Below are 57,671 nucleotides of genomic sequence, written 5' to 3'. Positions count from 1 at the left end.
GTTTTGAAAAATATGTTGTAGCTCTCAAAAAAGAAGCGTTAACCAAGGGTTATAATACAGCGTTCATTAACCGTGCCTTTTCAAAAGTTAAATTTCATCAACGTGCGGTAAAGGCCGATCGCTCTCAACCTGAAAAAGTTGAAACCTTAGATACCTATTTACCAAAACGTGTACCCGATTGGAAAATAAAAAAAGCGCGTGTAATGTACAAAAAACATTTACCTTTGTTAACTGAAATAGCTAAGAAATATCGTGTTCAGCCCCGCTTTATTGTTGCTTTATGGGGACTAGAAACTAATTTTGGTAAAATCATGGGTAACTATAATGTTATTTCTGCGCTTACAACGTTAGCGTATGAAGGTCGTCGCGAAGTCTTTTTTAAAAAACAACTGTGGGCCGCGTTAACTATTGTTCAACAAGGACATGTTAGTGTTGAAAATATGAAAGGTTCTTGGGCGGGGGCCATGGGGCAAAATCAGTTTATGCCAACGTCGTTTTTAGCTTATGCTGTCGATGGAAACGGTGATGGTAAAAAAGATATTTGGAGAAATCCGGTGGATGTATTTTCATCAATGGCAAACTATCTTAAAAAAGAAGGTTGGAACGACGAATTAACCTGGGGTAGGCAGGTTAAATTACCACTAGATTTTGATACATCGTTGGCGATCCCTAAAAATACGGGCAGCCGAAAAAACTGGTTAAAAGCTTGGACAAGAACAGAAAAAACCTTAGCACAATGGCAAAGTCTCGGTATCAGGCGTGCAGACGGTACTCATTTGCCTAAAGTTGATGTGAAAGCAGCGCTGGTATTTCCTGATGATGAAAATGGCCGAGTTTATTTAGCTTATAATAATTACAAGAGTTTAATGCACTGGAATTTGTCATATTACTTTGTGAGTTCTGTGGGACATTTATCAGATCGAATAAAATTTCCACCTATTCAATAAGTAGAACGGGTCTATATTCAATATAATGCTATTTTGATCAATTAAGGTTACAGAGTGCAATGAGAAAAAATTTCAAGAATAAAGCGCTTGATTGATCCCGACACGGATGTTGGTAAATAGAGCAATGCAGGAGTAACTTGCCGAGCAATAGCTGGCTATTGGGATTGAAAGTAACGAAGTTCTTGGGTATTTAGACCCCTATGAAAATGTTAACTTAATTCGTACCATTGGTATAAGTAAAAGAGAAAATATTTATGAGCGAACAAGCTCCTTTTTGGCAAACCAAAAAATTAGAAGAAATGAGTCGACCTGAGTGGGAATCTCTTTGCGATGGTTGTGCTAAATGCTGTCTAAACAAATTTATTGACGACGATGAAACAACGCAGGATACAGAGTTATTACCTACAACTTATATCAACGAAGGTGAGCAGATTCATTACACGAATATTGCTTGCCATTTATTGAATGAGAAAAGTTGTCAATGTTCAAAGTATGAACAACGCACGACATTAGTACCCGATTGTGTGCGTTTAACACAAGAAAACTTAGACGGTGTTTTTTTTATGCCGCCCAGTTGTACTTACCGTCGTTTAAAAGAAGGTCGAGGAATGCCTTCTTGGCATCCATTACTTAATAACGGTAAAAAGTCCGCAATGCATAAAGCGGGTATGTCGGTGCGAGGAAAAATCGTTAAAGATGATGATGTAGCAATAGAATATTTTGAAGATTATATTGTCTCATGGCCCCTAAATGATATTGATTAAGTTAATTCTTTTTCCTCTTATTTAAAGACGCCAAGTAATTTTGGCGCTCTTGTTACTTCTCTTTACCTGAAATCTAGTCTCTTTGTAATGCAAAAAAAGATGTGCTAACACCGGGCTTTTTATGGAATAAATATTCTGATGTACGGGTAAAAAACTGTAAATGTCAGTTAGACAAAGCGGATCATTTAAGTCAATACTTTGATCGTGAAACAGATGAAGTGATGGCTAGATTTGCCAAGCAGGCTTATGCTGATTTTATTGATCATGGCGATATAAAACGTTTAATCACACAATTAGAGCAACAACGAGAAAAAGTATTTAATGGCGCTGAAATCAATACAGTCTTTTAATTTTATTTAAAATAGATAATCAATTAAAATCTTTTGCTTAATTTAAAAAAATTCAATAGCATACCTTCAATAAATATTCACACCTTGTAAAAATACGAAAGTAGTGAATAGCCAATAATTCTTCTCATTCTCAGTAAAGTGAAATATACATGATCATTGACGGTAAGCAGGCAGCGGCTGATTTACGAAAAATATTAGCTATTGAAGTTGCAGAACTAAAAAAAGATAAGGGTATTGTACCTGGCTTAACGGTTGTGCTTGTTGGAGAGGATCCGGCAAGCGAAGTTTATGTCCGTAATAAAGTAAAGCAAACACGTGAAGTAGGTATGATTTCGAATGAAATTAAGTTACCTAGCGAGACAACACAATCACAATTATTAGAGCAACTGCAAGTGTTAAATAATGATGATGCGGTGCACGGAATATTAGTACAATTACCTTTACCTAAACATATTGACGAGAGTGTCATCATTGCCGCTATTACGCCTCATAAGGATGTTGATGGTTTTCATGCGATGAACGGTGGTCGTTTGTTAAATGGCGAGCAAGGTGGATTAGTTCCTTGCACACCGCAAGGCTGTATCATGCTAGCTAAAAAGCATTTAGGCGCAGATTTATCAGGGTTACATGCGGTGGTTATTGGCCGCTCGAATATTGTTGGTAAACCCGTCGCTTTATTACTCCTTCAAGAAAATTGTACTGTGACCATCGCCCATTCTCGAACTCAAAATTTAGCTGGTATTTGTCAGCAAGCTGATATTTTAATTGCTGCGGTAGGCCGCCCTAACTTTGTTCAAGCGAACTGGATAAAGCCAGGTGCAACAGTTATTGATGTGGGTATTAACCCTATCGAAGACGAAAAGGGGAAAAGTAAGCTTGTTGGTGATGTTGACTTTACGAGTGTTGAGCCTGTATGTGGTGCAATTACGCCTGTTCCAGGTGGCGTTGGACCGATGACAATTGCTTGTTTATTGAAAAACACCGTTGAAGCGGCAAGACTTAACGGTTAACTTAACTTCATATCATTGCTCGTTTTTGTGGGGTAGCAGCTTACGTTGAAAAACCAATAATGTGCTGTTGGTTTTTTTTATCCCTAAATATCGTTTTAATAATCGCTGCTCTAACTGACTCGGCGCTATTTGGTCAAAGCCATTTAGATGATAAAAGTAGCAAAGGGCTTCATCAGCAAAACAAAAAATATTCTGGCAATAATGTTGCAGTAGGACATGTTGGATAAGTTGTGTGGCTAATTTTTTCTGTCGGTGTGCTTGTTTTATTACTAAGGCATGTAAAAATAATTGTGGGTTATTTTTAACTATAGCCGAAACGATAACCGCACCAATAATTTCTGATGAAGACTTTATCAAATAAGTGTGATCAAAGCCGAGTAACCCTGCGCTATAGTGTTGTTGTTTATAAAAGCGCATCAATGATTTTTTATCACTTTTAGTGGCCGTAATAATAGTTATGTGCATAAGTGCTACTTATAACTCTTTTTATTATTATAAAATGAAAAACCAAGCATTTGCTTGGTTTTTTCTTTAATTTTTTATAGTCTAAGGGCTTTTTCACCACGTGCAATCCCGACACACCCTGAACGGACTGATTCAATGATTTCAGTTTCATTGGCGAGCGTATTGACAAAGGCATTAAGTTTTTCAGCATCACCCGTTAACTCTATGGTATAAACTTGCTTGCCAATATCAACAATAGAGCCCCTGAAAATGTCGGTTATACGCTTAACTTCAGTGCGCGACTTATCATTCATTGCCAAAACCTTGATCAGCAGCAGTTCACGTTCAACATGGCTACGTTCAGTTAAGTCGGTAATTTTAATAACGTCAATAAGCTTATTCACTTGTTTGACGATTTGTTCGAGTACTTTATCATCACCTCTTGTTGCTATAGTGATACGCGATAAACTTTGATCCTCAGTAGGGGCAACCGTTAAACTTTCAATATTGAATGCTCGTTGTGAAAATAAGCCAACAATACGTGATAAAGAACCGGGTTCGTTTTCTAATAGAACAGCTAAAATTCTGCGCATTATGCTTTCACTCCTTTTTTTATCCACATATCATCAATAGCGCCCAATCGTATCTGCATTGGGTAAACGTGTTCTTTTTCGTCAACTAATACATCGACAAAAACTAAGCGGTTTTTAATCGTAAATGCCTCGTTAAGTTTGTCCTCTAATTCATCTAAATGGTTTATTTGCATGCCCACATGCCCATAAGATTCAGCAAGTTTTACAAAGTCAGGAAGAGATTCCATATACGACGAAGAATGGCGACCTCCATAAACCATATCTTGCCACTGGCGAACCATACCTAAAGAACGATTGTTTAATGAAATAATAACCACGGGTAAGTTGTACTGTAAACAAGTTGAAAGCTCTTGAATATTCATTTGAATGGAGCCATCACCTGTTATGCAAATAACATGACTTTCAGGAAAAGCTAATTTAACGCCCATAGCTGCCGGTAAACCAAAGCCCATAGTGCCTAAACCACCGGAGTTTATCCATTGGCGAGGTTTAGCAAATGGGTAATATTGGGCAGCAAACATCTGATGTTGACCAACATCAGAGCAAACATAGGCCTCGCCTTGGGTAATCTTATACATGGCTTCAATAACCCGCTGTGGTTTTATTTGATCGCCCTCTTGTACATAACTTACGCGGTTAATTTCACGCCACTGATTAACCTCCTGCCACCAGTTGGCTCTTTCTTCTTTGTTGGGCTTAAAGTCTGTTGCGGTTAACTCATCTAATAATTGTTGTAATACTACATCAAGCAGCCCAACAACTGGAATATGAGCGTTTATCGTTTTTGAAATAGAGGTTGGGTCAATGTCTACATGAATAATCTTTGCATCAGGGCAAAATTTCTTCACGTTATTTGTCACACGGTCATCAAATCGAGCGCCAAGGGCAAGGATGAGATCAGCATTTGCCATCGTTTTATTCGCTTCAACAGATCCGTGCATTCCTAACATGCCAATGTAGTTTTTATGCGTCCCTGAAATCCCACCTAAACCCATTAAGGTATTCGTGATAGGAGCATCTAACTTCTCAACAAGCTCTGTTAACAACTCTGATGCATTAGCGATAATAATACCACCGCCTGCATAGACAACTAACTTCTTAGCTTCATAGATAGCTTTTACCGCTTTTTTAATTTGTTTATGGTGACCTTTAATACTAGGATTGTACGATCGCATTTTCACATCAGTCTCAATATGAAATTCACCCATACTCGTAGGCATTAATAAGTCTTTAGGTAGCTCAATGACCACAGGTCCAGGTCTTCCTGTACTCGCAATATAAAAAGCTTTAGCAATAATATTAGGGATTTCTTCTACGACTCTGCAGTTGAAGCTATGTTTAACGATTGGGCGAGAACAGCCAACAATATCGGTTTCTTGAAAAGCATCATCACCAATAAGTGTTGAAGGAACTTGCCCTGAAAGTACGACCATTGGAATTGAATCCATGTAAGCGGTGGCAATTCCTGTTATACAGTTTGTAGCTCCCGGCCCCGATGTTGCTAACACTACACCCACTTCGCCAGTGGCTCGAGCGAAGCCATCAGCCATATGCGTTGCGGCTTGTTCATGACGTACAAGAATATGCTCAACTTCAGTTTGTTGAAATAATGCATCATAAATATCTAATACGGTACCTCCTGGGTAGCCAAAAATATACTTCACATCTAGTGCAGCTAATGCCTTTACCACCATCTGTGCTCCAGTGAATTGTTTCTTTGTCATGAGCTTGCCTTTTATAAAGTAGAATTAAAGTAAAGTTACAAGAATAAAAAAACCCCCGGTCTTATACAGAGCGAGGGTTTATTGTATTTGTTATTGACTAACTTTTCTTACACACAACACCAACGCCATAATGGCTTAATCACCAAGACGACAGAGAGGAGGACATTGAGTGCAATCATGAAATTCATTTGAATTAAATCCGAAAAGAAGTTTATTTATGCTTACATTAATAAAATATTTTGCTAGAGGTGTCAATAAAAAATCACAATAAAGTTTAATAATCTGATAATATTTTAATTTAATTTTGATTGTTTTAGTATAAGCAACGTTCGTTATCGCAATGTTATCGTTGGGTGCAGTAGTTAATAGGTTAATTAAAGGTTAATTTTTTGATGTTAAAATGTTTTTTTACATAAATAATGGTAGACACTGTTATTCAAGTCATTGTAAAGTTTATGTAATGAGAACCCATCACTTGGTTTTAGAATAAAACAATCCGTTTGAATTTATTATTTGTTTTTCAAAAACTTTAATTTTTACATTGATTAATTATATATATGAATAGTAAGAAGTTTTCTATATATCTATTAAATTTATGATTAATCATACACACTATATGAATTAAAAATGTCAAATTTTCTCTTTAAAGAAGAAGCCACAAACGACTCTTTAGCATCTAAACCTAAAAAAAATAAGGCCTGGCGAATACTGGTCATTGATGATGATGAGTCTGTACATCAAGTCACCCGGCTTGTCTTAGCGGAAGCTTATATAGAGCATCGAAATTTAGACATTGTTTCAGCTTATTCCTCTAAAGAAGCAAAAGAGATCTTAATCAAAGACGATACCTTTTGTATGGCTTTTGTTGATGTCGTTATGGAAACAGATCATGCGGGTTTGGAGCTTGTTGAATGGATCCGTAATACTTTAAAAAACCAAGCAATACGTCTTATCTTAAGAACAGGCCAGGCGGGCACCGCACCAGAAGCTAAAGTGATTAAAGAATTTGATATTAATGATTATAAAGAAAAGACTGATTTTACCGCAGGTAAAATGACAACTACGGTCTATGCAAGTATTCGGGCATACCGCGATATAATGACCATTCAGCGCAGTTTAGATGCATTTAAACAGTTGATAAAAGCAACCCACGACCTTTTGAAAATCAAACAATTTAAACCTTTTGGTTCTGCAGCATTAAAGCACTTACTGGCATTAATGGATGTTGATAGTTCGGCACTTTATATTGCGCGAAGCCAATTAGAGTTTGATGAAACTAGTTCAAATCTTATTATTGCTTGCACAGGAAAATATGTCAGTGAGTCAGACAGTCTTGAGGCTTCTGATATATCCAGTGACGTTAAAAACTTGATAAAAAAAGCGTTTGATAATAAAAGCCATTATTCAACAGACGAATTATTTGTCGGTTATTATGAAACAACAGGTAATTCAACATCAGTACTTTACATCGAATTTGAAGATGACTCTGAACACTTTAAAGCTAACCTAGCCGAACTTTTTGCGACAAATGTCGCGCTTATCCTTGATAGTTTATCTAAACAGCACGAAATAGAAAAGACACAAAAAGAACTATTGTATATTGTGGGTGAGGCGATTGAAGCGCGAAGTAAAGAAACAGGATCTCACGTGCATCGTGTTGCACTTATCTGTGAATTGTTAGCGGAAAAATTAGGATTAAGTGAAGCTTTTATAAATGCTATTCGCTTAGCTGCGCCATTACATGATATTGGAAAAGTGATTGTTCCCGTTAACTTACTTCACAAACCAGGAAAGCTTGATGATGACGAATGGGAAATAATGAAGACGCATGCTAAGGCAGGCTTTCAATTATTGTCAAAATCTCAAACCAGTGTTTCAAAGTTAGGAGCAAGGCTGGCGCATTACCACCATGAGAACTGGGATGGTAGCGGTTATCCTGATGGCTTAAGTGGTGAAGAAATACCACTTGAAGCACGAATTATGGCCATTGCAGACGTTTTTGATGTCCTAGGTTCTAATCGTTGTTATAAAGAAAAATGGTCTGATACCGAGATAAAAACGTTCTTAATTGAACAGCGCGGTAAAAAGTTTCAAGCGAAAATGATTGACACTTTCATCGAACATTATGATGAGTTTTGCCAAATCAGAGTGCTGAATCCCGATCATGGGGCACTTTAAGCCCTTATTATCATTGGAAGCTATTATTCTTTGGGAAAATAAGTAGAACATTTTAGTGATGTTCTACTTGATAATTAAACTTAGTTTTGACTTATTTTATCAACGGTTGCAGAACAAGCCTGTAAAAACATTTCCATGAAGTATTCAACTTCTGGCATTTCTTTTTTTAGTCCGTCTAATTTTATTTCTAATCGCTCTTTGACATGAGAAAACTCAGGGTTGTGGTGATTGAGCTCATCAAGGGCTTTAATATAAGCGACTAAAATGTCCGCCGCTTTTACTATTGCTTTATAATGTATTTCAACGTTATCTTGCACAATAATATCTGAAAAAAGCTCTTGGAATTCTTCTGGTAAAGACGCTAAACATTCTTTTTCTGCTAAATACTCTATCTTTTTGAATTCTCTTGCAATTTCCTTATTCGCATATTTAGTTGGGCTAACAATATCGCCATATCGAGTCTCACTTGCCTCATGATATAAAGCAATAGTTGCTACACGGTCTGCATTGATGTTTCCGCCAAATTTTTTATTTTTAATGACAGCTAACAAATGAGCGACAATAGCCACTTGATGTGAGTGTTCAGCAACGTTTTCAGGTTTTACACAAAACATTAATGCCCAACGCTTGATTAATGGCATTCTGAACATCCAAGCTAAGAAAGTACTTTGCATTGTTTTTCCCTAATATAAGTGTGGTTTACTGGCGGTATGTACTAAAAAAATGGCTAAGTTTAGCCATCGCAGGCACTAATTCATCAACATGGGGTAGGAAAACTAAACGGAAATAATTTTTTTCAGTAATATTAAACGCCCTGCCATGTACTAACAGAATCTTCTCCTGTCTGAGTAAATCTAAAATCATTCTTTCATCATCAACAATATTGAATTTTTCTTGATCAACTTTAACAAATAAATATAACGCACCCATTGCTGGGTTACAGGATAAACCATCAATTTCATTGATCATTTTATGTGCTAGGTTTCGTTGCTTTATTAAGCGGCCACCGTCTTTTATTAATTCATTAATACTTTGATAACCACCAAGCGCTGTTTGAATAGCATGTTGGCAAGGTACGTTGGCGCATAAACGCATTGAAGCAAGGATGTTCAAACCTTCTAGGTAATCTTGGGCATGATATTTAGGGCCACTAATGACCATCCACCCGGCGCGAAAACCAGCAATACGGTAATTCTTCGATAAGCCACCCATAGTGATAATTAAGACATCTTGCGCCAAACTCGCGGTAGGAATATGTGTTGCTTGATCATACAAAATTTTATCATAAATTTCGTCACTAAAAATAATCAAATCGTGCTTACGTGCTAGCTCAATAATGCCATTCAATAGTGCTTCACTGTATACAGCGCCGGTTGGGTTGTTTGGGTTGATCAGGACAATGGCTTTGGTTTTATCGGTAATTTTATTTGCTATGTCGACTAAATCAGGAAACCATTGGTTTTCTTCATCACAGCGATAATGGATAGCCTTACCACCTGAAAGTGCCACAGATGCTGTCCATAATGGGTAATCAGGTGCAGGTATTAAAACTTCATCGTCATTATTTAACAATGCTTGCATCGCCATAACAATTAATTCGCTCACGCCATTACCAATAAAAATATCTTCAACGTTAACATCTAGAATACCTTGCTGCTGAAAATACTGCATAACAGCCACACGTGCAGAATAGATACCTTTAGACTCACAATATCCTTGTGCAGTAGGGAGGTTGCGAATAACATCTTTTAAAATATCATCAGGTGCCGCAAAACCAAATGGGGCAGGGTTACCAATGTTGAGTTTTAATATTTTATGACCCTCGTCTTCTAATCGTCTGGCTTCTGCAGCGATTTGCCCTCTAATTTCATAACAAACATTATTCAACTTTGATGATTTTTTGATGTTTTTCATTACAGGCTTCTCATAGAATGTTTTCAAATAGTAGTCGACGGTGTACCCTCATTGTTACTAATAACTAGCGGTTTTGAAACAGTTACTTGCAAGTTTTTTATAGCATTAATGAAATAAAAGCGTCATCTTGTTATTAATCGAGTGAAATTTAAGCAAGAGGTGGTGTATGCCAATACCTTTATTACGGTTAGGCGCGGCAGCGGTATCTGCATTTGCGGTTAAAGAGTTAGCGCACGACCGTAAAAAGAAACAAATACAACGCTATTATTCTCAACATGCGCAAAGTCTGCAAATGCTTAAGCAGCATGAGTCACCTATTGTTTAGTATCCATCTGACTTTTTTAGTACAACAGAAAAAGTGAAGCCAGAAATCGGCGCAATTTTTTGTTGTGGCGTTGGCGGTATACTCGATCATACGCCTCTTTGGGTGGGCGATAATACGATTGTTGAACTTGATGGTAATGGTTTTATTAAAGCTTATTTCTGTGCAACGCTTTACTAAAGAGCGTTCAGGTAAATATATTTTTATTGCCTGTGACTCAAAAGCTAAACCTATTGCCAGTGAACTGGCCGCGCAACGAGCTCAGCAATAAATCTTTCAAAACCGAGATTATCATTTAATAGAAAATAACTGTCACCAATTTATTTGGCAATGTTTTAAACTCCATAATGATCCATTAACAACCTTTAAAGCGCTGAATGTTCGATTAGCAAAATTATTTAACCGAAAAGTGTATTGGGACCTTTGTGATGTTTCATCACCTAATCATCTAAATTAGTGTAATTTAACGCTATACTTTTATCGGTAAGGCAATCAGAATATGACCCAATAATATTGGGTTAATTAAGGTTTACTTTTGAAGGTTTGGTTAAAAAGAATTTTATGCTTGTTCGTCTTATTGTTTTGCGTCGTTATTATGGTTATTTTTATAGCATTGCAATCATCTCCAAACTTGCAACGTATACATCAAATTGATGCTAATTTTGCAGCTGAAAATCAACGTATAGCACAACGCTTAATAAAGTCATTAAAAAGTGATCAACAACCGATACGTTTGCAGGCCACTCAAGCTGAACTTCATGGACTGAGTGCTTTTGGCCATAGGGCAATTCCTCAACTAACTTCTGATGTTATTCTGTTTCAAGACAGCGCCCTGATTAGTTTTTCTTTGGCGTTACCGTTTCCTAAAATTATTAGGTACCTAAATGTTGAGCTGATGCTTGTTTCTTCAAAAGAGGGTATTGATTTAGGCACCGTTTATGTTGGAGGTCTCCCTCTACCAGGGAATGGGTTAGTTAAATTGGCTGAATGGCTAACTAATTCATATGTTAAAAAAGACTTTGGCACGGCCTTATTAAGCATGATTAAAAGTGTTGATATTACTTCAAATCGAATATCTATGGAGATTGTACTTTCTGAAAAATTGAAAGATAAACCATTAAGTCATAAAGATAGTCTCTTTGCGTTACGCGATAAACTTGCTTTATATGGTGATGTTGAAGTCATTCGCTTTTATCACCAAAGCCTCGTTGATACGATAGAGCAGTCAGGCACGATGAAACTTTCGTTGGCAGAATATATTGGTTTTACTTTTGGTTTAGTAAAACAACGTAATTTAGCGAGAATAACGAATTCGCCTGCCAAGGAAAACCGAGCGGCTTTAATGGCCTTAGTCGTTTATTTTGGCACAGATAAGTTTGAGTTACTTGTTGGCGATATCTCTAAATTGTCCACTAAGCAATTACAACAACGAACTAAACGTCGCTCGAGGGTGATGTTACGCGAACGAGTCGATATTCAAAAACACTTTATTTACTCTGTTGCTTTACAGTTATTTGGAACAAGTACCGCAAGTAATGCTATTGGTGAATTAAAAGAATTTTTAGATTCAAACAGTGGCGGAAGTGGTTTTAGTTTTGCCGACTTGATGGCTGACCGAGCAGGGACTCGTTTGGCAATGCTTGCGACAGACTCTGATGAAAGCGCATTAAAAGTGCAAGAGCACTTAGCTGATATCATTGAGGAAGATTTACTATTACCTGAATTGACCGGATTACCAGAAGGTATTTCTCAGCAAAAATTTGAACAGTATTATTACGACATCAATTCGTTAGTTTATCAAACTATGCTGAGCAATATCGATGAGCGTTTACGTAAAATAGCCGTTTATCGAGATTAACAGTACTTATTTCAGGCAATAAAAACGCGACGTAAGGTCGCGTTTTTATGTTCAAGATAGGCACTCTGTCTTTCAACACATGAATGCACTTTTGCACATTTATGAAAGGGGTTATGATTTTTAGCTAAATAAAGACATTACATCACTGATTGCCATTAACGACTTCTCACCGGTAATACGGTTTTTCACTTCAATGTTTTGTTCATCAAGATTACGTTCGCCGACAATTAATAATATTGGTGTACCAATTAATTCATGGTCGGCAAACATGACTCCAGGACGCTCTTTACGGTCGTCAAATATAACTTCAATGCCCGCTTGTTGTAACTGTTCGTATAAGGCTTCAGCCGTTTCTTTCACACGGGCAGACTTTGCCATGTTCATTGGCACAATTGCGACTTGGAATGGCGCAATAGCCGAAGGCCATTTAATCCCGTATTGATCATGGTTTTGTTCAATAGCTGCTGCAACAATACGTGATACACCAATGCCGTAACAACCCATAGTTAACGTTTGATTCTTACCATTCTCCGTTAAAACACCACAGTTCATGGCTTGGGCATATTTATCACCTAACTGGAAAATATGACCAACTTCAATACCGCGCTTAATAACGATATTTCCACTACCACATGGGCTAGGATCGCCTTCAACTACATTACGGATATCCTGAATATTGATTTCACCACAATCTCGTTGCCAGTTAACCCCAGTATAAGATTGACCATTTACGTTAGCGCCACAGACAAAGTTGCTTAGATGAGCGGCACTATGATCGACAATAACGTCAACAGTTAAGCCTTTAGGCCCTAGTGAGGTGATATGGCAATTAGCAACGGCAGACACTTGTTCATCAGTTGCAAATGTTAAAGGTGAGGCTACACCTGCTAAGTTTTCAACTTTAACTTCATTTAGCTGATGATCTCCACGCAGTACTAGTGCAATAATTTTTTCTGGCTCACCTTCAATAGTAGAACCCAGCACTAATAGCGTTTTAACGGTCGTTTTTAAATCTATGTCTGAGGTTTTTATTAAACGTTCAAGTTTTAATTCTACCGTTTTAATTTCTTGCGTTGGCTCTGCTCGTTCACCTTTGGGTGCTAAGGCTTCTGCTTTTTCAACGTTGGCAGCAAAATCGCTGTTGTCACTAAAAGCGATATCATCTTCGCCAGAGTCTGCTAGTACATGAAATTCATGTGACGCTTCGCCACCGATTGAGCCTGTGTCTGCAATAACGGGACGATAATCTAAGCCTAAGCGATCAAATATATGACAATAAGCGTCAAACATTTTTTGATAGGTTTTCTTTAAACATTCTTCACCTAAGTGAAATGAGTAAGCGTCTTTCATCAAAAATTCACGACCGCGCATCACACCGAAACGAGGGCGTATTTCGTCACGGAATTTATTTTGAATTTGAAAAACGTTAAGCGGTAATTGCTTATAGCTATTTATTTCATTAGCGATGAGTTTCGTGATAACTTCTTCGTGAGTTGGGCCTAAAACAAAAGCACGATTATGACGGTCATTTATACGGAGTAATTCAGGGCCATAATCGTTTAAACGACCAGATTCTTCCCATAAATCTGCAGGTTGAACCATCGGCATTAGCACTTCAATTGCACCCGCTCGTTCCATTTCTTCACGAACGATATTTTCAACTTTTCTTAATACTTTAAGTCCAGTGGGTAACCAAGTATATAAACCTGAAGCAACATTTCGAACAAGTCCAGCACGTAACATTAATTGATGGCTTATAACTTCGGCGCTCGCTGGCGTTTCTTTTAAGGTTGAAAGTAGGTATTGAGTAGTACGCATTGACTAAAGGTTCCGTAAAATATCGAGTAAATAATTGTCGGTTATTCTAGCAGGGCTAGGCGATAGGCAAAAGAAAAATATAGAGTGAGGTGAATAAAAATGAGCGTGATTTTATTCGCCATAATAGCTACGAAGAGGGCGAAATGAGTCTTTGAGTTTTATTTCGGCATTTCCTTATTACCTTTTTCAAAAAATAATGCTGAACATCGATTGATGGGGCACAATGAATAAATTCTGCTTTAGGAAGAGTATCGCGAGGGGATAATCATTCCCCACACCATAAAGGCGAACGTTAAGAAGAGGGTGTTAAACGTCGCTGATTTTTAAAATGAAATTGGTCTTCTTTTCGCTGGTAAAGGAGAGGGGTCAATAGATTGCTCTATTGAATTAACCGATGCTTTAGCTTTGCTCTTCTTAACGGCGTTGTTTTTAACACCAGCAACAGGTTTAGCAGGGCCAGAGGACTTTAGTTTTGGATTATAGGCGACTTCAAAAATTTCGCCATCAAATTCAACCGTATCACCATGGCGAATTTTTTTGCGTTTTTGAAATTCCACTTCATTATTAACGAGCACATAACCTTCACTGATCACAACTTTTGCTTCACCGCCACCGCCAACCATATTGGCAATTTTTAGTAATTTACAAAGCTCGATAGGTTCAATCGAGATATTAATAATAGGGTGTTCAGACATGAAAAGTTAGCCAAATAATAGTAAGTTTAGTAACAATAATTATAACATAAAGAATAGTTACATGGATAAGGCATATATTATTTAATGTCATTTTATTCATGGCGCTTTACATAAACAGTAAAGCGATTAGCACGTTAAATTATACCGACTCATATTGGTTTGTTGCATAAGCTTCACAACGATGGCGGTAATTTAGTCTGCTTAATTAGTCTCCTGTTATTTCTGCATAGCCAATTCCATTAAAGCCACCTGTAGCTTTTATTCGACCTTCCCAATAGGGGATCGTTAATTGATTACGCGAATCTTTGGTAATGCTTTCAATAATAATGGTGGGGCTATTGGTCAATTCAACCTGCCATTTGCTTGGATAATCGTGGTTATTTAATGTCACAGTTTCAATAACCGACAGTGAAATGTCTTTTTTTGAAAGTTGCGTTGCTTCACCATTAGGGGCTATCTGAGTACCGCTACAATAATCATAATTATTATCATTACCTCGAATGCAAAAAAGCATTAGCCCTTGTTTGTCTGATTGAGTACCTGATTGAGCGTCGATGAGACTGAACCAGTCCCAACCCAGTTGATTTTTGTCGAGTAAACTCGCCGACCATTCTCGGTCATACCATGCATTACCAGTAACATTATAGGTTTTTCCCGCAAAAGCTAGGCGGCCTTTAACCTTTAAAAAAGGATAACTAAAGTAATAAGAAGCATGGCCACTTTGTGTTTTTTGACTATAACCTTTGTTACCGTGCAATGTTATTGGGCTGTCGCTTAGAGTTAATCCAATGTCGTAATCTTGATGTGTTGCTACTAACTTGAGTGGCAAAAATTCAGTATTCGTACTGCTTAATTGCCAATCATCAATACGGGCAGAAAATGGCGAGCTAATAACCTTGGCTTGGCTCGCTCGTGAAAATCGTTCAAACGCAACATGATCTTGTTCGTGTTGCATTGCAAAATGGGCAAAATAAAGATTGTTATCCCACCACTTTGATTCAACATGACTTGGCATTAATGTGCGAAATAACGTCCATTGAACTCCAAAAGTTTCGCCCGTGTCACTTTTTAAATTAGCGGTTACATACCACCACTCAATGCCTTGTTCAGCATGAATGCCATGATCAGCGGGAAACTTTAGTGCCGTGCCCGGTATTACCGGTTTACCAATAGCCACTTGCAAGGTAGATGATGTGTTTTTTTGTTCGGTCGGCTGACACGCAGACAGCACAAAAATTAATAGCACAACAACAAAGGGTGTAAGTGATAACCCTTTCAAAATTCGTTTTTCTATCACGCGATCATCCCCCCTTGGCAGCTAAGTTGGTTAATTTTCGAATCGGTAAATACGCACATAAAACAGAGACACCCATTAGCGTTAAACAGGTTACTAATAAACTACTTAAATCTAAACTAAAGTGAATAGTCCAGCCAAAGGCAATTGGCATGACAAATTTCAATAACGCAAAGCCCAATGCAAAACCAAGCGGAATAGCAAATAATGCAGTAAACAACACCACGCCTATTGTTTGTAGTAGTTTCATGAATAATAATTGCTGCTGGGTTACGCCGAGATTACGTAATATGGTTAATTGTTTTAACTGATTAACACTTAAACTTAATAGGCTGGTACACAAACTTAACAATGCAATGGCGAGAATAAAACCATTCAGTGCTTTGGTGACTACAAAAGTATCTTCAAACAAAGCATTAGCTATTTCTTTAAACCTTTTATTAGGTAAAATTTTTGTACTGTCTTGTTGAAATTCGTTGATTAAGCGCTCACTAAAGATAGCAACGGAGGTACTGTTTTTTAGTCGAATTGAATAACCAAAAAAATCTCGATTTAGCCTTGACGTTTTTTGCCGCTCCTCTAATGTAAGTAGCAAAATTCTGGGGTTACCATAATCATAAAAAAATCCCGTTATACGACAAGTATATGTGTTTGAGTTTTGGTCAAACACCGTAATATCATTTAGCGAAAAACCAAATTTAATTTTGCTTTGCTCATTAGCCAAACAGCCTTTGTTTGTGAAATTATCCTCACTAATAGCTAAGCCAGAGGTTAGAGAAATATGTTGATAATGCGCGGATGTTTCACCAAAGCTTGCAAGGTTTGTAGGAATATTATTTACAGAACCATCGCTTTCTATATAAACACTTAACTTCTCAACTTCAGGCAAGTTACTGAGTGTTTGCCTTAAGCTGTTATCGAGTTTATCTGAGCGCAAATATATATCTGCACTCAATTGTTTTTCAAGATGGGCATTTAAGGTATGACTAAAACTTTTCACCATTATTTGCATTCCGATAGCACTACCAAGAGCGACTAAAATTGCAATAATAGCAATATGGAGGTCTTTTATATGATGACGTGTATCGGCATGAAGCCATTGCGTTAATGGATTCGAAATTACGAAAGGTAATGAAACCAAACCAGATAGCGCTTTGGGCACTATTAAAATAAATAACATTAACAGGGCAAAACATAACAGTAATGCTTGGTACTCGTTCGTCGCATAACAGAGTAACCCAGCGACGGCGACTAATGTACTGACCAACAAAGTGTAGAACATCAGTTGACTTTTTTGAGCAACTTGCTTGGCTTGTGCTAGCAATATTACCGCTAAAGCAGAAATATTAAGGGTAAAACCCAATAAAACATTAGACCATTGCCAGTTAATAACAAGGGCTTTATCGAGTTGATATAAGCCAACCAAGGTACTATTAACATCAAGCACTAATGCATTGGCAATTACGTAGCCACCTAATGTCCCTAATAACGCTGTACAAATACTGACAATAATAAGCTCAATAACAAGACTTAGTTGAATGCTTAGTTTAATACAGCCTAATAACTGCATTTGTTCGAGTAATTTTTGTCGTGCGGTCAGTGTCAGTTTTATCGCGTTAAAACTCAAAAATGCGGCAACAATATAACCAAGCATAGCAAGTGCAGTGAGATTAAAAAAAAAGGCTTTAGATAAAACATCAAACGATTGCTGCTCTGCCTCAATCAGTTGTGCTTGCCCCACAATTAGTTGTTCTATTTTTGTTAATTGCTGCTCGGTAACATGTGAGAGTTCAATAAAACTGAGCTGCCCTTTAGCCTCTAATAAATAGTCAGCATTGGCAATATCGGTAATCGCCCAAAGTCCAATATCATCAGCTAATACAATTTCAGGTTGCTGTTGGCCATTTTGCAGTGAAAAACTTACTGGGTTATCTGCTTTTGTCAACAGGCGCTTGGTAAATTGCGAGTCAACTAATAAAGTAGAAAGGGAAAAGCGCTGAGGTGTTTTATCTGCATTTGCATCGCTCTGTTGGTATTGTGTGCGGTTTAACCACAACAAAGTATCCACACCCTGAATGGCAAGTGTTTGCCCATTATTGGTTTTTAATCGACCACGTAAAACAGGTTGTGTATTGATAAAGCCATGTTGTCGTAGAGCAAGCCATAAGTTGCCATCAATATAGTACTTTCCTGTTAATGGTTTAATTAAGTGCGTAACGGGGTTATTGATTAACGCGGACGAATGTTGATAGCGGGTATTAGCCTCTTGATTAAGACCCGATATTGCAGTTAAGAGTGCACTACCTAGACTAAATCCTAAAAAGAATAACGCCATTAACCAAGGATGCCTTCGATAAAACGCTAAATGGGTGGCTAGGATCAGCTTGATTTCATTAATCAAAACGACCGTCTCTCAGCACTTTTACGTGATCAAAATAATCAGTTAATTGGTGGCTGTGCGTCACCATCACTAAATTGATTTTTCGCGCACTACACAATTGGGTAAGTAGCTTAACAACTTGGTGTGAGCGTTTTCTGTCTAAGTTACCGGTGGGTTCATCGGCAAAAATTATCTGAGGCTTATTAAGTAGGGCTCTTGCGATGCCAACTCTTTGTTGTTCGCCACCTGATAACTGGTGAGGTAATGCATTAAGCTTGTCTTGTAGACCTAATTCAGCGACAAGATGGTCAAACTCATTAGCATCTTGTTTTGGAAAGTTTAGTTTGTGTTGAAATAAAATATTTTGTTTGACGGTTAAGCAATCAAGTAATTGGTAATGTTGGAATATTAGTCCAATTTTACGACGATAAAGTGTGAGTTGTTTTTCATCAAGCGAAGATAGCTCTTGATCATTAACGCTAACCGAACCGCTATCAGCTTGCAGTAGTCCTGCTAAAACATGCAACAAAGTAGTTTTACCTGAGCCACTATCACCCAGTAAAGCTAGGTGTTGCCCTGCAGGTACCGATAAATTAAGCTGGTTTAAAATATTTTCTTTGTTTTCGCCATCACTGCGGCTAAAACACAAGTTTTTGACTTCAATCACATTAACTCCTTGTTAGTCTATGCACTCTAGCGTAACAAATCTTGCAAAACTAGAAAAATAGAGCACAAATTTAGTCTTAAAATACAGTTTTATCAGCCACCAGTTGACATCACACCATAACTATAAGCCACATGGCTCGAAAATGACTGTACTTCATAGCTAAAGTTTATATAAACATTTGAGCACTTTAACATTGAACAAGCGAATGGCTACTTACTGCTGCTTGTATAAAAGCTTTTACTGCTTAAAAGTTAGCTTTGCGCTAAAGCTATTACTTATATATAGTTTTATCTATCGTGTGCCACCTTTTGTATTTTATTGTTTGGAGTCTTGTTCATGGAAATTACTATGAGTTATCGGTATATTTTAGTCAGTCTACTGTTGAGTTTTTCTTGTAGCGTTCACGCCAAGCTCGATCTGCCGCAAGGAGAGGTTTACCCGAAGCACTCTGCTGAAATTACCGTGTTATCTCATGGTAAACGTTTACCCGCTATTTATTATGGTGCGCAGGGCAAAGGGCCTCACCCTACCATTATATTATTGCATGGATATCCCGGAAATGAGAAAAACTTGGATGTCGCACAAGGAATGCGTGACGCGGGTTGGAATGTGATATTTTTTCACTATAGAGGGGCTTGGGGAGCCGAGGGGAACTTTTCATTTACAGGTTCGGAGCAAGATGTAACAGCGGTAACCCAATTCTTTCAAATACCCATTAATGCTGAAAAATTCAAAATTAATACGAAGAAAATATCTTATGTTGGGCACAGCATGGGCGGACACATGGCTGTTTCAGGTTTGTTTGATAACCCTGAAGTGACCTGTGGTGTTGTTTACGACGGAGCCAATATTGGCGTGACATTCAAAAGCGATGATGTAAAAACTCAGAATTTCTGGACTTCGTATGCTGATTCCTTGTTTATGCTGCGTGGCTGGTCTGGTGAAGTATTCTCTAGAGAGTTAGCAGAGAAGGGAGAGCAATTAAACTTAATATCTAGAGCCGATGAAATTGGCGTTCGTCCCATCTTATTTATTCCCGCAGACAGTGACGTTATTCCTATTACCGAAATAAATACGCTGGCTAACGCAATGCGCAAAGTGAAAGATAATAATGTAAATTATACCTTAATCAAAGATGACCACAGTTTTAATAATAACCGTGTAAAGCTTCTTCAAGTAACAAAAGCGTTTTTAAATGCAAATTGTCGATAATAAAGAAAAATGAGTTATTTTATTGTTGGTGTGTGAAGTAAAGCCAGGGGATATTTGCAGTTGTTGCTTTAAAAACCTATATAACCAGTAATATTATAGGAAATGTTAAATTATATTTAGCGAAATAATTAATAAATCAAAAGTATGTGTTTTATTATTTGAATATAGAGTATGAATTAAATAAAGATGGTGGACGATACTGGGCTTGAACCAGTGACCCCCGCCTTGTAAGGGCGGTGCTCTCCCAACTGAGCTAATCGTCCATATAGATTTATGTCTATAGATAGTAATTATGGTGGGCGATACTGGGCTTGAACCAGTGACCCCCGCCTTGTAAGGGCGGTGCTCTCCCAACTGAGCTAATCGCCCATAATTACTTTTATATCTAAATTAAGATTGGTGGGCGATACTGGGCTTGAACCAGTGACCCCCGCCTTGTAAGGGCGGTGCTCTCCCAACTGAGCTAATCGCCCAATCTTAATTCTCTGAATCGATAACTGTCTAATTAATTAAAGACTGTCTGCGTTTCAGTGGGGCGTATTATAGGGAGATGAAAAAAGCTGTCAACCTAAAAGAAAGGTTTTTCTGCTTTTTTTTCAATTTTTTTCATATATTTAATTTACTTGCTGTAAAATACAACACCTTGATTGTTTTATCCTCTTTTCTTTATTTCTTTTCTTTGTTTCTTATTCCAAATGATGTTTTCCTTAGCTATGCCTGATAAAATATCAGCAGTTTTTATCGTACCAATTATAGACTTTAAAGAGTTTTCTTTTAAGTTTTAAAATTTATAGTGAGATTTTTATGAGCTTAACAACTCGATTTGCGCCAAGTCCTACCGGTTACTTACATGTTGGTGGGGCACGTACTGCCCTTTATAGTTGGTTATATGCCAAGAAAAATGGCGGTGACTTCGTCTTACGTATAGAAGACACTGATTTAGAACGTTCAAGCCAAGCATCTGTTGATGCAATTATGGACGGTATGAACTGGTTAAATCTTGAATGGACACACGGCCCATATTTTCAAACTCAACGCTTTGACCGCTATAAAGAAGTTATTAACCAATTACTCGAATCTGGCAATGCTTATCGTTGTTACAGTACCAGTGAAGAAGTTGAAGCAATGCGTGAACAAGCACGTGAAACAGGCGCAAAAGAAAAGTATAACGGCATGTGGCGTGACCGCACGGACTATCCTGCAGATAAGCCTTATGTTATTCGCTTTAAAAACCCACTTGATGGCGAAGTTGTAATCAAAGATATGGTTAAAGGCGATATTACTATTGCTAATGAAGAGCTCGATGATTTAATTCTTGCGCGCAGTGATGGTACACCGACTTATAACTTAACCGTTGTTGTTGATGACTGGGATATGAAGATAACGCATGTTGTTCGCGGCGATGACCATATTAGTAATACGCCAAAACAAATTAATATTTTACTCGCCTTAGGGGCAACACTCCCTGAGTATGCCCACATCCCGATGATCTTAGGTGATGACGGTAAGCGGTTATCAAAACGTCATGGTGCTGTTGGTGTTATGCAATATCGTGATGACGGTTATTTACCTGAAGCGTTACTGAACTATTTAGTACGTTTAGGTTGGTCTCATGGCGATAAAGAAATTTTTTCTCGTGAAGAAATGATCGAATTATTTGATTTAAAAGATTGTAACCGTGCAGCTTCTGGTTTTAATACCGATAAATTAATTTGGGTAAACCAGCATTACATGAAAACCATGGACCCAAGCGATGTTGCAAAACACTTAGCTTGGCATATGAATGATCAAGGTATTAATACTGAGAACGGCCCTACGCTTGAAGAAATTGTTAAAATTCAAGCTGACCGTGTTAAAACGCTTAAAGAAATGGCGCAAATATCTCGCTACTTTTATGAAGACTTTAGCGAACTAGACGCTTCTGCAGTTAAAAAGCATTTACGCCCTGTTGTTAAAGAGCCACTTATTCTCGTGAAAGCTAAACTTGCCGCTTTGAGCGTATGGTCACCTGAACTCATTCATGCCGCAATTAACGATACAGCCACAGAGCTTGAAGTCGGTATGGGTAAAGTGGGTATGCCATTGCGTGTTGCGGCGACTGGTGGTGGAAATTCACCGTCTTTAGATATTACTTTGGCTTTATTGGATAAAGATAAAGTACTTGCCCGTATTGACCACGCTATTGAAGTGGTTGAAGCAAGAATAGCAAACAGCTAATTAAATAAAGTTTTATGTTAACAAAATATAAGGTCGTTGGTGGTTAACTATCAACGGCCTTATTGTATTGAAAAGGACGAGATAAAATATGAACCAAAGTGAACTATTAAATAGATTAAAAGCTTTTGAACATAAAGAGGTTTTTTTTGGTCCACAAGGTTTTAGTGTTATCACTAAAACCGCCGTACTGAAAAAAGCACAAATTGGCTACACTATTGATAAAAAGGGAGCGATTTTAGTTAATAGTGATGTTGGTAATTGGCAAAGCTCATGGTTTGTTATCGCAACAGATACCGAATTAGGCGACCCGTATTTTATTGATTTTAATGATGCACACTTAGCCGTTTATACCGCAGTTGCCGAAGAAGAAAACCAGTGGCAAACCACACTCGTTAGTGCTTCCTTGGATGGCTTTGAAAAATGTTTAACGGCGATTTACCAGCAATGCGAACAAAAGTCAGCAATGTATCTTCCTGACGATAACTGTATTTTTGATCTCCAGGTATTAGAATCTTTTGGTAAACAACTGGTTGAATTTTCGCAAACCAACGACTTTTGGCAACACTTTTTTGTTGGTTATGTTGATTGGTTACGCGACGAACATGTTTAATATGGTGTTAAGTTGCACAGATTTTGGCTCTTTTTTAGATTTTTTATCTGACGGATAGAAATACTATACGCCATTCTTGTTGATAGCAGGGTATAATAGTGATGTTTTTATTGGTCTTTTTTTGGAGTGTAGTTTGCAGTTTTCAGATTTTGGTTTAGACAGTCGTTTAATGTCATCGGTTGAGCATTTAGGTTTTTTAGAGCCGACAGAAATTCAGCAGCAAGCTATTCCTGCTGCAATGGCTGGGCATGATTTAATTGCTTCGTCAAAAACAGGTTCAGGAAAAACCTTAGCGTTTATCATTCCTGCTATGCAACGTTTAATTCGAAATAGGGCATTATCTAAACGTGATCCTCGTGTGCTTATTCTCATGCCAACGCGCGAGTTAGCAAAGCAAGTTTTTACTCAGTTACGCTTATTTACCACCGGGTCGCAATTTAAAGCGGTGCTTATATTAGGGGGTGAAAACTTTAATGATCAAGTGAAAACGCTAGAGAAAGACCCTCATTTTATTGTCGCTACACCAGGCAGATTAGCGGATCACCTATCGCAAGGTCATTTTTATTTAAAGGGCTTAGAGCTTCTTATTCTCGATGAAGCTGATCGAATGTTAGATCTTGGCTTTTCAAAACAATTAAAACAAATTAATAGCGCAGCCGATCATCGAAAACGCCAAACATTGATGTTTTCAGCGACATTAGATCACGCACAAGTGAACGAATTCGCACTGGCATTATTAAAAAAACCGAAACGCATTGCCATAGGTTCCGCGCATACCGAGCATAAAGATATTACTAAGCGCTTTTATTTATGCGACAACTTAGACCATAAGCAAGACTTACTCGAACACTTTTTGAAAACGGAAACCTATCAACAAGTTATTATTTTTACTGCCACGCGCAGTGACACTGACCGATTATCAAAGTTGCTCACCGAGCAAGGGTTAAGTACGGTTGCCTTAAGTGGCGAGCTTAATCAAGGTCAGCGTAATCAAATAATGGACGGTTTTAGTAAGGGACAACAAAAAATATTGATCACCACCGATTTAGCTTCTCGCGGCTTAGACTTGGTGAATGTCTCACATGTATTCAATTTTGATATGCCAAAACACACCGAAGAATTTGTTCACCGCATTGGTCGTACAGGGCGAGCGGGTAGTACGGGTGATGCTATCTCATTTGTTGGCCCTAAAGACTGGATCAGTTTCAAAAATGTTGAAGGTTTTTTACAGCAAACCTTTAACTTTGATGTTATTGATGGTTTAAAAGCTAAGTTTAAAGGTATCAAACCTAAAAAAGCTAAAGTAGCGGTTAAAACAAAATCAGCAGTGAAACCGCGTGAGCAAAGTAAAAACACTCAAACTAAAAAAGTGATAAAGAGAGTTTTTGTTGCACAAGATGTTGGTGAGTTACCTGTACTCCGTAAGAAAGCTATTTTACCCGCCAGTGACATAGAGAGTAGTTCTGAAGAAAATTAATTGTATCGTATTGTAAGGTGTTGATAGTATGAGGTTTTTAAGTGTTATTTTAAAAATGTTGTCTCTTCATACTATGAATGTATTGATGAAAAATAAAGACGGTTACTGACTCGGTTTATCATGATCGTCTGAATATAAACATCGGTTGTTTAAAAATGAAAGTACAAACAGACGCTCAAAAAATTAGAAACATAGTGTCGAGTGTTAAAGCGGAAGAAGACCGTTTACGACAAAAATATTCCTTACTCAATAAACAAGACAGTATCGGATTAATCATACTTATTGTTTCATTTTGTGGAATGGCTTCAAGTGCAGCCCTCTATTATTGTGCCTTTATTCCTGCATGGCTTTGTATTATCTTGGCTGCCATTTTTGCCTCCATATCACATGAATTAGAGCATGACTTAATTCATAAACTGTATTTTCGCCATAACCCCTTTATGCATAATTTTATGATGACTGTCGTTTGGTTAATGCGTCCCAGTACGATTAACCCATGGTATCGTCGAAAAATTCATTTACAACATCATAAGACTTCTGGCACAGCGCAAGATTTAGAGGAGCGACTTGTTGGTAATGGTATTGCGAATCTATTGGTACGTTTTATCGTTATGTTTGATGGTTTACTCGGTTTGGTTTTGCAAAGAGATAAACTGAATAAAGAGGTGAAAGTTTTTAGCTTTTTAACGGTTTTTAATGCTGGCTTCCCACTGACAATTTTTTATTATATTTTCGGTTATAGTTTCCTTTTATTTCACAGTATCCATTTTTTCATGCCGAGTGCGTATGTCTATCCTCAATGGTTGCTGACATTTATTGAATTAAGTCACTTTATGATGGTCATTATTATCGCGCCTAATTTTTTACGGTCTGGCTGCTTAAACCTAGTGACGTCTTATTTGCATTACTACGGTGGCGTTAAGAGTGTATTACAGCAAACGCAAATATTTAAAGGGATCGTTATTTGGCCACTGAACCTTTTTACTTTTAATTTTGCTGGCACACATGCGATTCATCACTTTGTCGTGCAGCAACCTTTTTATTTGCGCCAAATGTTAGCGAGTACAGCGCATAAAGTGATGAGAGAAAATGGTGTGAGGTTTAACGACTTGAGCACGTTCAGTGGTGCCAATAGATATAGAGCTTTGTAAAACTTATTTACCGCCGGCAAGTTCGATAAAAGACCCTGTAATATAGGACGCTTGTTCAGACAACAAAAAAGCAATAGCACTAGCAACTTCTTCTGGTTTACCACCTCGTTGCAGAGGAATAAGGCCTTTAACGCGTTCTATTCTGTTTGGCTCTCCACCGTCAGCATGCATATCGGTATGAATAAACCCAGGGCGCACCCCGTTAACACGTATATTTAGACTTGCCACTTCCAACGATAATCCCGTTGTAAAGGTATCGATGGCACCTTTAGATGCAGCATAATCTACATATTCATTAGGGGCTCCTAGCCTTGCCGCGGCTGAAGATACATTGACAATAGCGCCACCGTCTTTCATACGTTTTATCGCTTCTTTTGCGCAGAGAAAGTAACTGGTCACATTGGTCGCGAGCATTTTATTAATACGCTGTGCCGACATCTCTGTTACTTTCATTTGCGGCAATAAAATACCCGCATTATTGACTAAATGCGTTAGTGCACCCACTTTTTCATCAATAATTTTGAAAAGCATTATCACAGCTTGTTCATCACTTACGTCGGCTTGTATTGCGATGGCTTCACCACCGTCTTTTTTTATATCAGCGACAAGCTTATTGGCAGCATCTTCATTTGAACGATAATTAATACAAACACGATATCCTTGCTGAGCAAGGTTTTTTGCTGTTGCAGCGCCAATGCCTCGACTACCCCCTGTTATTAAGACTATTGGCTTCATCATTTTCCTTAAGTGGGTGCTTTACAGTGCAAGGTATTGCGTTATATCGTTATATAAAGTGTAGTTCAGCAGTGTATTATTCAGCAATAAGCTGTTGTAAAGTAAAGCTTGTGCTAGCTTCACCTAGCTTTGCTTTCATAAAAGGAAGTATTTCTTCTAGTTGTTTTTTTAACTGCCAAGGAGGATTAACAATAAATAACCCCGTACCAGTCATCCCATATTTATCACTGTCGGCATGTAAACAAAACTCAACTTGCAGTAAATTTTTTACTTCGCTGCGTGAAAAATCTGTTTCCATGGCGTTAATTCGTTCACGGGTAACCACCGGATACCAGAGGATATAGGTACCAGAATTGAATTTTTTATACGCTTTTACGATAGTCTTAACCGCTTTAGCGTAATCTTCTTTTAATTCATAAGGTGGGTCGATAAGTACAACGCCTCGACGGCTTGGCGGTGGCACTAAGCCTAATATACCTTGATAACCATCAGACTGTTTTACATGTGACTTATTCCAACGCGTACAGAATTCAGTCAAATGTTGAATGTCGGTAGGATGTAACTCAAATAAGTGAGCACTGTCTTGGCGGCGCATCAGTTTTTTGGCAATACCTGGCGACCCTGGGTAAATTTCCAACTCGCTATTTTCAGCGTTTAATTGTTGCAATAATTCAACATAAGGCGTTAATGCCTCAGGGAAATTTTCATCACTTACCGCATTAAGAATTTTAGCAATGCCGTCTTTGTATTCACCTGTTTTTTGTGCATATTCATCGTTGAGCGAATACATACCTGCACCAGAATGGCTATCAATATAAGTAAAGCCTTTATCTTTTCGCACCATATATTCAAGTACGAGTGTTAACACTGAATGTTTTAAAACATCAGCGAAGTTTCCTGCGTGAAAAGCATGACGATAACTGAGCAAAGGAATTCCTTAATCTAAAATGGGGAGGGGAAGTTATAGATAAAACACTCTTTGATCAGTGTTTTATCTATTGGTATAGACGGTGTTATTTGCGTCTACGCTTGACTTGCTAAGTACTCATCATAAGTACCGGCAAAGTCTATATAACCGTCTTTGGTTAATTCGATAATACGTGTTGCTAAGCTTGAAACAAATTCACGGTCATGGCTAACAAATACCAAGGTGCCTTCGTAATTTTCCAAAGCCATATTAAGCGATTCAATAGACTCCATATCCATGTGGTTGGTTGGTTCGTCCATTACAAGGATATTAGGTAACTGCATCATCAGTTTGCCAAAAAGCATTCTACCTTTCTCACCACCGGATAATATTTTAACTGATTTTAGAATATCATCGGCAGAAAATAATAATCGTCCTAAATAACCACGTACAGCTTGTTCGTCGTCAGTAGGTTGGCGCCATTGGCTCATCCATTCGAATAATGTCATGTCATTTTCAAATTCAAACTCATGATCTTGTGCGTAATAACCAATATTAGCATTTTCAGACCAAGTAAATTCTCCCGACGTTGACTCGTAGCCGACTTCGCTTAATAACGTTCGTAAAAAGGTTGTTTTCCCTATGCCATTCTCACCAATTACGGCAATACGTTCACCGACCTCAGCCAGCATAGAAATATCTTTTAAAATATGCGCATCATCAAAGTGCTTGTTTAATTTCTCAATGACTAAAGCATTACGAAATAGCTTCTTTTCTTGCTCAAAACGAATAAATGGATTGGTACGGCTTGAAGGTTTTACGTCTTCAAGCTGAATTTTATCTATGCGTTTAGCGCGAGAAGTGGCTTGTTTCGCTTTTGAAGCATTCGCTGAAAAGCGTGCAACGAATGCTTGAAGCTCACCAATCTGTGCTTTTTTCTTAGCATTGTCAGCAAGTAAATTAGCGCGGGCTTGAGTGGCAGCAAGCATATATTCGTCGTAGTTACCTGGGAAAACTCTAAGTTCACCGTAATCTAAATCAGCCATATGCGTACAAACACTATTCAAGAAATGTCTATCATGCGAAATAATGATCATGGTTGAATCACGTGCATTCAATGTTTCTTCTAACCATTGAATAGTATGAATATCAAGGTTGTTGGTTGGTTCATCCAGTAATAATATATCTGGATCTGAGAATAACGCTTGTGCTAATAAAATACGTAGTTTGAAGCCAGGCGCTATTTCGCTCATTAAACCATAGTGTTGATCAATAGGAATGCCAACACCCATTAATAATTCGCCAGCGCGCGCTTCAGCACTGTAACCGTCCATCTCAGCATATTCAGATTCTAAATCGCCAACTTTCATGCCGTCTGCTTCGCTCATTTCAGGCAAAGCATAGATGCGGTCACGCTCTTCTTTTACCGCCCATAATTCGGTGTGACCCATGATAACCGTATCGATAACGCTGAAGTGTTCAAAAGCGAACTGGTCTTGGCTCAATTTACCTAAACGTTCGTTAGTGTCTAAACTAACATTTCCAGAGGTTTGCTCTAAATCACCACCTAATATTTTTATTAGTGTTGATTTACCACAACCATTTGCACCAATTAAACCGTAACGGTTACCGCCACCAAATTTTTGTGAAATATTTTCAAAAAGCGGTTTTGCGCCAAATTGTTGGGTGATATTATTTGCTGTAAGTATAGGATAATCCTTGGTCGTGCATTTAAGCTGGTGTGTCAATTGCGCGCGATTATACACAAAAAAGATGTCTTTCAATAGGGGTAAAATTTGGTTGTTAGGCTATGTCTGCCTATAGATTAACTGACAGGCTATTTACGACTTAAAAATAAAACTGACTTATTTTTTAATATACCAGCAGGCGGTTATAATAGTTTAACTTTGGAAAATATAGAGCCTTAATGAATGAATTAACATCTGTTGTTAATAAAAATATAACGGCTACTTTTCATCAATTATTATCATCTAAAGATCATTTTTTTATGGATGTTACCGAAGCAATTAAACCGTTTAAATTATATGGATGTAGGCAATGTTAAAAAATCAACCACCACCTAACGCTAATTACCAACGTATTTGGCAAACGGTACAAGCGATCCCGTATTCAAAGGTGGCTTGTTATGGTCAAATAGCTGATTTAGCCGGCTTACCTGGTAAAGCAAGGCTCGTTGGAAAAGCGTTAGGAAAAATACCTGATAATGGTTGGAAAGGGAAAAATGTCCCTTGGCATAGAGTGATTAATTCTCAGGGAAAAATTTCATTCCCCGTTGATAGTGAACTTTTTGCCAAACAAAGAAATCTACTTCAAGACGAACAAGTTGTGATTATTGGATGCAGAATTAAATTAAAAGATTTTCAGTGGCAACCCGACTTAGGAGAATTACTTTTTGAGCTTAGTTACTAATCTATTGAACTGGCGTAAAAGTGCCGGAGTAACCTTGGGATGGGCATTTAATTCACTGATTATTCGTTAAAAAATAAAGGCTGCATTATTGCAATACAGCCTTTATTTTTAATGAATTTTTATACAGTGATAATATGATTTAAAAGAATGATACTTTAAATTCTACACCAGTAAAACGTCCTTCGTTAATCATACCAGAGTTATTATTAAAATCGACACCACCAATAATTACTTGCTCATCAGTAATATTTCTCATGAACGCCGAAACTTGATATTCATTATCTCCGCTCGTCCAGTTATAACCTGTTCTTATGCCACCTTCTAATAAAGCATCACCTTTAAATTCTTTCGCTTCATATAAGAAAAAATGCACATCACTACGGTATGACCAATCATTAAATATAAAGAATTCACCATCACCCATTTCGCGAGAATAACTAAAGGTTACATTTGATATCCATTCTGGCGCGTTAGGTAATGAATTACCGTCGATAATAGCCATCTTTGTACCAGCTGAATCAAACGTTGGGTCGGTTACTGTACAAGTACCTGAACCACATGTAGCTACAGATAAATTATTTTGTGAAATTTCAGTATTGTTATAGCTAATATTAAAACTCATCAGTAAATTGTCAGTAACAACAAACTCAGAATCAACTTCAAAACCATAACCTGTCGTTTTATCAGCATTGAGTAGGAAGTTGGCATTATTTACACCACCAACAGCGGTTAGTTGCTGATCTTTCATTTCAAAATAATAAACAGATGCATTAATTCGTCCATTGCCATCTAAGATGTCAGATTTAATACCTGTTTCGATTGATGTAATTGTTTCTGAATCCCCAACACTTACGTTTTGATCATATAAAACACGACCCTGAATACTTGGTGCTCTAAAACTATTCGCAATACGTCCATATAAATTAACATCATCCGTTAATTTATATGTTGAACTTATATCCCAGCTTATGTGCTCATCACTTGGATTTGCGGATTCTAAATAGTTACCACCGTCAGCACCTGGAATAAAAGGATGATCAAGTAATTCCGCTGTGAATTCTTTTTCGTCATCTGAGTAGCGTGCACCAACAGTGACCTGCCATTTCTCATTAATATCATAATCTACAGAGCCGAATACAGCCCAAGCAGTTGTTTCTTGCTCTTGTGTAGCTAAGCCGTTTTGCGCTCCGTGGCGTGCGTCATCGGTTTCATTTGTTGGGTCTTGAGTATAAAAATCATAAGTATTAATGATTAATTCTTCACTAAAGTAAAAAACACCCACTTGATAATTGATTTCACCTGAAAAACTTGATGCTAAACGAAGTTCTTGACTGTATTGATCATGTTCTGGAATTTCATCGGCAGTCTGTGCTCCCCACCAAACAGCATTTGCATCACCAGCAGGAGGGAATCCAATATAGCCACCGTCAACATCTGCACGAGAATATATTTCAGCACTTTCCCAGCCCGTAATTGAGGTTAGTGTATAATCATCGTTAAGTTCCCAATCAACTTTTGCACTTGCACCTTGTGTGGTTACTTGCTGAGTTGCAAATTCACCAGCGTCTTGATAAACCGTTTCTCCATCAAACCCTTCTCTTATATTATTGGTGCCACTTATAGCGATATTGGGGTGAAAAGCTATTGGGGACCCATCTAAGTCACGATAATGGTAGTTGAATAAAGCAGAGTAGCTGTCGCCTTCATATAAGAATTGAGCACGAAATGCGTTTTCCTCATAGCCACCTAATTGGTCATCTTGCTCATAGCCAACAGCTTTATTGTCAATGTAATCATCTTTTTCTTGATGAAGTCCTGATAGTCTAAATGACCATTGGTCATTAATAGAACCGCCTACTGCACCTTCTGAATCAACAGTGCCGTAATCACCTAAAGCAACAGAAACATAAGCGTCGAATGTTTGCGAAGGTTTTGTAGAATCAAACTTAACAAGACCAGCGGGGGTATTTCGCCCAAACAACGTACCTTGTGGACCTCTTAGTACTTCAACACGACCAACATCAAATACTGGAAATCCTTTTAAAATTGGGTTTTCTTGAACAATATCATCAACGATGTAAGACACAGGTTGAGAAGCATTTAAATCAAAATCAGTATTACCTAAACCACGTACATAAAATCTTGGAAATGTGCGACCAAATGAAGACTCTACTGCTAAACTTGGGATACGTGCACTCATGAAACGAATGTCCATACCTGCAGAACTATACGCATCAAGGTTTTCCCCTTGCAATGCTGATACAGAAATAGGGACTTCTTGAACGTTTTCTACTCTTTTACGAGCCGTCACTTGAATGACTTCTAAGCCAACAACTTTTTCTTTTACTTCTTCAGCTAAAGTCGCTGCAGAATATCCAACTGATGATGTTAATACAGCAAGTTTAACGGCTGTAGCTAAAGCGGAATTTTTGAACAAATTCATTAATTTTCTCCAAGAGTGCGATGTTTTTTATGTAAACTGAGTTTTATTGTTATTTTGATACTTATTAGGTTAGCCGAAATTATACAAACTTCTAAATAGAAAGTATTTATTTTTATAAATTGTACCATAGTCTAATTTCAATAAATTCGATATTTTATTTTTATATGATTAATTTAATTTGTTGATTTTTATTGGTTTTATGTGGGTTGTTGTCGGTTTGCAACAAATAAGCAAATATGCTGATATTTTTATAGTGTCAGGATATTTTATCTTCTAAAACCAATGGTCTCTAATTCAATGGATTTCGTCTTATCCGTCTTTTTTATTCTATTTTTTTGTACTAAATTAACGATGACAAAAAATATAATAATTAGGGAACAATAATGAAAAAATTCGGGTTATCTTTATTATGTCTTTCTTTATCGACTGCTTACGCAAGTGATGATTTAGATATGGCCAATAAAATAAGAGCAGAAGGCTTTTATAATTCTGAAGTTATGCACACCTTAGAACAACTTACTGACCAAATAGGGCCACGTTTATCAGGCTCACCTCAAATGAAAAAAGCGAATGACTGGACCTTAGAAAAACTGAAAGGTTGGGGACTAAAAAATGCTTACTTAGACCCTTTTGAGTTTGGTAGAGGTTGGTCACATGACTCTGCTTCAATCGATGTTTTAAGTCCTCGTGAAGTTTCTTTACATGGTATCCCTGTTGCTTGGACACCGGGAACCAAAGGAGAAGTAAAAGGCGATGTTGTTATTTTTGATGCCAGTTCAGTTGCAGACTTAGCACAATATAAAGGTAAGCTTAAAGGTAAAATTATCATGATGGGCGCAGGAAAAAATATTGATGCGCCTGAAAATAGTGTCTTCAAACGTTATGACTCTGGAGAGCTTTCCAAACTAAAAGATTTTGATGTGATGAGCTCGCCAAGTCATTCTCCTTGGGTTTCGGCTGACCGACGAGATAGCGCGATGCAGCGTTATAATTTCCGTAAGTCATTAAATACATTTTTAAAAGATGAAAAAGTTGCGGGTGTTATATATCGTAGTTGGCGACAAGGTGGTTTAATTAACGTTTTTGGTAGTGACCATCGTGTAGGGAAAACATTTCCGGTACCTGCGATGATTATTGAAGCTGAGCATTACAACTCATTGTCTCGTATGATTGATAATGGCAAAACACCAAAATTGTCACTCAATATTGATGCACGTTTTTATGATGAAGACCGTAACGCTTATAATACCATTGCAGAGATCCCAGGCAGTGATGAAAATCCTGAAATTGTTATGGTCGGTGGCCACTTAGACTCTTGGCATGCCAGTGATGGTGCTGTAGATAATGGTGCTGGCGTTGCCGTGTCTATGGAAGCAGTTCGTATTCTTCAAGCACTAGATTTTAAACCTAAACGTACTATACGAATAGCGTTGTGGTCTGGTGAAGAGCAAGGTCTTTTTGGTTCATCAACTTATGTTGAGGAACACTTTGCGACTCGTCCTAAACCGAGTGATAAGAATGAACAAGCACTGCCAAGTTACCTATGGAAAGACCAAGGTTGGCCTATTGAAACTAAAGCCGATCATGAAAAATTCTCGGTGTATTTCAATATGGATAACGGCAGTGGCCGTTTCAGAGGTATCTATACTGAGGGTAATGTTGCGGCAAAATCAATATTTAGCAATTGGTTTAGTCCTTATAGTGATCTAAGCACAGGTACGGTTACGAATAAAAGTACCGGTGGTACCGACCATGAGTCTTTTGATGATGTTGGCTTACCCGGTTTCCAGTTTATTCAAGACAAGTTAGATTATGGCTCTCGTTTACATCATACCCACATTGACTCGATTGACCATGTCGTAGAAGCTGATTTAAAACAAGCCTCAGTTATCCTTGCGGGATTCTTATATAAAGCGGCAATGGCTGACGAGCGTATGCCTCGTAAACCTATACCACAAGATATTTCATCGTTGCAAAAACAACAGATGCAATTGAAGTCTGAGAAAGCCCGTAAAAAACGCGAAAAAGACGGTAATAAAAATTTAGAGATTAATGCTGTAAAAAATTAATCGTTAATTTTAGCCAATAAAAAATGCACTCAGTTGATGATTGCATTTTTATATCTGTTCCTAATTTGAAGCTAAGCCGCTCTATAAATGTGTTCGCACTTCAAATAACTCAGGAAAAAAGCTAACCTCTAACGCTTTTTTTAAAAAACCTACCCCAGAAGAACCTCCAGTTCCTGCTTTATAGCCAATAATGCGTTGTACGGTGTACATGTGTTTAAAACGCCATTGTTGAAAAGAATCTTCGATATCAACCAATTTCTCGGCCAGTTCGTATAATTCAAAATACTTCTCAGGTTGTTGATAGACCGCTAACCATGCTCTTACGACACTTTCATTACTTTGGTAAGCTTGAGTCACATCTCTATTGAGCACGCAATCGTCAATGTTAAAGCCTGCTTTCACCAATGTAACAATGACTTCGTCATATAGACTTGGACTATTGAGTAATAATTTTAGTTCTTGATAAGCTTCATTATTTTGTTTATGTACTTTGAGTATGTCACTGTTTTTATTACCAAGAAGGAATTCTAGCTTTCGATAACCGTGCGATTGAAAGCCTGATGAACGACCTAAATCATCACGAAACTTCAAATAATCAACGGGGGTAAGCGTTGACAGAATATTCCATGACTGGGTCAGCTGGATGAATATTTGTTTTACGCGGGCGATAACTTTAAATGCAGGACCAAAATCATTCGCGCGTAAACATTCCAGTGCTTTGGCTAATTCATGCCCAGCAAGTTTTAGCCATAGTTCGCTACTTTGGTGGATAACAATAAACAACATTTCATCATGCTCGTTCGATAACGGTTGCTGAGCTGATAATATCTGATCAAGCTGCAAGTAATCGCTATAAGACATATCATCCTTAAAATCGGTATGAATATCTTGCTCTAGTTCACGTTTATTTGCATCACCACTAAAAGGACAGCCTGAATTAGACATGGTGATTTCCCTTGTTTTTATCTTGTGCACAGACAAGTTGTCGAAGTTTTTGGTAAATAAAGTCGTCTTCCCAGCATGTATTTATGTTGGGAATTTGCATTATTTCAGCCATAATTAATTTTTGCTGATCACCGATTGCTAATGCTTGCGAATAAGGCAAGTGTGGGCAAAAGGTTACCATAGAATAAAGTGGCACCCAAAGTTCAGGATGAAGCTGATGAAATTTAGCTTCAATTTTTTTCTGCAATAGAAAATTACTGTCACCAGAGAGCTCACTCATTTCAACAAAATTACGCTGAGCTAATTCAGTAATAGCATCCGCATTTATTTTTCGCTGTTTTTGATAAGCAGGAAAAATATCGGACCATTGACCTTTATATTGATCAATAATTTCACCAAGCTCTCGGCAATCTTCAAAACCACAGTTCATGCCTTGACCGTAATAAGGCACCATTGCATGAGCAGCATCACCAATTAATGCGACTTTATTGTTGATCACCCAAGGGTCGACTTTAACTAAAAAGAGTGGGCTAGCTTTCTTGGACATAAAGTCGTCGATGGGGTCTGCTAATATCGGCATTGCATCAGCAAAATTTTCGTTGAAAAATTTAATGACATGACTTCTTTCTGTTAAGTTGCAAAATGAATGTTCCCCTTCATGTTTACTTTCATAATTCATAAACAATGTACAAGTGAACGAACCATCAGGATTGGGCAGAGCGATAAGCATAAAGTCTTTTCTTGGCCAAATATGCAGAGCTTCTTTTTCCATTTTAAAGCGCGCATCGCCTGTTTCGTTTTCGTTTGCTGGGATCGTTAATTCGATATAAGACTGAGGCATGAAAGATTGACTATAGCTAAAACGTGGCGTTTCTTGGGCAAGGCGGCGCACTTTTGAAAAAGCACCGTCGGCGCCAAAAATATAATCAGCGTCAATTTCAATATGACCTTTACTTTGTGCGACATCAAAGCTGAAAGATGAACACCCCGTAGTAAAGTCAACATGGGTAAGTCTTTTTTCAAAGTGCAACGCTACGTTTGCTTCTTTTTCTGCCAAATTAAGTAATTGTTCATTAATGCCCGCGCGCGATACCGACCAAATAGCTTGCTCGTCTTTTCCATAAGCTTGCTCTGTTATCGTGCCATCAACGCCATGCATAACACGTTTTTTCATAGGCAGCGCTTCTTTACGCACTTGTTCAGCAATGCCAACGGCTTCAAGTGCTAACCAACCACGGTCTGAGAGGGCAATGTTTATCGATTTTCCTTGGTATATGTCATGCTGGCGAGAATCTGGGCGCGATTCAAATAAATTAATATTATAGCCTTTTCGAGCGAGTATTATCGCCAGCAATGCACCAATAGGACCTGCTCCAGCTACTGTGATGTTAGTTTCATTGGCAGGTTTAGACATAACATTTATGCTCATTGTAAACACTCCTTTAAAAGTCGGACAAAGTGATAGATATCTTGAAATTGGTTGTAAAGTGGGACGGGAGCAACACGAATAACATTGGGTTCACGCCAATCGGTGGTTACACCATTTTCTTCTAATGCGTTAAACATAGCTTTGCCATCAAGGCCTTTAACATTAATCATTAACGATAACTGGCAACCGCGTTCAGCTTGATTACTGGGGGTGATAATACGAATTTTATCGCCAAGTTCACTGGCGATTAACTCGGTCATATATTGGGTAAGCTTGACTGATTTTTTGCGAAGCTCACTGATCCCGCCTGCCATTTTTATGGTATCAAGTGACCCGCGAATAGCCGCTAATGATAATACGGGAGGGTTCGATAATTGCCAGCCTTCAGCACTAGCAATAGGCTTAAAATTGTTTTCCATTTTAAATCGGGTTGACTTGTCGTGTCCCCACCAACCCGCAAAGCGGTTCACTTTTGTTTCACTGTTTGAATTAGTGCTATGGGTTTCATGAATAAAACAACCAGCAACAGAGCCGGCACCACTGTTCAAATATTTATAGCTACACCAACATGCAAAGTCGACTTGCCAATTATGCAATTCCATTTCGATATTACCCACGGCATGAGCAAGGTCAAAACCGACTATAATACCTTTAGCATGGGCTTTTTCTGTGATGGTTTTCATATCAAGCACTTGGCCCGTATAGTACTGAACGCCGGGTAATAATATCAGGGCAATTTCATCGCCTTGTTGTTCAATTATTTGATACAAATCATCATGATTTAAAAGCTCTTCGCCTGCTCTTGGTGTCCACAGCAGCATATTCTCATTAACATCTTGTTTATGATGTTTAAGTTGAGATTCTACGGCGTAATGATCAGAAGGGAATGCATGATCTTCAATCAGTATTTTAGTGCGTTTACCTTGGGGTTGATAAAAGCTCACCATCATGAAATGCAAATTAGCGGTTAACGAATTCATCATGATGACTTCGTTATTATTTCCACCCACTAATAATGCTGATTGTTCGGTTAAAAATTCATGATAAGGCATCCAAGGATAGTCACCTTCAAAATGACCTTTTACGCCTCGTTGTCCCCAAGAGTCAAGTAACTCAATAACATATTCTCGAGCAAGTTTGGGTTGTAAACCAAGGGAATTTCCGGTGAAATAGTATTCATCGTCACCATTGGCTTGTTTAGGAATGGCGAACTGGTCGCGTATTTTCGCTAACGGATCATTAAGGTCAAGTGCTTGGGCGTATGCTAATGTCTTTTTATTATTTTTTATTGTTTTATTGGTAATAGGCATAAGTTATTTACTCATTTCTTTAGCATTAAATTCTTTTGCTGAAAATAGGACAGGGCGACTTGGTGCTGCATCATTATGAAAAGCAGGTGTTTGAATATTGATAAAATAAAAGTCATCAGGGATCTCATTATCAATAAACGCCATTTCGGTAATTGTTTTATTCACTAAGCTATTTTCGTTTACTTGCTGACTACCTTCCTCAACGTGCCAAAATAGATGATGACAAGTCATTAATCCCTCATCATGTAAGCGGTCAATTGATGGCAGATCTACTATTAGGTGTTCAATACCTCGTTCATTTAAATATGAGATGGCTTCACGACTGAAAAATGCAGGTTGATTTTCACTGTTATAAGCTTGTTTTTTTTTGCTACTGTTATTTGGCAAACTTCGAATAACCAACGCTTGTAATTGCTCATTGTGATAATCAACAAGTGCTTTCTTAAGTGCAGATTTGCTGATGATGACATCATGCTTAGAAAAGTCAGGGCTGTAATTCTCCTTACTTTCTATCGCTAATTCAGGTGTTAATGATATTACAGCGCAGGGCATTAACGCGGGTAAGTTAAGTTCTGCTAATGTCTTTACCTGCGTTTCATTATTGATACGGTTACTGACAGCATGAGTGTTCATCGAAAAATCACAAATATGTGCGATAGATTCGGTATGAGTGCCATTACAATGCGGATTAATCGTTAATTCATTTACATTACAGCTGCCACCTTGTTTGGTATCACCAATAAAACCATCTACTTGCATTGGGGTGGCTAACGCTGCATTGGCATAAAAGTGATTGGGCTGTTGCGTTGGTTGATTAAAGTTAACAGGAATAGCCAATGCCCATGAGTTTGCTATATTGACTTGATAACTAGCACGTTGAAGCTCTATGGTTATTTTTATCGCGTTACTGCTAACGTTAGCTTTAGTGTTATTCAAGCTCATAAGAACTGCTCTTTGGATAACCCTAACCATTTAAGCGCTGAACCATGCAGTAACTTTTCTTTAATATCATCAGAAAACTGACTATTCTCGATAAGCTTTCCAGGTGCTAATTCACCCAATGGAAAGGGGTAATCAGTACCCAAGGCAATATTGTCTGGCCCCATCAAATCGACTAAATATTTCAGTGCTAATTCATCATGTACTAATGAATCTAGATAAATTTGCGGAAGAAAATCTCGTGGGTTAATAGAACAGTCAACCGCACATAAATCAGGACGAACATTAAAACCATGTTCTATACGACCAATAGTTGATGGAAATGAACCACCGCCATGCGCAAAGGCTATTTTTAGTTTAGGTAAACGTTGTAGTACGCCGCCAAAGATCATCGAGCATATCGCTAAGCTTGACTCTGCAGGCATACCAACGAGCCAGGGTAACCAATATTTAGGCATTTTTTCCTTCGCCATCATGTCCCATGGATGAACGAAAACAGCTGCACCTAAGTCTTGTGCGGCTTCAAAAATAGGGAATAACTCTTTTTGGTCTAAATTCCATTCATTAATATGAGAACCAATTTGAATGCCCGCTAAACCAATTTTCATGCAACGTTCCAGCTCTTTTATGGCAAGGTCTGGTGATTGCATGGGTAAAGTCCCTAAACCGATAAAACGCTTAGGGTGGTCGTTAACAATGCCGGCAATGTGATCATTCAAATACATCGATAAATCTAATGTATCTTTAGGCTTTGCCCAGTAGTTAAACATCACAGGAACCGTTGAAAGCACTTGTACGTCTACATGGTGCTTTTTACAGTCGTCAAGTCGAACTTTAGGGTCCCAACAATTATGGTCTATTTCACGAAAAAACTGTTCATCAACCATCATGCGAGCACAGCCACATTTATGATGATCTAAACTGACAAACCCCCCGTAACCGTATTTTTCACGTAAATTAGGCCAGGTCTTCGGTAATATATGCGTGTGAATATCTATCTTTAACATAACTTACCCCTTCGTCACTGTTGTGCCACATTGCTGACAAGTGCAATTGTCAGGTGTGTCATAAAAACGGGTGAATACTTTAGGTAAGTCTGTTTCTATATTGTCGAGACAAAAAGCTTCTGTGTAGAGTTGCTTTTTGCAGTCAGGACAAAACCAATAAAGTGCATCTTTTTGATTATTTGCTCGCTTTTGTTCAACCACCAAACCTACGCTGTTTTCAAAGCGTTGTGGGGAATGCAACATTTTTGGTGGCAGTAAGAATATCTCACCAGCGTTAATTTTTATATCCTGAAAATTTTTGGGATCATGATGATCATTGTTTTCAACCGAATCATTAATAACTGAAAGCACCATTTCGCCTTCGATTTGATAAAACAATTCAGGGGTTTCGTTATAGTGATAATCGTTACGATTATTAGGACCGCCGACGATCATGACAATAAAGTTGTCCTGTTCAAAAATTTGTTTATTACAAACAGGAGGTTTGAGTAAATGTCGATGCTCATCAATCCAAGCATGTAAATTAAAGGGCATGGCGATGCTATTTTTCAACGTTGACATGACTATTCCCCCGTCGTTTTAGTATGAGGCTTTTTATGTTGATTCAACGCAGCGATACATTTAAGTTCAATGGCTATGGGCGTCGGTAATTTGTTAATTTCAACCGTGGTGCGACAAGGTTGATTATCAGCAAAGTATTCTGCGTAAATACGATTATAGGTAGCGAAGTCGTCATCCATATTGGTTAAAAATACCGTGACATCAACCACATCCATCCAGCTTGCATTTGACGCTTCAAGAATTAGTCGAATGTTGGTGAAAACACTATGGCACTGCGCTTCAATATCGTAACTTTTAATTTTTCCTTGCTCGTCAAGTACAACCCCTGGGATATCTTTGCAACCCGCTTTTCTTGGGCCAACACCGGAAAGAAAGAGTAAGTCGCCGACTTGTCGTGCGTGAGGGTATAAGCCTACCGGTTTTGGCGCTTGTTCTGCGTTGATTATTTTTGGGTTAAAAGACGCTTTAATTTTAACATCGCTCATAAGGGATCCTGATGTAATTAATATATTTTTATGGTTATAAGTGTAGACAAAAATCAATCAAAGACCTTTGTTCTTCATTTATTTCAATTGCATGTAGACTTGAGTACGACTGAGTAGGGGATTTCGAAATTCTCGAAAAAAAACTAACGTACTCCATAAGAAAGCCGGTTAAATAAGCGTCCATTTGCAGCCTAATACGCTGGCAAATATTGCACCTGAAGATTTAAATTTATGACAAATTTGGTTCATTGTTTCGTTTGAGCCTATGAGTATTTTATACATACATTTTTGGGTTCAGTAAAATATCGCATGGCTTCTAAACCACCTTCTCGGCCAACACCTGAATGATTCATACCACCAAAAGGCGTTCGTAAATCACGCAGTAACCAACAATTGATCCACACAATACCGGTATTTATTTAATTTGAGCCTATGAGTATTTTATGCATACATTTTTGGGTTCAGTAAAAAATCGCATGGCTTCTAAACCACCTTCTCGGCCAACACCTGAATGATTCATACCACCAAAAGGTGTTCGTAAATCACGCAGTAACCAACAATTTATCCACACAATACCGGTATTTATTTGTTCAGCGAGTTGATGTGCTCTATTAATGTTTTGCGTCCAAATAGTCGCTGCTAAGCCATATTGGCTTTCGTTGGCAAGTGCCAGTGCTTGTTCGTCAGTATCAAACAGTTGTAAGGTAATAACAGGACCAAAAATTTCTTGCTGGTTGCACCTCGCATCATTACTTAAGCCTTCGATGATAGTCGGTTGTAAAAAATAACCTTGTTTACAGCGACCAGGTAATAGCACTTGCTTACCGCCCGCTAAAATAGTACCCCCTTCTTGTTTTGCTAAATCAATATAGCCGAGTACTTTTTCTAAATGGTCTTTGGAGACAATCGCGCCCATTTTTGTTTCATTAACCAAAGGGTCTTGTGGCACAAGCGTTTGTGCTTTTGCGACTAATGCCGCTTTGAATTTTTCATATATGCCGCGCTGAATATATAGGCGTGAAGCACATAAGCAAATTTGACCTTGGTTGGCAAAGCTGGCGCGGAAAACTTCTTCAATGGTATTTTCAAAATGACAGTCATCAAAAATTAATGCCGGATTTTTCCCACCGAGCTCTAAAGATAGCTTTTTAAATTTTGGTGCAAGCTGTGTCGCTATTGCCGCACCTGTTGCAGAGCCGCCCGTAAATGAAATAGCGTTCACTTTTGGATGGTTACATATTGCAGCGCCAACACTTGTACCTGTTCCATGTAATATATTTAAAACACCTTTAGGCAAACCAACTTTTTGACAAATAGCGCCGAGCATTGCTGCCGTTTTTGGGGTGATTTCAGAGGGTTTGGCAATGACACAATTACCTGCTGCAAGTGCGGGTGCTATTTTCCAAGTAAATAAATACAGCGGTAAATTCCAAGGAGAAATACAGCCGACAATACCCACCGGTTGGCGCAAGGTGTAATTAATTGCTGTGTTAGCAAGTGCATGAGATTCACTTGAAAATTGTGAGCAGGCATGAGCAAAGAATTTAAAATTACTTGCCGCACGTGGAATATCAACCATTCTCGCTAAAGCAACCGGTTTGCCATTGTCCGTCGCCTCAGCAAGCGCTAGTAGTTCAAGTTGATTTTCAATCTCTTGTGCAATAGCCATTAAGTAGTCGGCACGTTGTTCTAAATCTAACGCGCGCCAGGCAGGAAGTGCTCGTTCAGCTGCGGCAATGGCTTGTTCAACATCCTCACTATCACTGCTGGGAATTTTGCCATACACCAAGCCTGTTGCAGGTTCATAATTATCTAAATAATGATTATTGATGGGCGCTTGATATTCGCCATCAATGAAATTATCAATGATATTATTTGCAGCCGTCATTGTTTATTCCTCTAGACTGTTTATTTAAAGGACGTTTATAAACAAGCGGTTCTACCGCCATCAACGGGTAAATTAATACCGGTGATGTAACCTGCTGCAGGAGAGGCTAGAAAAGCAGCGGCCGCTGCAAACTCTTCTGGCTTAGCAAAACGGCGCATAGGAATTATTGCTTTCTCATTAAGTGTGGCTTGTTCGATAGAAATATTTTGCTTCTTCGCTTTACCCGAAATTATCGCGTCTAAACGTGCGGTTGCTGTTGCACCGGGTAATACGTTATTAACGGTAATACCAAACTCGCCTAATTCGTTCGCTAAGGTTTTTGCCCAACTTGCAACGGCGCCACGAATCGTATTAGAAACACCTAAGCCATTAAGGGGTTGTTTAACTGAGGTTGAAATAACATTGATGATACGGCCATATTGCTTTTCTTTCATGTGAGGGATAAGCGCTTGCACTAAATGATGGTTCGATACCAAGTGTAAATTAAAGGCGTTAATAAATTCATCAACACCGGCTACATTCGCGGGCCCAGGTGCAGGGCCTCCGGTATTATTGATTAATATTTCATAACCACCTAAAGAGTTTACATGATCATTAATCACTTCTTTGACTTGTTCTGTGTTCGAGAAGTCAGCCACTAACACTTGATGCTTTTGACCCTGTTCAGTATTGAGTTCAGCTTTTACGTGTTCAAGTGCTGTTTGATTACGTGAAAATAGCGTGACATTTGCGCCTAGATTAGCAAGCTCTATAGCACAAGCCTTGCCAATACCTTGACTTGAACCACAGACTAATGCGCTTTTACCTTGAAGATTTATATCCATGAAGACTCTTTTTATTTTAATTGTTTTATCACACTATTTTTTGAAAACTGAGTTTCATTAGTAACAGTGAAATTTTGAGTTGACCTTTTTTTATCACATTAAATAATTTAATGTCAGCAAAATTGTTAACATTTATTGATTTACTTTGTAAACATTTATAGCCGTGCATATTGAAGTCTTAGTGAGGAGGGCGAATCGTCACTTTATTTTGACATTTGTCAGATTAGGCTGATAATGCTTTATTATTCCAAAGAAAATAGCAGTAATGACGATAAATAACTTGCCGACAGGCGTCTATATTTCAGGGCAGGGAACACCTGTTGTACTTCTTCACAGTTCGCTAAGTTCAGCCAGACAATGGCAGCCTTTGGTTAAGCTACTTGATGTTAACTATTTAGTGATTAACATCGATATTCTCGGTTACGGGAAGGCAGATAAAGTTGCAGATGAACTACATTATAATTTTGATATTGAAATTGATCGTATTGAAAAAATTCTGGCGAGTGTCGCTCCAAATCAATCCTTTCATTTAGTTGGCCATTCTTGCGGAGGCGCTATTGCGTTAAAATTGGCTGTTGAAAATCCAGAAAAAATATTGAGCCTATCTTTATATGAGCCGGTCGCTTTTCATTTACTAGAACAAGGAAGTGAAGCTAGATTGTTAGCTGATAACTTTGCTCGTAAGGTTGCTATTGGCGACGCTTATCAAGCGGCAGAGATATTTACTAATTTTTGGAACAAAGCTGGATTTTTTAGGGCTTTACCACAAAAGATGCAAGATTTAATGGCAAGAGATATGCCTAAAGTAAGCTTAGACTTTAAAGGATTAACCTCAGAAAAATACTCATTAAAAGCCCTAAACCGTATTACATGCAAATCGCTAATGATGACAGGTGAAAAAAGCCCAGAATTAAGCTTATTATTGGCAAATAAAATTACGGCTAGTTTACCTAATGTGATGCATAAAAGCTTTCCAACAGGACACATGGGGCCGGTAAGTCACAGTGAGTTAATTCATCCTAGCATTGCTGATTTTATTAACAAAATCTGAAATAAAAATCATTTAAAAAAAGACGCCTAAGCGTCTTTTTTTATCGTTAAATTTTAACGCTATTGTAAAAGTTCTTTATCAGTGAATTCATCGCTAAAAAGTGCGCTTGACAGGTAACGCTCTGCAGAGCTTGCTAAAATAACAACAATATTTTTTCCTTCGTTTTCTGGTTTTTCAGCTAAACGTTTCGCAGCAACAACGCCAGCACCAGAAGAGATACCCGCAAGAATACCTTCTTCTTTCATCAGGCGGTGACACATTGCCATTGCTTCGTCATTCGTTACTTTTTCAACAGCATCAATCATGCTTAAGTCTAGGTTTCCTGGGATAAAACCTGCACCGATTCCTTGAATCTTGTGTGGTCCTGGCGTTAGTTCTTCACCGGCCATTTTTTGACTAATAACAGGAGAGTCAGTTGGCTCTACCGCAACAGACATGATGTTTTTTCCTGCGGTATTTTTAATGTAACGACTAACACCCGTAATTGTGCCACCGGTGCCAACACCAGCAACAAATATGTCGATGTTACCGTCTGTCGCTTCCCAGATTTCTGGACCCGTTGTTTTTTCGTGAATTTCTGGGTTAGCAGGGTTTTCGAATTGCCCCAATAAAACGTACTTCTCAGGATCTGAGTCTTTAATTGCTTGAGCTTTAGCAATAGCACCATTCATGCCTTTAGCACCATCAGTCAATTCAAGCTTTGCCCCTAAAGCGGCTAATAATTTTCTACGCTCTAAACTCATGGTATGTGGCATAGTTAATGTGATGGCGTAGCCACGAGCAGCGGCCACAAAAGCAAGTGCTATGCCAGTGTTACCACTGGTAGGCTCAACAATTTCTTTACCGGGGGTTAATAATCCTTTTTTCTCGGCATCCCAGATCATATTTGCGCCAATGCGACACTTAATACTCGCACTAGGATTTCTTGATTCTATTTTAGCAAAAACATTACCTTTAGTGACACGGTTTAGTCTTACGAGGGGCGTATTGCCAATAGAGGTTGAGTTATCTTCAAATATTGTGGTCATCTTATATCCTTGAGTAAGCTTTATTTACTTTAACAGGACAAGGTTAGCGCTTTATAGAAATAAAAGAAGTGATATTTTGTTAACTTATATACCAAAAAAGAATATATAAATGCTTATTTAGTTTAATTAGGTTTTATATTGATCTGATTATCATCTCATTAAAGACAAATTTGTTTATTTTCTTTATCTTATAAAAAGAAAAATGACTATTAAGATTGCTTTAACAGTATAAGTAATAAGATTATAGTTTTGATTTATTTTGATTATCACCATTATAAATAAAAGGTGATTGGATAATAAATAGTCACTCCTCTATTATATTTTTAACTGGTCGAACGTCCGATCAGTTAACGTTCAACTATAAAAATAAGACGTAACAAAATAATTATAAAAGATATTGGGGAAATAATGAATACAATCAAAAGTATAACAGCTGTTGCAGGTGTCTACTTAGCACTCAGCTCATCAGCATCATATAGTAAGGAATATAAAATAGTGCTTATCCATGGGTTTCAACCACAACAACTTATCGTTGATGGAGATGTTACCGAGAGTGGTCAACAATATTGGCAAGGTTATTGGGATAACCTCAGCGATGCTCGTATTGATTGGCCTTCTTACGAGCGAATAGAGGGGAAAATAGCAACGGACTATGTTTGGCCAAAGTTAAAGTCATTTTCTGAAAGTAACTTCTGCTCCCCAGGTTGTATCTTTGTGACTCACTCTACCGGCGATTTAGTTGCGCGGTATATTATAGATAACCAAGAAACTTGGTTGGAAAATGCGGGTTTAGCACCTCTAAATATCGTGGCAACATTCGATATTGCTGGCGCTGGTGGTGGCAGTGAGCTTGCGGATCTAGCGGTAAGTGTTGCACAAGCAACAGAAAGCTGGTCTTTTATAATCGAAGCGGCATTAGAAGCATGGCTTGGCGGAGATCTTGGCGATGAAATGGGTGTGCTCAATGATTTAAAAGTCAATAATGCGAGGCAACTTGCACCGTTACCGGATGCGAGGATCCCTCGTCTACGTTTTGTTGGCGATGCAAGTGAATATTTAGGCGTTACTAGCCCCTTTATTCAAGGTCATGATGATGGCGTTGTTGGTACGCATTCATCGTGCGGCGGTAATCGCCAAGGAAGATATGGCAGCTGTAGTGGCAGCGTCGCGTTTAACGGTAAAATTGAAAATCAAGGCAATGCTGTTTCAGGTTTTATGCCATACCATTATCCAATGCTTATGGGAGAAGCTTATAGCCATGGTTCATTACTTGAGCCAAGTCAGGAAGGGAAAGTGACGGCAGCAAGTAACCAGAATAATATGTTGTCAGGAGAAAGTATCCATTTTGATACTTACACGAAAACTAAGGGTTGGTGGCTTTGGAAAAGTAATTACCTTTACGTACAAAACTCAAATGATGACAGTATGTCAACGCTAATTTATGACGCGATTCCTAATTAAATAATAGAGAAAGGGCTGTTGATTTTTCTAAATTAACTGAGAAAAATCAATAGCACCTAAGCAGGAAAATAAACGAGTGATGAAAAAACATTCCTTTTTAAAGAAAATGGTGGCTATTAGCATTACTGCAATAGTTGTTTGGCTTTTTTGGCCATCAATCGCACCTAAACAATTATCGACAGCTAACGAAAGGTTAACAAAAAAAACCACCATAAAAACAATAAACCCACCACAAAAAAAAGTGGTTCAGCCTGTTTCAGTGACGGGTAAGCCCAAAAAAATTACTTCAAATGACTCTGCTCTTTTAGTTGCTAAAGCGTATGCTGGCGAATTAGTCTTTCCACCATACTCTCAACCGTTAACAGATAAAGATTTTGATCGTTTGAACCCTAACTTTTTTAACCCTCAATCGATGCTCGTTGACGACGATGGTACCAAGGTGTCTGCTGCACTATCAAAGTATCGTTACACTTATCCTGAAGCTGTTTTTGCGACGCTAACGGGAGAAAATATTACTTATGCGGAGCTTCAGCTTGTTGATATTGAAACCGGTGAATTATTATTGACCCGTAAATTTGAACAGAGTGAAGCAAACTGGCAGACCAAATTTAAAGGCCAAAGGAATCTTCCTAGCCAATTGCAAGCATCAATAAGAGCACACATTAACGGTAAGAACATCAATATTACGCTGGCGCTTAAATATGTTGACTCTGTTGCCACATTAGAAAGTTTTGATTCAGCCTTTCATGACGAGGCTGATATGGTGTTAAAAGCTCACCTAAAAACCAGAGAGCAGGGGCTTTATCGAATACGAGCAAATTTATTTGATGCTAATGACCAACCCATTGCACACATGGTGAGTAAAGAAAAACTCGATAAAGGCAATACGAGTCTTTATTTAAAAGCTCACCAATCAGTATTGCAAGGGCGGAAAGCGCCCTTTTACTTATCTACTTTTTCTATTGAGTTAATGTCGCCTGCGCCGGGTACACCAGCAAAATATGGAGATAGTTTACTTAAAGAGTATGTAATAAAAGATTTTGCAGTTGCTAGTTTAAGCCATAGACCTTATCAACCTTCTAAGCAGGAACAGCAACGCTTGTTATTATTGCAAAATATGGCTGACGGAAGATAAAGGGCTAAAAGCTTTTTGAGCAACTTTTCAACGTTATAGCGTTTTTAATGAAAGGTTAGCAAAAACATTTTTAGTTTTTACAAACTTATAGGAGGGCGTCGACAAACGTTCCTGGGTGAAACTCAGTTGGATAATCGAGTATCTAACTGAGTCTTATCCCATTATTAAAACGTCTAAGGCATCCAGGCGTAGCTAACTTTTGTAAACAAAGTACGTTCGCCACGTCCTAAGTCAGTTAAATCATCATCTTGATAACTGTTATCAGAGTACCCTAAGAAAAATACCGTTTGTGGATTGAGCTTATAGCTATAAATTAACTGTGTTGATAAGTCGCTATTGATTCTAGAATAAGCAGAAACATTATTAGCAAGGTTTTGATCAACATCTGAGTAGACAACATTTAATTTAAGGTAGCTGTTTACGTCAAATTGATACGAGACTCTTAGCTCAACTAAACTGGCATCATAGACTTTACCACCGTCAGCATCGAGGGTTTCATAGGTATATGAAAAGTCGACTTCCAAATGACTCGTCGGGTTAAGACGAGTATTGGCATAAAACTCTCTATAGTCGGCTAGACGGTTATTTTGGTAATCTATTCTTTCACCAAAAGAGAAACCGAGTTCACCATATAAGTATCGTGTTGGTTTTATATAACCAAACATAGTGACAAGCTTTTCGGTGAAACGGTCGGTATTACCATCAATAGCATTATCTAATTCATTTTTTCGTAACCCTATTTTATCAGCATAGGTAAACATAATATCGAATGCTGAAAGTTTAGGACCATAAATAGTAAAACTTGAGGCTAGGCTTTTTTCTAGCAATTCACCATTCTCATTGTGTTTAATTTGCCATTGTCCCGACAATTTTGCATCTTGCCAAAGGCTATCAGCATCACCATAAAAGTATCGGTCAACTAAGACTCTTTCATCTTGATAATCAGCTTTTGTCATAAAACCTAAATCGGCACGAAAATCTTTACCTATTTGTTGATGCTCAGCATTTACCGACCAATATTCAGAGTCATGTTCAAAACTTACTTTCATCGCTTGATCAGAGAGATCATCAGACTGTTTTATTGAATCATCACTGTTTGAATGAACAACTTGTGCAAGAACAGCGTTTGAATCATCCATCCTATATTTAGTATTGATACCCGCAACCGTATTTTGATAATTATCTGACTTTCGCAGTGTACTTATTGCACCTAAAGAGAAGTCTTCTGAAAAGTCGTAACGGTATTTAAAAGCACCCGAGTGACTTTCTTCATTTAACGATTTTAAACTTGAACCCGTATTACCTGGCACAATAAAATTAGTTTCAGTGTCATGACTGATAAATGCACCATAGGTGTGATTATCATTAGTGCCCGTTAGTTTTGCACCATAATCAGGGTCAGCAATATTACGGGTATAAACTAAATTGAAATTTGAAGAAAAATAATCTGAGTTTTCAACAAAGAAAGGGCGAGCTTCTTGATAAAATAAAGAATAGGTTTTATTGACGCTAAGTTGACCAACATCAGACTCAACGGTAGAAAAATCAGGGTTTACTGTTACGTTTAACAGAGTATTAGCATTAATACCCCAGCGTAAATCTACCCCAGCTTCGGTGTCGTTATCGCTATGCCATTCATCTTGTGCGTCGTAAATATCACGGGTATCATTTTTACTTGCTACGACAGCGGGTGTGATCATAACGTTATTACCGGTTTTTGCATCCTTGAAGCCTTTTGCCTCTGGAATTTGGCACAACCAACAATCGTTGTCTCGGTCAAGCGGAATATGAGATATACGCAGTCGAGAATCTCGAGGGTAGAGACGAATAAATTCAATGGCCCATGTTTTTTCTTCACCGGTGTCGGCAAAGTTTAGCGTGTGGTAGGGCACAGCCATCTCTACTTGATAGCCTGTAGGTGTTCGTTTGCCAAACGATTGCCACATGCCATCCCAGGCTGAATTTACATCTCCGGTTAGTTCATTCTTTATTCTGTCAATTTGTGCGCCGTAAGGGTTGACAAATAATTCATAACTTAAGCGTCTGTTATTATAGGTATCGAGTTTTATACCCACAACATCGTCTTCAAGTCGGGTATCTCGGTCACCTAAATAGGCAATAATTTCTTCTGGGTTGGGATCTTGGGCAACAAAAGAGATATAGATGGTGTCACCATCTTCAAAAATTTTTGCGGTTGTTTTTACTGGGCTGGGCTTGTTATTCCAAGGGTCGTTAACAATATTTAGCTCAATAGATAATGCTTGTGACCATTCTTCATCGCTGATTTCGCCATCAATAATGACTTCTTTTTTAGCATGAGGTATCGATAAATGAGCGATTTTATTGATTGTTTGTTCTTTTGTACTCTGTTCTTTGGTGTTTTGTTCAGCAAAACTATTTTGTGAAAACAGTAAGAATACACTAGCTACAACGGCTTTGTAGCTACTTCTTAACAACAACATTTTTTCTCCAGAAATATTTTTTATTATTTTTATATAGTCATTCTGGGCAAATTGTGTCAAAAAATCCCCATTAAAACAATCATTAGTTACTTTAGTTTAATGAACAGTTAACAAAAAAAGTCGCCAGAAGGCGACTTTACGTTAAATTAGATAATTTATTTTTGGTTTATATTACTTTATCCAAGCATAGCTAAATTTCATAAATAAATTACGTTTATTCTGATTTAAGTCGCCAAAACTTTCTTCTGTATAATGTCTATCAGCGTAGCCTAAATAAAATACTGTTTGTGGGTTCAGTTTGTATGCGTACAACAATTCAGTAGAGACGTTTTTTCGACTTTCCGTGATGTCTTCAGGGTCAGTGTAAGTATAATTATTAATATTTCTGTTGGTATTATTATAAATAAAACTGAAACGTATAAAACTTAAGACATCAAATTGATAAGTCGCTCTAAAGTCAGTTAATCGTGCATTAAAAACATTAGCACCTTCAGCATTTAGTTGGTTAAACGTATGTTTGATATTTAATTCTAAATGCTTATCAACGTTCCAACTTACTTTTGATCTCCACTGCTTGGTTCGGCCAAGACGATTGTTTCTATAATCAATTGCGTCGCCGTATTTAAAGTTACTGTTAACATACAAACCTAGCACTGGCTTAAATTCCCCAAAAAGCGAAAATTGATTTTCTGTAAATAGCGTGGTGTTGCCATCAATCGCTAAAATACTTTTATCTTCTCTTAAACCCACTAAGTCACGGTTTGAATAGGAAAATCGGAAGTATGAGTTCATCGTTGCATTGAGTTGAGCATTGATATCAAATTCTTTTTCTATTAACTCGTTGTTGTCATTGTGAATGATATCCCAATCAGAATATATTTTAAATTTTGTCCACCAATTCCCTGGTTTTGCGTACCATTTTCGGTCACCGCCAACAGAGAAGCGGTTGTAGTCAACATTAGGAATAAAACCTAAATCACCACGAAAACCTGCATTTTGTTTATCGTATTTCACTCGGTAATACCAATCTTGGTCATTGTGAGAATAACTGGTTTTAAAGGCATTACCGCTAAACTTATCTTTTTTTAAGGTTCGTAAAACTTGCTCATTGTAATCACAATGGCCATAGCCGCAGTCAATGTTTTCTGGTGGTGCATGGCAATTGTTTGACTCGCTTGAGTCATCTGAATCATCAGCATTACAAAACTGTTCAAATAAATCGTCCGGGTATTCAGTTGTTGAATAAAGTGTTTGAAACTCAAATACATCAGCCGTTGAAACTCTTATACGCGTCCCTACACTGTGAACAATATTCTGGTAATCTTCAGCGGTACGTATGGTGCTTACTGTTCCCATGGTAATATCTTCATTGAAGCTATAGCGATAGCGAAATGCACTGGCCTTTGATTCTCCGTCAATACTTGCAATAGAAGACCCTCGGTTACCTGGGATCAAAATGTTGGTACTGTCGTCATCGGTAATAAATAAACCAAAGGAATGATTGTTTTCTCGACCTGTTAATTTTGCACCATAGTTAGGTGCATTAATATTTCGTGTATAAATCAAATTATAATTAGAGTCAAAGTAATCAGCATTATCTAAAAAGAAGGGTCTTTTTTCTTGGGTGAAAAGTGCAAAATTGTTATTAATGTTTAACTGAGCATTGTCAGTTTCAACTGTTGAGAAATCTGGGTTGATGGTGGCATTTAACAACCAGTCAGGGGTTATGCCCCAACGAATATCTAAGCTCGCCTCAGTATTGTTTTCGCGCTGCCAATCGTCATTGTCATCTCTGTCTTCATTAATGCCGGTGACTAATGATGGTATGACCGTTAAATTATCCCCTTGTTTTGCGCCAGTAAAACCTTCAACGGTATGAAGCTGACATAATTCACAATCATTATCTCGCTCGAGTCTGATATTGGATAAACGAAAAAATTCGTTTCTGGGGTAAAAGCGCATTAATTCAATGCCCCAATCTTGAAGCGATGATTTCTCAGTAAAGTTGAGCATTCGAAGGGGCAAAGCCATCTCTACAATGTAGCCCTTGTCATTAATTTTTCCGGCACTGTCCCAAATGCCATCCCATGAGTCACTTTCATTTTTTGTTATTTCATTTTCAATACCGTCTATTTGCGAACCCAATGGGTTAACTAAAAAACGATAAGCTGAACGTTGGTCGTTATAAGTATCAATTTTTATACCGACAATATCATCACCCCATGATTTATCTCTATCACGGTAAAACGCTCTAATTTGGCTTGGGTCAGGGTCTTTAGCAATAAAGGCAATATAAAATGTACCACCATCTTCCATCAGTAGTGCTTCTGTATGTATATGACTGGGAATATTGTCGAAAGGACGCGTGATATTATTGATTAATATTTTTTTTGCATGACGCCATTGTTCTTCATCCAATTTAGCATCTATCGTTATTTTTCCTGAAATGCGTGGGATCTCACTTGGCTGTTGTGCATCAGCTTTAAAAGGAAAAGAGAATAGTAAAGCGGAAATAGTCAAAATATGGCTGAATTTGACAGTAAACATTGGTACTCCAAAGTGAAAGTGTTTGCCTTTAGCTTATTTCGCAATTTTGAACGTAAACTATAGACTATAGATTTATCGGCGATGGTGAAGAAAGTTACACTTTGTGTCAAAGGAATTACGATAACTGGGGTAATGAATAAGATTAATGGTTTTTGCTAACATCTTTTGTATAGTTAACTGCACGTAAATTTAGCTCGAATCTATAAAAATTCTGCTGCATAATAGCAATACCGTTATTTATATTCTAACTATTATGCCATTTACTCTACTCGATATTTTTGCTTTTCTATGCTTCGTAACCTGTTGGATTGGTTACACTTGGTTCGCTCGTATAAAAGCAAAAAAGACTAATTGCATCGCTCGATGTTTACATCAACATAGAATTCATTGGATGAATGAGTTAATGACTCGTGATATTCGTGTTGGGGACGCAGCACTGCTAGCGAACTTAGAGCGAAATATTGCTTTCTTTGCCTCAACGACCTTACTTGTTTTGGCGGGGGTGTTAACCTTATTTGCACAAGTTGAACGATTAGAAGCGGTTATAGGCTCAATTCCATTTGCTGACTTTCCAAACCATGCGGCGATTCAATTAAAATTAGGTGTTTTAGCTTTTATCTTTATTATGTCATTTTTCCAATTTACCTGGTCGATGCGTCAGTATGGCTTTTTAAATGTCATGATTGGCGCTGCGCCTTATGATACGTCGGGTATGGATGACAACCTACGTGCCTATGCCAAAGAAATGGCGATTGTTCAAGATCAAGCGGCACACTCCTATAATTATGGTTTGCGCTCTTATTATTTTTCTATTGCAGCGATGTGTTGGTTTTTTCATCCCATTTTATTTATTTTCGCCAGTTTATTTGTTGTCTTTACATTATATGACCGTGAATTTAGATCTAGAGCGGTCAAGGCTATCACCTCAGGTCAAGAATATTTAAGGATAGAGCAAACGAAAAAGTCTCGGTCAAAGTATTAATGAATAGACATAATTACTCTGCTTATTCGGTACAAGATTTTGACCATTTTGATTGTTTAAAAATATCGAAGTGGGTGTATCTCTCTTTGATTTTTATTCTACGCGGTTATGTCGTTTGGTTGATGTCGGTAACCAATATGAAAGACCGTGTGGGTATTATCCAATGGATATACCCCGAGACGTCATTATTTTACTTAAGTTTAGGCTCTGGTGCTTTAGGGATCTTTATTGTTATTGTATTGAGCTTACGTAGACCTAAAGCGAAAAACTGGGTTAAGTGTTCTTGGTTGCACGTTAAAGGTATTCTCACTCTAGCCTTACTGTTTGATTTGATTATCTGCTTAGTAGCTTTCTTTTATTGGCATTTATTGTCGCTAACCTGGTTAATTACTCAAGCTATTATTGTTGGAGGACTTATAATCATATTAAATAGTAGTAAAAAATTTATGATTAATGTCGCTGAATTTCCTGAGCCACTTCCCGAAAAGAAAAAAAAGGTTATTAAATTACCATGAGTATTGCACAAGACGTACAACCCGATGAACGATTAATCATTCTTGATACCGAAACCACTGGTATTAACCCTAGGGAAGGGCACCGAATTGTTGAGGTAGGCTGTGTTGAAATGATCAACCGTCAGTTAACTGGTCGCAGCTTTCATGTTTATATTAACCCCTTGTTTGAAATGGAACAGGAAGTTATTAATATTCACGGGCTAACCAATGATTTTCTTCGTGATAAACCTTTGTTTACGCAAGTTGCTGATGAGTTTATTGAATTTATTAAAGGTGCTCGTCTTGTTATTCATAATGCTAAATTCGATATTGGTTTTATGGATAATGAATTTTCTTTACTTAAGCGTAATATTCCTAATACACGCGACATGTGTACGGTCATAGATACTTTACATGTCTCTAAAGATGAATTTGGCTCACCGAAAACACTTGATTATTTAGCGCGTTTTTATCGTGTTGATAAATTAGTTGACCGCACCTATCACGGAGCATTAGTTGATGCTCAGCTTTTAGCTTTTGTTTATATAGAGATGACGCGTAAGCAGTCTGTCTTAAATTTATCAGCAGGGAGTGAATCGGGTGAGGATAGTAATGCTATTCGGCGTTTATCTTCACAGAGAACAAAATTAAAGGTTATTCAAGCTTCTGCCGATGAACTCATTAAGCATGATGAAAGATTAGCGGTAGTTGCTAATAAAGGGAGTGAGCCGATATGGCCCAAATAGGTCAAAATAAACTTTTCATATTCATATCCATCATTTGTATTTTCATGTCTGTAAAAAGTAACGGACAACAAACTAAGGTGGATTATTACAAATCAGATAACATTACTAATCAAATCCCTTATTTTGACAATCGTTTTAAAATAGATGCGTTGCTTGAGGAAGTAACACTTCTTTTTTATCGACGAAGTGGTTCGCCACCGATTATTCTTGTGCGACCTGACGGTACAAAAATTAAAATTAATAATTTACCTAAAGATAAGATCACTTGGTTTGACGATCGTACCTTTGATTTAATAACGATTAAAAATCCTATGCCGGGTCCTTGGCAAGCTATTGGCGATATTTTACCGGGTAGTCATATTATGGTCGTTACTGAGGTCACCATTAAAGTTGACCCTTTACCTGAAGTGATACTTTCAGGGGAAACGTTGAAAGTTGAAGGACATCTTTATAATGGCGAACTGGCTATTGATGACCCCTTATTTCGTGATGTACTTAATTTAAATGTCGATTTTTTTAGTACCAATAATTCGGCGTTTGATAATTTTGGCGCTGAGCCCATTAAAATAGCCCAATTTCGTGATGACGGTCGTGACTTAGATGAATATGCTAATGATGGTGTGTTTACTGGGGAATTTGAACTTGATTTTGCTCCCGGTGAATGGCTACCCATCTATTATGTTGAAATGCCGATGGCAACAAGAGAATTACGACAAAAACCGATTATATTACAAAAGATCCCCATTAAAATATCTGTCGACACCGCCGGTGAAGTAGGGAAGTCACATAACGTTACCTTTACGATTGACCCAACTTTTGTTGACCCTGACAGTGTGTTGTTTCAAGGGAAAGTTACTTTTCCTGACCGCCAAGTCGATCCGTTTTCTCTAACGGATGGTAAAGGCACCTCTCGTCTTTATCAAATTGCTTATACAGAATCGGGTGTTCACCGTATAGCGGTGAATGTTTTTGGTAAAACTATTAATGGACGTGAATTTCGTTTGGTGTTGCCTGAGTTTACGTTTAATGCAGAAAGTAAGAGTGGTTTGTTAATGCCAACGCTCGATATTAATGGTGAAGTTACCTCCGTTAGCTTAAAAAACGTTGACGGTGTTATCACCGACAACATTAAACAGGCAGAAGAGAATGCAAAAATATTAGCGATTGAATTAGCCGATGCAAAAAAAGCGCAAAAAATGGCAGCAAAAGAAAAAGAACAGCAAACTTATATAATAATTGGCGTTGCAAACGTAGGAATTGTCTTAATTGCGTTGTTATTTTATTTTGTATCTCGTCGTAAAAAGCAGAAATAACGGTGGATAGTTAAATAAATACAGTGGTTTTTGAATGTAATTCCCGCGTATTGTTCATCAAACGTGCATACGGTTAATTATATTAAAAAAGTGGTTGACTGCTCTCCATCTTAACCGTATTATCTCCGCCGCATTCAACGACTTGTTGACGAATGCAGTGATTATGCAGCGGAGTGGTAGTTCAGTTGGTTAGAATACCGGCCTGTCACGCCGGGGGTCGCGGGTTCGAGTCCCGTCCACTCCGCCAACTAATCAAGGTTAAGCACCTAGTTTTACTAAACGTTTAAAAACAATATAGCGGAGTGGTAGTTCAGTTGGTTAGAATACCGGCCTGTCACGCCGGGGGTCGCGGGTTCGAGTCCCGTCCACTCCGCCAACATTGTTTTAAGTTATATTTTGATTGTATTATTTTTAAAAGGCGTGACATCTTTTATTAATAAGTATCAAAAATAGTAAGGCGGTTTGAGTCCCGTATGCTTAGTCTTTATGGCACGGCAGTTAATCTCAAAGTAAGCAATATAGCGGAGTGGTAGTTCAGTTGGTTAGAATACCGGCCTGTCACGCCGGGGGTCGCGGGTTCGAGTCCCGTCCACTCCGCCAACATTGTTTAACGGTTAAAGTTCCGTATAAAAATTTAGGTGGCAATATAACCCAGTTGTGGTTCAGTTGTTATCGCGGGTTTTGAGTCCTGTCTACTTACAGTAGTAAACTTAAAGAAAACAATACAGCGGAGTGGTAGTTCAGTTGGTTAGAATACCGGCCTGTCACGCCGGGGGTCGCGGGTTCGAGTCCCGTCCACTCCGCCAACATTGTTTTTTACATTCTGTATATTTCTTATATGCAGAAAAAACTTCA

49 protein-coding genes and 7 tRNA genes (1 of these 56 running past the window's edge) are annotated in these 57,671 nt (G+C 38.0%); 26 read left to right on the top strand and 30 right to left on the bottom strand.

Annotation, left to right across the window (positions count from 1 at the left end; all coding sequences use genetic code 11):
• The 4 genes from H4J73_RS08410 to folD form a co-directional block, all read left to right on the top strand.
• On the top strand, positions 1–947 hold the 3' portion of the coding sequence (locus tag H4J73_RS08410; RefSeq protein WP_182223198.1) for a lytic transglycosylase domain-containing protein. Its footprint begins 109 nt before the window's first position; 947 of the gene's 1,056 nt are visible here — the last part of the coding sequence; the start codon falls outside the window, past its left edge; it ends in the stop codon at positions 945–947.
• 254 nt (positions 948–1,201) lie between these two features.
• Positions 1,202–1,711 (top strand): YcgN family cysteine cluster protein, encoded by a 510-nt coding sequence (locus H4J73_RS08405; protein ID WP_182181548.1) that lies wholly within the window; start codon positions 1,202–1,204, stop codon positions 1,709–1,711.
• Positions 1,712–1,812: 101 nt separating this feature from the next.
• Positions 1,813–2,061, top strand: a complete 249-nt coding sequence (locus H4J73_RS08400) for a hypothetical protein (protein ID WP_182181549.1) — start codon at positions 1,813–1,815, stop codon at positions 2,059–2,061.
• Positions 2,062–2,210: 149 nt separating this feature from the next.
• Positions 2,211–3,071, top strand: a complete 861-nt coding sequence (gene folD / locus H4J73_RS08395; RefSeq protein ID WP_182181550.1) for a bifunctional methylenetetrahydrofolate dehydrogenase/methenyltetrahydrofolate cyclohydrolase FolD — start codon at positions 2,211–2,213, stop codon at positions 3,069–3,071.
• Positions 3,072–3,083: 12 nt separating this feature from the next.
• Here the strand turns inward: folD and H4J73_RS08390 are convergent, their stop codons facing one another.
• The 3 genes from H4J73_RS08390 to H4J73_RS08380 form a co-directional block, all read right to left on the bottom strand.
• Complete coding sequence (locus tag H4J73_RS08390) at positions 3,084–3,536, bottom strand: GNAT family N-acetyltransferase (protein WP_182181551.1); 453 nt, start codon at positions 3,534–3,536, stop codon at positions 3,084–3,086.
• 74 nt (positions 3,537–3,610) lie between these two features.
• A complete protein-coding gene (gene ilvN / locus H4J73_RS08385; RefSeq protein ID WP_182181552.1) occupies positions 3,611–4,108 on the bottom strand; it encodes an acetolactate synthase small subunit in 498 nt (165 codons plus the stop codon).
• Positions 4,108–5,832, bottom strand: a complete 1,725-nt coding sequence (locus H4J73_RS08380; protein WP_182223199.1) for an acetolactate synthase 3 large subunit — start codon at positions 5,830–5,832, stop codon at positions 4,108–4,110. The genes ilvN and H4J73_RS08380 overlap by 1 nt, the downstream gene beginning before the upstream one ends.
• Positions 5,833–6,459: 627 nt before the next feature.
• On the opposite strand from H4J73_RS08380, the gene H4J73_RS08375 reads away from it, so the two are divergent.
• Positions 6,460–8,010, top strand: coding sequence for an HD domain-containing phosphohydrolase (locus tag H4J73_RS08375; RefSeq protein ID WP_182181554.1), 1,551 nt, complete (start codon positions 6,460–6,462; stop codon positions 8,008–8,010).
• A gap of 80 nt (positions 8,011–8,090) precedes the next feature.
• Here H4J73_RS08375 and yfbR read toward each other — a convergent pair whose 3' ends face one another.
• Both yfbR and H4J73_RS08365 read right to left on the bottom strand, forming a co-directional pair.
• Complete coding sequence (yfbR, locus tag H4J73_RS08370) at positions 8,091–8,684, bottom strand: 5'-deoxynucleotidase (protein WP_182181555.1); 594 nt, start codon at positions 8,682–8,684, stop codon at positions 8,091–8,093.
• 25 nt (positions 8,685–8,709) lie between these two features.
• A complete protein-coding gene (locus tag H4J73_RS08365; RefSeq protein WP_182223200.1) occupies positions 8,710–9,924 on the bottom strand; it encodes a pyridoxal phosphate-dependent aminotransferase in 1,215 nt (404 codons plus the stop codon).
• A 166-nt stretch (positions 9,925–10,090) separates the two neighbouring features.
• Here H4J73_RS08365 and H4J73_RS08360 point away from each other — a divergent pair, with 166 nt between their 5' ends.
• The 3 genes from H4J73_RS08360 to H4J73_RS08350 all read left to right on the top strand — a co-directional run bounded on the left by H4J73_RS08360 (position 10,091) and on the right by H4J73_RS08350 (position 12,104).
• Entirely contained in the window at positions 10,091–10,249 is a 159-nt protein-coding gene (locus tag H4J73_RS08360; RefSeq protein ID WP_182181557.1) for a hypothetical protein, read from the top strand.
• Positions 10,250–10,367: 118 nt separating this feature from the next.
• Positions 10,368–10,517 carry a hypothetical protein gene (locus H4J73_RS08355; RefSeq protein WP_182181558.1) on the top strand — a complete coding sequence of 50 codons (150 nt, stop codon included), beginning with the start codon at positions 10,368–10,370 and terminating at the stop codon, positions 10,515–10,517.
• A gap of 324 nt (positions 10,518–10,841) precedes the next feature.
• Entirely contained in the window at positions 10,842–12,104 is a 1,263-nt protein-coding gene (locus H4J73_RS08350) for a hypothetical protein (RefSeq protein WP_182181559.1), read from the top strand.
• Between the two features lie 120 nt (positions 12,105–12,224).
• Here the strand turns inward: H4J73_RS08350 and H4J73_RS08345 are convergent, their stop codons facing one another.
• The 5 genes from H4J73_RS08345 to H4J73_RS08325 all read right to left on the bottom strand — a co-directional run bounded on the left by H4J73_RS08345 (position 12,225) and on the right by H4J73_RS08325 (position 18,958).
• On the bottom strand, positions 12,225–13,922 hold the full coding sequence (locus tag H4J73_RS08345) for a proline--tRNA ligase (RefSeq protein ID WP_182181560.1): 1,698 nt from the start codon (positions 13,920–13,922) through the stop codon (positions 12,225–12,227).
• 323 nt (positions 13,923–14,245) lie between these two features.
• Positions 14,246–14,617, bottom strand: a complete 372-nt coding sequence (locus H4J73_RS08340) for an RNA-binding S4 domain-containing protein (RefSeq protein ID WP_182181561.1) — start codon at positions 14,615–14,617, stop codon at positions 14,246–14,248.
• A 205-nt stretch (positions 14,618–14,822) separates the two neighbouring features.
• A complete protein-coding gene (locus tag H4J73_RS08335) occupies positions 14,823–15,914 on the bottom strand; it encodes a lipocalin-like domain-containing protein (RefSeq protein ID WP_310649665.1) in 1,092 nt (363 codons plus the stop codon).
• Between the two features lie 4 nt (positions 15,915–15,918).
• The gene (locus H4J73_RS08330; protein WP_259367931.1) at positions 15,919–18,246 is read right to left on the bottom strand and encodes an ABC transporter permease; all 2,328 of its coding nucleotides are present in this window, start codon (positions 18,244–18,246) and stop codon (positions 15,919–15,921) included.
• A gap of 58 nt (positions 18,247–18,304) precedes the next feature.
• On the bottom strand, positions 18,305–18,958 hold the full coding sequence (locus H4J73_RS08325) for an ABC transporter ATP-binding protein (protein ID WP_182181562.1): 654 nt from the start codon (positions 18,956–18,958) through the stop codon (positions 18,305–18,307).
• Between the two features lie 348 nt (positions 18,959–19,306).
• Here H4J73_RS08325 and H4J73_RS08320 point away from each other — a divergent pair, with 348 nt between their 5' ends.
• Complete coding sequence (locus H4J73_RS08320; protein WP_182181563.1) at positions 19,307–20,170, top strand: S9 family peptidase; 864 nt, start codon at positions 19,307–19,309, stop codon at positions 20,168–20,170.
• 187 nt (positions 20,171–20,357) lie between these two features.
• Here H4J73_RS08320 and H4J73_RS08315 read toward each other — a convergent pair.
• From H4J73_RS08315 to H4J73_RS08305, 3 genes are all read right to left on the bottom strand, one after another.
• Positions 20,358–20,433 (bottom strand) — tRNA-Val (locus tag H4J73_RS08315).
• 30 nt (positions 20,434–20,463) lie between these two features.
• Positions 20,464–20,539: transfer RNA gene (locus H4J73_RS08310), tRNA-Val, on the bottom strand.
• A 28-nt stretch (positions 20,540–20,567) separates the two neighbouring features.
• A tRNA-Val gene (locus H4J73_RS08305) sits at positions 20,568–20,643 on the bottom strand.
• A gap of 331 nt (positions 20,644–20,974) precedes the next feature.
• Here H4J73_RS08305 and gltX point away from each other — a divergent pair.
• From gltX to H4J73_RS08285, 4 genes are all read left to right on the top strand, one after another.
• Positions 20,975–22,387, top strand: coding sequence for a glutamate--tRNA ligase (gene gltX / locus H4J73_RS08300; RefSeq protein ID WP_182181564.1), 1,413 nt, complete (start codon positions 20,975–20,977; stop codon positions 22,385–22,387).
• Positions 22,388–22,475: 88 nt separating this feature from the next.
• Positions 22,476–22,997, top strand: a complete 522-nt coding sequence (locus H4J73_RS08295; RefSeq protein ID WP_182181565.1) for a hypothetical protein — start codon at positions 22,476–22,478, stop codon at positions 22,995–22,997.
• A 133-nt stretch (positions 22,998–23,130) separates the two neighbouring features.
• On the top strand, positions 23,131–24,474 hold the full coding sequence (locus H4J73_RS08290; protein ID WP_182181566.1) for a DEAD/DEAH box helicase: 1,344 nt from the start codon (positions 23,131–23,133) through the stop codon (positions 24,472–24,474).
• Between the two features lie 155 nt (positions 24,475–24,629).
• Positions 24,630–25,625: a fatty acid desaturase gene (locus H4J73_RS08285; protein ID WP_182181567.1), complete on the top strand. Its 996-nt coding sequence runs from the start codon at positions 24,630–24,632 to the stop codon at positions 25,623–25,625.
• A gap of 3 nt (positions 25,626–25,628) precedes the next feature.
• Here the strand turns inward: H4J73_RS08285 and H4J73_RS08280 are convergent, their stop codons facing one another.
• From H4J73_RS08280 to H4J73_RS08270, 3 genes are all read right to left on the bottom strand, one after another.
• Positions 25,629–26,360: an SDR family oxidoreductase gene (locus H4J73_RS08280; protein WP_182223202.1), complete on the bottom strand. Its 732-nt coding sequence runs from the start codon at positions 26,358–26,360 to the stop codon at positions 25,629–25,631.
• A gap of 76 nt (positions 26,361–26,436) precedes the next feature.
• Entirely contained in the window at positions 26,437–27,288 is an 852-nt protein-coding gene (locus H4J73_RS08275; RefSeq protein ID WP_182223203.1) for a 23S rRNA (adenine(2030)-N(6))-methyltransferase RlmJ, read from the bottom strand.
• Positions 27,289–27,383: 95 nt separating this feature from the next.
• Entirely contained in the window at positions 27,384–28,976 is a 1,593-nt protein-coding gene (locus H4J73_RS08270) for an ABC-F family ATPase (RefSeq protein ID WP_182181596.1), read from the bottom strand.
• 349 nt (positions 28,977–29,325) lie between these two features.
• Between H4J73_RS08270 and H4J73_RS08265 the strand changes: the two genes are divergently transcribed.
• Complete coding sequence (locus tag H4J73_RS08265) at positions 29,326–29,697, top strand: MGMT family protein (RefSeq protein ID WP_182223204.1); 372 nt, start codon at positions 29,326–29,328, stop codon at positions 29,695–29,697.
• Positions 29,698–29,836: 139 nt separating this feature from the next.
• On the opposite strand, the gene H4J73_RS08260 is transcribed toward H4J73_RS08265, so the two are convergent.
• On the bottom strand, positions 29,837–32,140 hold the full coding sequence (locus tag H4J73_RS08260; protein ID WP_182181570.1) for a TonB-dependent receptor: 2,304 nt from the start codon (positions 32,138–32,140) through the stop codon (positions 29,837–29,839).
• Positions 32,141–32,523: 383 nt separating this feature from the next.
• On the opposite strand from H4J73_RS08260, the gene H4J73_RS08255 reads away from it, so the two are divergent.
• Positions 32,524–34,209 (top strand): M20/M25/M40 family metallo-hydrolase, encoded by a 1,686-nt coding sequence (locus tag H4J73_RS08255; RefSeq protein WP_182181571.1) that lies wholly within the window; start codon positions 32,524–32,526, stop codon positions 34,207–34,209.
• Between the two features lie 81 nt (positions 34,210–34,290).
• Here the strand turns inward: H4J73_RS08255 and kynA are convergent, their stop codons facing one another.
• The 10 genes from kynA to H4J73_RS08205 form a co-directional block, all read right to left on the bottom strand.
• Positions 34,291–35,154 carry a tryptophan 2,3-dioxygenase gene (gene kynA / locus H4J73_RS08250; RefSeq protein ID WP_182181572.1) on the bottom strand — a complete coding sequence of 288 codons (864 nt, stop codon included), beginning with the start codon at positions 35,152–35,154 and terminating at the stop codon, positions 34,291–34,293.
• Positions 35,147–36,583, bottom strand: a complete 1,437-nt coding sequence (locus tag H4J73_RS08245; RefSeq protein ID WP_259366719.1) for an NAD(P)/FAD-dependent oxidoreductase — start codon at positions 36,581–36,583, stop codon at positions 35,147–35,149. The genes kynA and H4J73_RS08245 overlap by 8 nt, the downstream gene beginning before the upstream one ends.
• A complete protein-coding gene (gene kynU / locus H4J73_RS08240) occupies positions 36,580–37,893 on the bottom strand; it encodes a kynureninase (RefSeq protein WP_182181573.1) in 1,314 nt (437 codons plus the stop codon). The genes H4J73_RS08245 and kynU overlap by 4 nt, the downstream gene beginning before the upstream one ends.
• A gap of 3 nt (positions 37,894–37,896) precedes the next feature.
• Positions 37,897–38,835 (bottom strand): cyclase family protein, encoded by a 939-nt coding sequence (locus tag H4J73_RS08235; RefSeq protein ID WP_182181574.1) that lies wholly within the window; start codon positions 38,833–38,835, stop codon positions 37,897–37,899.
• Positions 38,832–39,839, bottom strand: coding sequence for an amidohydrolase family protein (locus H4J73_RS08230; RefSeq protein ID WP_182181575.1), 1,008 nt, complete (start codon positions 39,837–39,839; stop codon positions 38,832–38,834). Before H4J73_RS08230 ends, H4J73_RS08235 begins: the two co-directional genes overlap by 4 nt.
• A 3-nt stretch (positions 39,840–39,842) precedes the next feature.
• Positions 39,843–40,400, bottom strand: coding sequence for a 3-hydroxyanthranilate 3,4-dioxygenase (locus H4J73_RS08225; RefSeq protein ID WP_220460108.1), 558 nt, complete (start codon positions 40,398–40,400; stop codon positions 39,843–39,845).
• A gap of 2 nt (positions 40,401–40,402) precedes the next feature.
• Positions 40,403–40,885: a RidA family protein gene (locus H4J73_RS08220; protein WP_182181576.1), complete on the bottom strand. Its 483-nt coding sequence runs from the start codon at positions 40,883–40,885 to the stop codon at positions 40,403–40,405.
• 263 nt (positions 40,886–41,148) lie between these two features.
• Positions 41,149–41,292 carry an aldehyde dehydrogenase family protein gene (locus tag H4J73_RS20975; RefSeq protein ID WP_404851958.1) on the bottom strand — a complete coding sequence of 48 codons (144 nt, stop codon included), beginning with the start codon at positions 41,290–41,292 and terminating at the stop codon, positions 41,149–41,151.
• 23 nt (positions 41,293–41,315) lie between these two features.
• Positions 41,316–42,773, bottom strand: coding sequence for an aldehyde dehydrogenase (locus tag H4J73_RS08210; protein WP_182181577.1), 1,458 nt, complete (start codon positions 42,771–42,773; stop codon positions 41,316–41,318).
• 35 nt (positions 42,774–42,808) lie between these two features.
• The gene (locus H4J73_RS08205; RefSeq protein WP_182181578.1) at positions 42,809–43,597 is read right to left on the bottom strand and encodes an SDR family oxidoreductase; all 789 of its coding nucleotides are present in this window, start codon (positions 43,595–43,597) and stop codon (positions 42,809–42,811) included.
• A 265-nt stretch (positions 43,598–43,862) separates the two neighbouring features.
• On the opposite strand from H4J73_RS08205, the gene H4J73_RS08200 reads away from it, so the two are divergent.
• Positions 43,863–44,648, top strand: a complete 786-nt coding sequence (locus H4J73_RS08200) for an alpha/beta fold hydrolase (protein WP_182181579.1) — start codon at positions 43,863–43,865, stop codon at positions 44,646–44,648.
• Between the two features lie 59 nt (positions 44,649–44,707).
• Here H4J73_RS08200 and cysK read toward each other — a convergent pair whose 3' ends face one another.
• Entirely contained in the window at positions 44,708–45,676 is a 969-nt protein-coding gene (gene cysK, locus H4J73_RS08195) for a cysteine synthase A (protein ID WP_182223205.1), read from the bottom strand.
• A 408-nt stretch (positions 45,677–46,084) separates the two neighbouring features.
• Between cysK and H4J73_RS08190 the strand changes: the two genes are divergently transcribed.
• Complete coding sequence (locus tag H4J73_RS08190; RefSeq protein ID WP_182181581.1) at positions 46,085–47,137, top strand: hypothetical protein; 1,053 nt, start codon at positions 46,085–46,087, stop codon at positions 47,135–47,137.
• 79 nt (positions 47,138–47,216) lie between these two features.
• A complete protein-coding gene (locus H4J73_RS08185; protein ID WP_182181582.1) occupies positions 47,217–48,272 on the top strand; it encodes a hypothetical protein in 1,056 nt (351 codons plus the stop codon).
• A 173-nt stretch (positions 48,273–48,445) separates the two neighbouring features.
• On the opposite strand, the gene H4J73_RS08180 is transcribed toward H4J73_RS08185, so the two are convergent.
• Positions 48,446–50,794 (bottom strand): carbohydrate binding family 9 domain-containing protein, encoded by a 2,349-nt coding sequence (locus tag H4J73_RS08180; protein WP_182181583.1) that lies wholly within the window; start codon positions 50,792–50,794, stop codon positions 48,446–48,448.
• Between the two features lie 111 nt (positions 50,795–50,905).
• Positions 50,906–53,281: a carbohydrate binding family 9 domain-containing protein gene (locus tag H4J73_RS08175; protein WP_182181584.1), complete on the bottom strand. Its 2,376-nt coding sequence runs from the start codon at positions 53,279–53,281 to the stop codon at positions 50,906–50,908.
• Positions 53,282–53,534: 253 nt separating this feature from the next.
• Here H4J73_RS08175 and H4J73_RS08170 point away from each other — a divergent pair, with 253 nt between their 5' ends.
• From H4J73_RS08170 to H4J73_RS08135, 8 genes are all read left to right on the top strand, one after another.
• Positions 53,535–54,263, top strand: coding sequence for a DUF599 domain-containing protein (locus H4J73_RS08170; protein WP_182181585.1), 729 nt, complete (start codon positions 53,535–53,537; stop codon positions 54,261–54,263).
• Positions 54,263–54,778 carry a DUF2919 family protein gene (locus tag H4J73_RS08165; RefSeq protein ID WP_182181586.1) on the top strand — a complete coding sequence of 172 codons (516 nt, stop codon included), beginning with the start codon at positions 54,263–54,265 and terminating at the stop codon, positions 54,776–54,778. Before H4J73_RS08170 ends, H4J73_RS08165 begins: the two co-directional genes overlap by 1 nt.
• Positions 54,775–55,503, top strand: coding sequence for a DNA polymerase III subunit epsilon (gene dnaQ / locus H4J73_RS08160; protein WP_182181587.1), 729 nt, complete (start codon positions 54,775–54,777; stop codon positions 55,501–55,503). Before H4J73_RS08165 ends, dnaQ begins: the two co-directional genes overlap by 4 nt.
• A gap of 44 nt (positions 55,504–55,547) precedes the next feature.
• Positions 55,548–56,816: a TIGR03503 family protein gene (locus H4J73_RS08155; protein WP_182181588.1), complete on the top strand. Its 1,269-nt coding sequence runs from the start codon at positions 55,548–55,550 to the stop codon at positions 56,814–56,816.
• 170 nt (positions 56,817–56,986) lie between these two features.
• Positions 56,987–57,063 (top strand) — tRNA-Asp (locus tag H4J73_RS08150).
• A 52-nt stretch (positions 57,064–57,115) separates the two neighbouring features.
• Positions 57,116–57,192 (top strand) — tRNA-Asp (locus H4J73_RS08145).
• 147 nt (positions 57,193–57,339) lie between these two features.
• Positions 57,340–57,416: transfer RNA gene (locus tag H4J73_RS08140), tRNA-Asp, on the top strand.
• A gap of 129 nt (positions 57,417–57,545) precedes the next feature.
• A tRNA-Asp gene (locus H4J73_RS08135) sits at positions 57,546–57,622 on the top strand.
• Positions 57,623–57,671 lie beyond the last annotated feature (49 nt).

This window comes from Colwellia sp. MB3u-41 (genome assembly GCF_014076845.1).
Classification (GTDB): domain Bacteria; phylum Pseudomonadota; class Gammaproteobacteria; order Enterobacterales; family Alteromonadaceae; genus Colwellia_A.
Note: the sequence above shows the minus strand (reverse complement) of the source record. Positions and strands in the feature narration are given on the sequence as shown.

Bases quoted from the DNA above. Each gene is read 5' to 3' on its own strand.
- H4J73_RS08380 (WP_182223199.1), bottom strand. From the start codon at position 5,832: ATGACAAAGAAACAATTCACTGGAGCACAGATGGTGGTAAAGGCATTA.
- dnaQ (WP_182181587.1), top strand. From the start codon at position 54,775: ATGAGTATTGCACAAGACGTACAACCCGATGAACGATTAATCATTCTT.
- H4J73_RS08245 (WP_259366719.1), bottom strand. From the start codon at position 36,583: ATGAGCATAAATGTTATGTCTAAACCTGCCAATGAAACTAACATCACA.
- H4J73_RS08235 (WP_182181574.1), bottom strand. From the start codon at position 38,835: ATGAGCTTGAATAACACTAAAGCTAACGTTAGCAGTAACGCGATAAAA.
- folD (WP_182181550.1), top strand. From the start codon at position 2,211: ATGATCATTGACGGTAAGCAGGCAGCGGCTGATTTACGAAAAATATTA.
- H4J73_RS08170 (WP_182181585.1), top strand. From the start codon at position 53,535: ATGCCATTTACTCTACTCGATATTTTTGCTTTTCTATGCTTCGTAACC.
- H4J73_RS08365 (WP_182223200.1), bottom strand. From the start codon at position 9,924: ATGAAAAACATCAAAAAATCATCAAAGTTGAATAATGTTTGTTATGAA.
- H4J73_RS08200 (WP_182181579.1), top strand. From the start codon at position 43,863: ATGACGATAAATAACTTGCCGACAGGCGTCTATATTTCAGGGCAGGGA.
- H4J73_RS08175 (WP_182181584.1), bottom strand. From the start codon at position 53,281: ATGTTTACTGTCAAATTCAGCCATATTTTGACTATTTCCGCTTTACTA.
- H4J73_RS08390 (WP_182181551.1), bottom strand. From the start codon at position 3,536: ATGCACATAACTATTATTACGGCCACTAAAAGTGATAAAAAATCATTG.
- H4J73_RS08280 (WP_182223202.1), bottom strand. From the start codon at position 26,360: ATGAAGCCAATAGTCTTAATAACAGGGGGTAGTCGAGGCATTGGCGCT.
- H4J73_RS08225 (WP_220460108.1), bottom strand. From the start codon at position 40,400: ATGTCAACGTTGAAAAATAGCATCGCCATGCCCTTTAATTTACATGCT.
- H4J73_RS08260 (WP_182181570.1), bottom strand. From the start codon at position 32,140: ATGAATTTGTTCAAAAATTCCGCTTTAGCTACAGCCGTTAAACTTGCT.
- H4J73_RS08320 (WP_182181563.1), top strand. From the start codon at position 19,307: ATGAGTTATCGGTATATTTTAGTCAGTCTACTGTTGAGTTTTTCTTGT.
- H4J73_RS08375 (WP_182181554.1), top strand. From the start codon at position 6,460: ATGTCAAATTTTCTCTTTAAAGAAGAAGCCACAAACGACTCTTTAGCA.
- H4J73_RS08285 (WP_182181567.1), top strand. From the start codon at position 24,630: ATGAAAGTACAAACAGACGCTCAAAAAATTAGAAACATAGTGTCGAGT.
- H4J73_RS08265 (WP_182223204.1), top strand. From the start codon at position 29,326: ATGTTAAAAAATCAACCACCACCTAACGCTAATTACCAACGTATTTGG.
- H4J73_RS08340 (WP_182181561.1), bottom strand. From the start codon at position 14,617: ATGTCTGAACACCCTATTATTAATATCTCGATTGAACCTATCGAGCTT.
- kynU (WP_182181573.1), bottom strand. From the start codon at position 37,893: ATGCCTATTACCAATAAAACAATAAAAAATAATAAAAAGACATTAGCA.
- H4J73_RS08190 (WP_182181581.1), top strand. From the start codon at position 46,085: ATGAATACAATCAAAAGTATAACAGCTGTTGCAGGTGTCTACTTAGCA.
- kynA (WP_182181572.1), bottom strand. From the start codon at position 35,154: ATGTCTAATTCAGGCTGTCCTTTTAGTGGTGATGCAAATAAACGTGAA.
- H4J73_RS08185 (WP_182181582.1), top strand. From the start codon at position 47,217: ATGAAAAAACATTCCTTTTTAAAGAAAATGGTGGCTATTAGCATTACT.
- H4J73_RS08295 (WP_182181565.1), top strand. From the start codon at position 22,476: ATGAACCAAAGTGAACTATTAAATAGATTAAAAGCTTTTGAACATAAA.
- H4J73_RS08230 (WP_182181575.1), bottom strand. From the start codon at position 39,839: ATGTTAAAGATAGATATTCACACGCATATATTACCGAAGACCTGGCCT.
- ilvN (WP_182181552.1), bottom strand. From the start codon at position 4,108: ATGCGCAGAATTTTAGCTGTTCTATTAGAAAACGAACCCGGTTCTTTA.
- H4J73_RS08210 (WP_182181577.1), bottom strand. From the start codon at position 42,773: ATGACGGCTGCAAATAATATCATTGATAATTTCATTGATGGCGAATAT.
- H4J73_RS08155 (WP_182181588.1), top strand. From the start codon at position 55,548: ATGTCTGTAAAAAGTAACGGACAACAAACTAAGGTGGATTATTACAAA.
- H4J73_RS08360 (WP_182181557.1), top strand. From the start codon at position 10,091: ATGCCAATACCTTTATTACGGTTAGGCGCGGCAGCGGTATCTGCATTT.
- H4J73_RS08165 (WP_182181586.1), top strand. From the start codon at position 54,263: ATGAATAGACATAATTACTCTGCTTATTCGGTACAAGATTTTGACCAT.
- yfbR (WP_182181555.1), bottom strand. From the start codon at position 8,684: ATGCAAAGTACTTTCTTAGCTTGGATGTTCAGAATGCCATTAATCAAG.
- H4J73_RS08345 (WP_182181560.1), bottom strand. From the start codon at position 13,922: ATGCGTACTACTCAATACCTACTTTCAACCTTAAAAGAAACGCCAGCG.
- cysK (WP_182223205.1), bottom strand. From the start codon at position 45,676: ATGACCACAATATTTGAAGATAACTCAACCTCTATTGGCAATACGCCC.
- H4J73_RS08220 (WP_182181576.1), bottom strand. From the start codon at position 40,885: ATGAGCGATGTTAAAATTAAAGCGTCTTTTAACCCAAAAATAATCAAC.
- H4J73_RS08205 (WP_182181578.1), bottom strand. From the start codon at position 43,597: ATGGATATAAATCTTCAAGGTAAAAGCGCATTAGTCTGTGGTTCAAGT.
- H4J73_RS08255 (WP_182181571.1), top strand. From the start codon at position 32,524: ATGAAAAAATTCGGGTTATCTTTATTATGTCTTTCTTTATCGACTGCT.
- H4J73_RS08405 (WP_182181548.1), top strand. From the start codon at position 1,202: ATGAGCGAACAAGCTCCTTTTTGGCAAACCAAAAAATTAGAAGAAATG.
- gltX (WP_182181564.1), top strand. From the start codon at position 20,975: ATGAGCTTAACAACTCGATTTGCGCCAAGTCCTACCGGTTACTTACAT.
- H4J73_RS08350 (WP_182181559.1), top strand. From the start codon at position 10,842: ATGGTTATTTTTATAGCATTGCAATCATCTCCAAACTTGCAACGTATA.
- H4J73_RS08330 (WP_259367931.1), bottom strand. From the start codon at position 18,246: ATGGCGTTATTCTTTTTAGGATTTAGTCTAGGTAGTGCACTCTTAACT.